This window comes from Paenibacillus sp. FSL H8-0079 (genome assembly GCF_037991315.1).
In the GTDB taxonomy this organism is placed as follows: Bacteria; Bacillota; Bacilli; order Paenibacillales; family Paenibacillaceae; genus Paenibacillus.
Map to the genome: position 1 here is coordinate 1,038,090 of NZ_CP150300.1, position 57,671 is coordinate 1,095,760.

At 42.5% G+C, this 57,671-nt stretch carries 46 protein-coding genes and 1 pseudogene (2 of these 47 cut by a window edge); 31 read left to right on the forward strand and 16 right to left on the reverse strand.

The window, feature by feature from the left end; translation table 11 throughout:
- The 4 genes from MHI06_RS04575 to MHI06_RS04590 form a co-directional block, all read left to right on the forward strand.
- Positions 1 to 1,536, forward strand: the final stretch of a protein-coding gene (locus tag MHI06_RS04575; RefSeq protein WP_340400612.1) for a DUF4132 domain-containing protein. Its footprint begins 3,435 nt before the window's first position; the window shows 1,536 of its 4,971 coding nt (coding positions 3,436–4,971); its start codon lies off the left edge, out of view; its stop codon occupies positions 1,534 to 1,536.
- Between the two features lie 652 nt (positions 1,537 to 2,188).
- On the forward strand, positions 2,189 to 4,900 hold the full coding sequence (locus tag MHI06_RS04580; protein WP_340400613.1) for a glycoside hydrolase family 3 C-terminal domain-containing protein: 2,712 nt from the start codon (positions 2,189 to 2,191) through the stop codon (positions 4,898 to 4,900).
- A gap of 80 nt (positions 4,901 to 4,980) precedes the next feature.
- Positions 4,981 to 6,546, forward strand: coding sequence for a glycoside hydrolase family 30 beta sandwich domain-containing protein (locus MHI06_RS04585; protein WP_340400614.1), 1,566 nt, complete (start codon positions 4,981 to 4,983; stop codon positions 6,544 to 6,546).
- A gap of 277 nt (positions 6,547 to 6,823) precedes the next feature.
- Complete coding sequence (locus MHI06_RS04590; RefSeq protein WP_340400615.1) at positions 6,824 to 7,810, forward strand: WXG100 family type VII secretion target; 987 nt, start codon at positions 6,824 to 6,826, stop codon at positions 7,808 to 7,810.
- A gap of 268 nt (positions 7,811 to 8,078) precedes the next feature.
- Here the strand turns inward: MHI06_RS04590 and MHI06_RS04595 are convergent, their stop codons facing one another.
- From MHI06_RS04595 to MHI06_RS04605, 3 genes are all read right to left on the reverse strand, one after another.
- Positions 8,079 to 8,867 (reverse strand): formate/nitrite transporter family protein, encoded by a 789-nt coding sequence (locus MHI06_RS04595; protein WP_169482905.1) that lies wholly within the window; start codon positions 8,865 to 8,867, stop codon positions 8,079 to 8,081.
- Positions 8,868 to 9,048: 181 nt separating this feature from the next.
- Entirely contained in the window at positions 9,049 to 9,417 is a 369-nt protein-coding gene (locus MHI06_RS04600) for a MerR family transcriptional regulator (RefSeq protein ID WP_340400616.1), read from the reverse strand.
- A gap of 429 nt (positions 9,418 to 9,846) precedes the next feature.
- The gene (locus MHI06_RS04605) at positions 9,847 to 10,842 is read right to left on the reverse strand and encodes an aldo/keto reductase (RefSeq protein ID WP_340400617.1); all 996 of its coding nucleotides are present in this window, start codon (positions 10,840 to 10,842) and stop codon (positions 9,847 to 9,849) included.
- Positions 10,843 to 11,089: 247 nt separating this feature from the next.
- On the opposite strand from MHI06_RS04605, the gene MHI06_RS04610 reads away from it, so the two are divergent.
- The 5 genes from MHI06_RS04610 (at position 11,090) to MHI06_RS04630 (ending at position 16,884) form a co-directional block, all read left to right on the forward strand.
- Positions 11,090 to 11,749, forward strand: coding sequence for a TetR/AcrR family transcriptional regulator (locus tag MHI06_RS04610; protein ID WP_340400618.1), 660 nt, complete (start codon positions 11,090 to 11,092; stop codon positions 11,747 to 11,749).
- A 772-nt stretch (positions 11,750 to 12,521) separates the two neighbouring features.
- Positions 12,522 to 13,367, forward strand: a complete 846-nt coding sequence (locus MHI06_RS04615) for a hypothetical protein (protein ID WP_340400619.1) — start codon at positions 12,522 to 12,524, stop codon at positions 13,365 to 13,367.
- Positions 13,368 to 13,732: 365 nt separating this feature from the next.
- Positions 13,733 to 14,176, forward strand: a complete 444-nt coding sequence (locus tag MHI06_RS04620) for a MarR family transcriptional regulator (protein ID WP_264926902.1) — start codon at positions 13,733 to 13,735, stop codon at positions 14,174 to 14,176.
- Between the two features lie 355 nt (positions 14,177 to 14,531).
- A complete protein-coding gene (locus tag MHI06_RS04625; RefSeq protein ID WP_340400620.1) occupies positions 14,532 to 15,710 on the forward strand; it encodes an MFS transporter in 1,179 nt (392 codons plus the stop codon).
- 46 nt (positions 15,711 to 15,756) lie between these two features.
- Complete coding sequence (locus MHI06_RS04630) at positions 15,757 to 16,884, forward strand: NtaA/DmoA family FMN-dependent monooxygenase (RefSeq protein ID WP_340400621.1); 1,128 nt, start codon at positions 15,757 to 15,759, stop codon at positions 16,882 to 16,884.
- Between the two features lie 1,288 nt (positions 16,885 to 18,172).
- On the opposite strand, the gene MHI06_RS04635 is transcribed toward MHI06_RS04630, so the two are convergent.
- The gene (locus tag MHI06_RS04635) at positions 18,173 to 19,159 is read right to left on the reverse strand and encodes a zinc-binding dehydrogenase (protein WP_340400622.1); all 987 of its coding nucleotides are present in this window, start codon (positions 19,157 to 19,159) and stop codon (positions 18,173 to 18,175) included.
- 181 nt (positions 19,160 to 19,340) lie between these two features.
- On the opposite strand from MHI06_RS04635, the gene MHI06_RS04640 reads away from it, so the two are divergent.
- From MHI06_RS04640 to MHI06_RS04660, 5 genes are all read left to right on the forward strand, one after another.
- Positions 19,341 to 20,201 (forward strand): LysR family transcriptional regulator, encoded by an 861-nt coding sequence (locus tag MHI06_RS04640; protein WP_340400623.1) that lies wholly within the window; start codon positions 19,341 to 19,343, stop codon positions 20,199 to 20,201.
- 8 nt (positions 20,202 to 20,209) lie between these two features.
- Positions 20,210 to 21,316, forward strand: coding sequence for a beta-eliminating lyase-related protein (locus tag MHI06_RS04645; protein ID WP_340400624.1), 1,107 nt, complete (start codon positions 20,210 to 20,212; stop codon positions 21,314 to 21,316).
- A gap of 319 nt (positions 21,317 to 21,635) precedes the next feature.
- Entirely contained in the window at positions 21,636 to 23,024 is a 1,389-nt protein-coding gene (locus MHI06_RS04650) for a discoidin domain-containing protein (protein WP_340400625.1), read from the forward strand.
- Positions 23,025 to 23,167: 143 nt separating this feature from the next.
- The gene (locus MHI06_RS04655) at positions 23,168 to 23,638 is read left to right on the forward strand and encodes an SMI1/KNR4 family protein (protein WP_340400626.1); all 471 of its coding nucleotides are present in this window, start codon (positions 23,168 to 23,170) and stop codon (positions 23,636 to 23,638) included.
- A 31-nt stretch (positions 23,639 to 23,669) separates the two neighbouring features.
- Positions 23,670 to 24,548 (forward strand): LysR family transcriptional regulator, encoded by an 879-nt coding sequence (locus MHI06_RS04660; RefSeq protein ID WP_340400627.1) that lies wholly within the window; start codon positions 23,670 to 23,672, stop codon positions 24,546 to 24,548.
- Here MHI06_RS04660 and MHI06_RS04665 read toward each other — a convergent pair.
- Both MHI06_RS04665 and MHI06_RS04670 read right to left on the reverse strand, forming a co-directional pair.
- A complete protein-coding gene (locus MHI06_RS04665) occupies positions 24,545 to 25,534 on the reverse strand; it encodes an aldo/keto reductase family protein (RefSeq protein ID WP_340400628.1) in 990 nt (329 codons plus the stop codon). The two genes, MHI06_RS04660 and MHI06_RS04665, sit on opposite strands and share 4 nt — an antisense overlap.
- A gap of 105 nt (positions 25,535 to 25,639) precedes the next feature.
- Positions 25,640 to 26,674 carry a PocR ligand-binding domain-containing protein gene (locus MHI06_RS04670; protein ID WP_340015794.1) on the reverse strand — a complete coding sequence of 345 codons (1,035 nt, stop codon included), beginning with the start codon at positions 26,672 to 26,674 and terminating at the stop codon, positions 25,640 to 25,642.
- A gap of 305 nt (positions 26,675 to 26,979) precedes the next feature.
- Here MHI06_RS04670 and MHI06_RS04675 point away from each other — a divergent pair, with 305 nt between their 5' ends.
- Positions 26,980 to 28,122 carry a glycerol dehydrogenase gene (locus tag MHI06_RS04675; RefSeq protein WP_340400629.1) on the forward strand — a complete coding sequence of 381 codons (1,143 nt, stop codon included), beginning with the start codon at positions 26,980 to 26,982 and terminating at the stop codon, positions 28,120 to 28,122.
- Positions 28,122 to 29,891 carry a dihydroxyacetone kinase subunit DhaK gene (gene dhaK / locus MHI06_RS04680; RefSeq protein ID WP_340400630.1) on the forward strand — a complete coding sequence of 590 codons (1,770 nt, stop codon included), beginning with the start codon at positions 28,122 to 28,124 and terminating at the stop codon, positions 29,889 to 29,891. The genes MHI06_RS04675 and dhaK overlap by 1 nt, the downstream gene beginning before the upstream one ends.
- A gap of 335 nt (positions 29,892 to 30,226) precedes the next feature.
- On the opposite strand, the gene MHI06_RS04685 is transcribed toward dhaK, so the two are convergent.
- The gene (locus MHI06_RS04685; RefSeq protein ID WP_340400631.1) at positions 30,227 to 31,399 is read right to left on the reverse strand and encodes an MFS transporter; all 1,173 of its coding nucleotides are present in this window, start codon (positions 31,397 to 31,399) and stop codon (positions 30,227 to 30,229) included.
- A gap of 1,016 nt (positions 31,400 to 32,415) precedes the next feature.
- Between MHI06_RS04685 and MHI06_RS04690 the strand changes: the two genes are divergently transcribed.
- From MHI06_RS04690 to MHI06_RS04700, 3 genes are all read left to right on the forward strand, one after another.
- Complete coding sequence (locus MHI06_RS04690) at positions 32,416 to 33,255, forward strand: PRD domain-containing protein (protein ID WP_340400632.1); 840 nt, start codon at positions 32,416 to 32,418, stop codon at positions 33,253 to 33,255.
- A gap of 127 nt (positions 33,256 to 33,382) precedes the next feature.
- On the forward strand, positions 33,383 to 35,230 hold the full coding sequence (locus MHI06_RS04695; protein ID WP_340400633.1) for a beta-glucoside-specific PTS transporter subunit IIABC: 1,848 nt from the start codon (positions 33,383 to 33,385) through the stop codon (positions 35,228 to 35,230).
- Between the two features lie 29 nt (positions 35,231 to 35,259).
- Positions 35,260 to 36,672, forward strand: a complete 1,413-nt coding sequence (locus tag MHI06_RS04700; RefSeq protein WP_340400634.1) for a glycoside hydrolase family 1 protein — start codon at positions 35,260 to 35,262, stop codon at positions 36,670 to 36,672.
- 190 nt (positions 36,673 to 36,862) lie between these two features.
- Here MHI06_RS04700 and MHI06_RS04705 read toward each other — a convergent pair whose 3' ends face one another.
- The 5 genes from MHI06_RS04705 to MHI06_RS04725 form a co-directional block, all read right to left on the reverse strand.
- A complete protein-coding gene (locus MHI06_RS04705) occupies positions 36,863 to 37,591 on the reverse strand; it encodes a RibD family protein (RefSeq protein ID WP_340400635.1) in 729 nt (242 codons plus the stop codon).
- Between the two features lie 85 nt (positions 37,592 to 37,676).
- Complete coding sequence (locus MHI06_RS04710) at positions 37,677 to 38,861, reverse strand: MFS transporter (RefSeq protein ID WP_340400636.1); 1,185 nt, start codon at positions 38,859 to 38,861, stop codon at positions 37,677 to 37,679.
- Positions 38,862 to 39,098: 237 nt separating this feature from the next.
- Positions 39,099 to 39,758 (reverse strand): SDR family oxidoreductase, encoded by a 660-nt coding sequence (locus MHI06_RS04715; protein WP_340400637.1) that lies wholly within the window; start codon positions 39,756 to 39,758, stop codon positions 39,099 to 39,101.
- 200 nt (positions 39,759 to 39,958) lie between these two features.
- Positions 39,959 to 40,702: an SDR family oxidoreductase gene (locus MHI06_RS04720; RefSeq protein ID WP_340400638.1), complete on the reverse strand. Its 744-nt coding sequence runs from the start codon at positions 40,700 to 40,702 to the stop codon at positions 39,959 to 39,961.
- A 156-nt stretch (positions 40,703 to 40,858) separates the two neighbouring features.
- Complete coding sequence (locus MHI06_RS04725) at positions 40,859 to 41,803, reverse strand: alpha/beta hydrolase (protein WP_340400639.1); 945 nt, start codon at positions 41,801 to 41,803, stop codon at positions 40,859 to 40,861.
- 183 nt (positions 41,804 to 41,986) lie between these two features.
- Here MHI06_RS04725 and MHI06_RS04730 point away from each other — a divergent pair, with 183 nt between their 5' ends.
- Positions 41,987 to 42,532, forward strand: a complete 546-nt coding sequence (locus MHI06_RS04730; RefSeq protein WP_340400640.1) for a TetR/AcrR family transcriptional regulator — start codon at positions 41,987 to 41,989, stop codon at positions 42,530 to 42,532.
- An 823-nt stretch (positions 42,533 to 43,355) separates the two neighbouring features.
- On the opposite strand, the gene MHI06_RS04735 is transcribed toward MHI06_RS04730, so the two are convergent.
- Both MHI06_RS04735 and MHI06_RS04740 read right to left on the reverse strand, forming a co-directional pair.
- On the reverse strand, positions 43,356 to 44,021 hold the full coding sequence (locus MHI06_RS04735; protein WP_340400641.1) for a nitroreductase: 666 nt from the start codon (positions 44,019 to 44,021) through the stop codon (positions 43,356 to 43,358).
- 543 nt (positions 44,022 to 44,564) lie between these two features.
- Positions 44,565 to 44,680: pseudogene (locus MHI06_RS04740) on the reverse strand (winged helix-turn-helix transcriptional regulator); the annotation flags it as partial.
- A gap of 605 nt (positions 44,681 to 45,285) precedes the next feature.
- On the opposite strand from MHI06_RS04740, the gene MHI06_RS04745 reads away from it, so the two are divergent.
- The 7 genes from MHI06_RS04745 to MHI06_RS04775 all read left to right on the forward strand — a co-directional run bounded on the left by MHI06_RS04745 (position 45,286) and on the right by MHI06_RS04775 (position 53,493).
- Positions 45,286 to 45,678 (forward strand): hypothetical protein, encoded by a 393-nt coding sequence (locus MHI06_RS04745; RefSeq protein ID WP_340400642.1) that lies wholly within the window; start codon positions 45,286 to 45,288, stop codon positions 45,676 to 45,678.
- Positions 45,679 to 46,681: 1,003 nt separating this feature from the next.
- Positions 46,682 to 47,719 (forward strand): siderophore ABC transporter substrate-binding protein, encoded by a 1,038-nt coding sequence (locus tag MHI06_RS04750; protein WP_340400643.1) that lies wholly within the window; start codon positions 46,682 to 46,684, stop codon positions 47,717 to 47,719.
- A gap of 16 nt (positions 47,720 to 47,735) precedes the next feature.
- Positions 47,736 to 48,761 carry an iron chelate uptake ABC transporter family permease subunit gene (locus tag MHI06_RS04755; RefSeq protein WP_076213211.1) on the forward strand — a complete coding sequence of 342 codons (1,026 nt, stop codon included), beginning with the start codon at positions 47,736 to 47,738 and terminating at the stop codon, positions 48,759 to 48,761.
- Complete coding sequence (locus MHI06_RS04760) at positions 48,758 to 49,822, forward strand: iron chelate uptake ABC transporter family permease subunit (protein ID WP_340400644.1); 1,065 nt, start codon at positions 48,758 to 48,760, stop codon at positions 49,820 to 49,822. Before MHI06_RS04755 ends, MHI06_RS04760 begins: the two co-directional genes overlap by 4 nt.
- Positions 49,819 to 50,571 (forward strand): ATP-binding cassette domain-containing protein, encoded by a 753-nt coding sequence (locus MHI06_RS04765; protein ID WP_339182181.1) that lies wholly within the window; start codon positions 49,819 to 49,821, stop codon positions 50,569 to 50,571. Before MHI06_RS04760 ends, MHI06_RS04765 begins: the two co-directional genes overlap by 4 nt.
- Before the next feature lie 318 nt (positions 50,572 to 50,889).
- Positions 50,890 to 52,068, forward strand: coding sequence for an alanyl-tRNA editing protein (locus tag MHI06_RS04770; protein WP_340400645.1), 1,179 nt, complete (start codon positions 50,890 to 50,892; stop codon positions 52,066 to 52,068).
- 204 nt (positions 52,069 to 52,272) lie between these two features.
- Positions 52,273 to 53,493 (forward strand): DUF1963 domain-containing protein, encoded by a 1,221-nt coding sequence (locus tag MHI06_RS04775; RefSeq protein WP_340400646.1) that lies wholly within the window; start codon positions 52,273 to 52,275, stop codon positions 53,491 to 53,493.
- An 82-nt stretch (positions 53,494 to 53,575) separates the two neighbouring features.
- On the opposite strand, the gene MHI06_RS04780 is transcribed toward MHI06_RS04775, so the two are convergent.
- On the reverse strand, positions 53,576 to 53,923 hold the full coding sequence (locus MHI06_RS04780) for a DUF1801 domain-containing protein (RefSeq protein ID WP_340015803.1): 348 nt from the start codon (positions 53,921 to 53,923) through the stop codon (positions 53,576 to 53,578).
- The gene (locus tag MHI06_RS04785) at positions 53,920 to 54,495 is read right to left on the reverse strand and encodes a GNAT family protein (RefSeq protein WP_211175795.1); all 576 of its coding nucleotides are present in this window, start codon (positions 54,493 to 54,495) and stop codon (positions 53,920 to 53,922) included. The genes MHI06_RS04780 and MHI06_RS04785 overlap by 4 nt, the downstream gene beginning before the upstream one ends.
- 255 nt (positions 54,496 to 54,750) lie before the next feature.
- On the opposite strand from MHI06_RS04785, the gene MHI06_RS04790 reads away from it, so the two are divergent.
- The 4 genes from MHI06_RS04790 to MHI06_RS04805 form a co-directional block, all read left to right on the forward strand.
- The gene (locus tag MHI06_RS04790; protein ID WP_340400647.1) at positions 54,751 to 55,206 is read left to right on the forward strand and encodes a GNAT family N-acetyltransferase; all 456 of its coding nucleotides are present in this window, start codon (positions 54,751 to 54,753) and stop codon (positions 55,204 to 55,206) included.
- Between the two features lie 154 nt (positions 55,207 to 55,360).
- Complete coding sequence (locus MHI06_RS04795) at positions 55,361 to 55,642, forward strand: hypothetical protein (RefSeq protein WP_340400648.1); 282 nt, start codon at positions 55,361 to 55,363, stop codon at positions 55,640 to 55,642.
- 152 nt (positions 55,643 to 55,794) lie between these two features.
- On the forward strand, positions 55,795 to 57,147 hold the full coding sequence (locus tag MHI06_RS04800) for an amino acid permease (protein ID WP_036672627.1): 1,353 nt from the start codon (positions 55,795 to 55,797) through the stop codon (positions 57,145 to 57,147).
- Positions 57,148 to 57,444: 297 nt separating this feature from the next.
- Positions 57,445 to 57,671, forward strand: partial view of a HAMP domain-containing methyl-accepting chemotaxis protein gene (locus tag MHI06_RS04805; protein ID WP_340400649.1) — the beginning only. It continues 1,528 nt past the right edge of the window; only the first 227 of its 1,755 coding nucleotides appear in the window; its start codon is at positions 57,445 to 57,447; its stop codon lies off the right edge, out of view.

The window sequence follows — 57,671 nt, forward strand, 5'->3', positions numbered from 1 at the left end:
CGCAGATCTCAATTGTTCGCGGATGCTGCACTTGGCAAGCTTCGTCTGGACGACATGCGTGAGTCTGTGTCAGACAAGCGAAACAAAGATCATTTGTTAACCTACAGTTTGATTCCATTCGCCGTAAATCGGGAACAGGATCTGCGTGAGCGATACGACTTCATTCAGAAGTTCCTGATGCAGAGCAAGCAATTCGGTGCACAGCGCCGTGCCAGTGAAGGTGTGGTATCGCAGATTGCACTGGGCAACCTTGCCCGTAATGCAGGCTATGCCGATGTTACGCGGCTGATGTGGGACATGGAAGCACGTAAGCTGGATGAGATGAAATCCTTCTTTGAACCTCATGCATTGGATGCGGACACTACAGCGCAATTGGTCATTGATGAGGAAGGCCAACCCGAGATGGTTATCGTCAGCAAAGGGAAGACACTCAAATCTGTACCTGCCCGGTTCAAAAAAGACGGATATATCGCTGAACTGAAAGAGCTGAAATCGGATCTGGTGGATCAGTATCGCCGGGCACGACAGGAACTGGAACGTTCGATGACTGCCGGAACATCCTTTACACATCAGGAAATTGCCAGTCTAATGCAAAATCCGGTTATCCATCCGCTGGTAAGAACACTTGTATTCCAGTCAGGTGACAAGACGGGAAGATTCGATGTATCGTCTAGCGGTTTGCTTGCTCCAGGACCAGAGGGCACGATCCAGGCATTAACAGAGCAGGATCAACTGCTGATTGCTCATCCGCTTCATCTGTATCAGAGCGGAAGCTGGAGTGAATTCCAGCGAGATCTGTTCACCCGTCAGGAGCGTCAGCCATTCAAGCAGGTATTCCGTGAGCTGTATCTTCCTAACGAGGACGAATTGGCTAATGGTACGGTGTCCCGCCGATATGCAGGGTACCAGATTCAACCGAAAAAAGCAGTAGCTCTGCTTAAAGGACGCCAATGGACTGTCAGTTATGAAGAAGGTCTGCAGAAGGTAAGCTACGAGCACAATCTGATCGCGAATCTCTATGCGATGGCGGATTGGTTCTCACCGGCAGATACCGAGGCACCAACACTGGAGACGGTGCAATTCTACGATCGCAAGACCTACAAGCCTGTAGCGCTGCAAGATGTGCCGCTGACGTTCTTCTCGGAAGTCATGCGTGATATCGATCTGGTGGTCAGCGTTGCACATGTGGGAGGCGTAGATCCGGAAGCCAGCCTGACAACAATCGAGATGCGCCACGTCATTGTGAACGAGTCGTTGCGTCTGCTGAAGATCGACAATGTACGTCTGGACGGGAACTACGCACGGATTGATGGTGAATTAGGTGAGTATGCTGTTCATCTGGGCAGTGGTAATGTGTTCAAACAGGCCACAGGTGCACTTCATATCATACCGGTACACAGTCAGCATCGGGGCCGAATCTTCCTGCCATTCCTCGATGAAGATCCGAGAACAGCTGAGATTCTGTCCAAGGTGATGTTGCTCGCCGAAGATAAGAAGATTAAGGACCCGCAGATTCTTGCACAATTACAGAACTAGAACTGATTGAACCGTCTCTCGTGGGGCGGTTTTTTATTTGTTACTCTGATTATTAATGTACTCCGAATCTCAATATAACGAGTGTAGAACAAGGATCATGGGTGGAAAGTGAACAATATGGAGAAATTCCAACATAAAGGCAGCTGAAGAACGTGTTAAAGGGGACTTCAGTTGCTTTTATATTTTCGGATATTTCAATGGGCCGGATTGGTTCCGGTTTCAAATAGACTTAGGACCCAGAGCATGTCGGTATATTCCTTAATCTGATAATTAATTGCATTAATTGGTTGAATGGGAGTGGGTCGAACCGACTGTTTTTAAAAGTGAATAATTTGTTCGAAAGTAGTTACATAAATGTAAATAATTCGTTTTCTTGTTTTGTTATCTGCATTATTAATGTGGTGATTCCAAAGAACTAGGCTCCTTCTAATCGGTCATTTACCAAATTTAAGGGGATGTAATTCGGTATCATGTCGGCTATCGTTAGGAAGCGAAATCTGCTGACTGGCTTGCAGGCTGCAGTTTCAGAAGCCATGTGCAGGACGACCTGAATGCTTGAAAGACTGGGATCAAGCCAGTTTGCATTCCCTTGTATACATGTATTCAAGATGTGCACAAGAAAAATGATCAAGAGAGAAGGAGAACTTACAACATGAACAGAAGACTCAATCTGATTTTCCTCAAACGATGGTTTATGTTATTAATCATCGTGGCGGTTGCGGCTATGCCGCTACACGCCTTCGCCGCGGAGGCGGAATCCGGGGCTGATCGGCCTTGGATGAACAAATCCTTGTCTGCGGAGGAACGCACCGAGCTGCTGCTCAAGGAGATGACGCTGGAGGAGAAAGTTGGATTCGTAACCGGTAAAGTAAATAACTATTATGGTTTCTATAATGATGGATTGGAGCGCCTCGGCATTCCGGCATTACAGATGGCAGACGGACCTGCAGGGGTACGTGTGGCTAACCCGGATGTGCAGGACAAAAAGTCCACGGCATTGCCTGCGCCCATCGCGCTTGCCGCTTCCTGGGATACCAATCTGGCCAAGAAATATGGTGATCTGATCGGTCAGGAAGCACATGATACAACACATAATGTAGTGCTCGGCCCTGGGCTGGATATTGCACGTACACCATGGGGTTCCCGGAACTTCGAATCGCTGGGGGAAGATCCGCTACTGGCTTCCGGCATGGGTGCAGCGTATGTGAACGGGATTCAAAGTAATCCGGTAATCGCTACGGCGAAGCACTATATCCTGAACAACCAGGAGACGGAACGTTTCACGACCAATGCAACAGCCAGCGAACGTGCCATTCAGGAAGTCTATGCACGTCCGTTCCAGGCGATGGTCGAAAAAGCGGATCTCGGTTCGGCAATGTGTTCATTTAACCAGGTGAACGGTACATATGCTTGTGAGAACAAGGAGATGCTGACGGATGTCCTTAGGGATCAGTTTGGCTTCGAAGGGTTCGTCATGAGTGACTACGGTGCAAACTTCAGCACAGCCAAATCCGCCAATGCGGGTCTGGATCTGGAGACACCTGGAGAGCCTTACGGTAAATGGGGAGACAAGTTGCTGGAAGCCGTGAACAATGGCGAAGTCAGCGAGCAAACTATTGATGAGAAGGTTAGACGCATTTTGCTTCAAATGTTCGATAAAGGGCTGTTCGATAACCCTGTAACGAATACACAAATCAATGCCAAGAAAGACGGCAAACAGGCACGTGAAATTGCAGAAGAGAGCATGGTTCTTTTGCAAAACAACGATAATACGCTGCCGCTTTCCAAGAAAAATGTGAAATCGATCGCTGTCATCGGACCGGATGCAGATAATGCATCTGCTGCTGGTGGAGGTAGCAGTCTGGTTAATCCGACGTATACCGTAAGTCCACTGCAAGGCATTCGTAACCGTGCCGGTAACGGTGTGGATGTAAAATATGCAGCTGGAACCGATCCAATCTCCGCAGGAGATGCATTTAATGGACCATCCGCCGTACCTTCCACTCTGTTATCGCCAGGGGATGCTCAGGAAAGTGAAAGAGACTATGGTACAGATCGTGCGGAATACGGTCTGCGTGCTGAATACTGGACGAATAAAGATATGGAGGGTAACCCTTCGCTGGTTCGTACAGATAATCAGGTCAACATGAATCTTGGATTCTACAACTATGAAGGTTTTAATGCACAATCTTCCAAGCTTCCGGTGACACCAACGAAGTTCAATGCCAAGATGTCTGCTCGTTGGACAGGGGCAATTACAGCGCCTCAAACGGGTGAATATAAGCTGTCCCTGACCAGTCTCGGTTCTGCGAAACTGTATGTGGATGATGAGTTACTCGTAGACAATCAAGGTGAAACATTGAGTACAACGAAGAAAGAAATCACGTTCAAAGAAGGCGAGTCCCACAATATTCGGATTGAGTATCGTACGGATTTCCCGGTACAGTCCAATCATGATATGGGCGCACAGGTTCGTTTTGGCTGGGAAGCTCCAGAAGACGCTGTTGATATCAAAATGCAAAAAGCAGTCGATCTGGCGAAAAAATCCGATGTTGCCGTTGTGGTAACACGTACGTATGACAGTGAAGGTTATGTAGACCGTTCCGATCTGGAACTGCCGAATAACCAGGAACAGCTGATCCGCAAAGTAGCGGCAGCCAATCCGAAAACGATCGTAGTGCAAATGAGTGGTCGTGCTGTCGAGATGGACTCCTGGCAAAAAGAAGTGCCATCCATCGTTCAAGCTTGGTACGCAGGTCAGGAACAAGGTAATGCAGTGGCACGTGTGCTGTTTGGTGATGTGAATCCATCTGGTAAGTTGCCGGTGACGTTCCCATCAGATGATTCCCAGACCCCGGTATCCACTGCGGAACAATTCCCAGGTGTGAATGGGGTGGGTAACTACTCCGAGGGTATCTTTGTAGGGTACAAAGGATATGACAAAGAAGGCATGACACCGGCGTTCGCCTTTGGACACGGACTGTCGTATACCGATTTTAATTATCGTAATCTGCATGTGAAAAACACAGGTAAAGGCGATAAGGAAACTGTAGAAGTATCCCTGAACCTGCGCAATACCGGTAAGGTTGCCGGTGCAGAAGTCGTACAGGTCTATGTAGGCAATCTGCCAACCAAAGTGGAGACACCAGAGAAACAACTTGCTGGCTGGGCGAAGGTCGATCTGAAAGCAGGCAAGCAACAACGGGTTAACATTCAACTGGATCGCAGCGCATTGTCCTATTGGGATGAAGCATCCCATGAATGGGTAATGCCGAAGGGTAAAGTTCAAGTGTATGTTGGCAGTGCATCGGATGATATCCGTCTGACAGGCAGTGTGAATTTCGGAAGTAAGTCCGGTAAATAAAAGTGCAATAAGGGAGATTGAAAATGAGTCGTGGCCGAATGGCCACGGCTTTTTCCACAATGGAAGGAGAGTGAAGCGTGATGAGCATAGGCTGGCGAGAGCATCCCAAACGATGGATCATCCTGTTAATCGCTGTTTGTTGTGTCGGTGCAGGAATTTGGCTTATCCTCAACCGAAATGAACAATCCATTCCTCCACCGATTGCGGACAAGCAGACAGCGGCCGAAGTCTGGTTAACGACGGGAGATCAGCAAAATCTGCTTACACCACAGAAGTCTATTCCAATTACAGACCACCATAATGTAGAAACAAGTTCTTCAGATTCTGCAATGCAGGAGTCAGACACGTCTTCGTCCGAGTTTACCATACAGATTGACCCGGACAAGACATATCAGACCATGGATGGTTTTGGCGCAGCGATGACGGGTTCGTCGGCACATCTGATTAATCAGCTTCCGGAGGAGCAGCAAGAACAACTACTCAAGGAGATGTTCTCGACGGAAGGCTTGAACATGGATATGGTGCGTCATACGATTGGTGCCTCCGATTATTCGGTAGATGAATCAGGTGTGGCTTCAAGTTATACCTATGATGATATCGAGTCCGGCACGGATTATGAGATGGAACAATTTTCGATCGAGAAGGATCAGGAAGTCGTGAATATGCTGGAGCGTGTAGCTGGTTTGAAACCGGATCTTAAAGTGCTGGGCACACCGTGGACGGCCCCGGCCTGGATGAAATATGGGGAGAAGACCACTAACGGCTGGTATCTGGATTATAACGATCCCCAGGTGTATGAAGCGTACGCGAGATATTTTGTAAAATATATTGAAGCTTATCAGGCAAAGGGCATTCCCATCTACGGGATTACGTTGCAAAATGAACCGGAGTTCACCTCGGATAAATATCCGAGTATGAGTATGGGCGCCGAAGAACAAGCCAGGTTCATTCGGGATTACCTCGGCCCGGCGCTACAAGATGCGGGACTTGATACGCGAATCATCGCTTATGATCATAACTGGGATCAGGCGGTCGAATATACCAGCGAGGTGCTTGGTGATGAGCAGGCTGCTGATTATATCGATGGATCTGCTTTCCACTGTTATGCAGGTGATCCATCTGCCATGTCGGAAGTGCATGATCGCTTCCCGGACAAACATATTTATTTTACCGAATGTAGTGGTGGGGAGTGGAGTCCTGATTTTGGCGAGAATCTGAGTTGGCAGATGTCCAATCTCATCATTGGTGCGCCGCGCAACTGGGCGAAGAATGTGCTGCTCTGGAACATTGCACTCAATCCGCAAGGTGGTCCCACGAACGGTGGCTGTGAGAACTGCCGTGGGGTTGTGACGATTGACCCGGAGCGTGATGAAATCACTAGAAATGTCGAGTATTATGCACTGGGCCACATCAGTCGTTATGTACGTCCGGGAGCCGTAAGGATCGAGTCCTCACAGGAGCATGGCCAGATCGAGAATGTAGCTTTCCACAATCCGGATGGAACGATCGTGCTGGTTGCAGCTAACACGGGTGAGGTAGAAGTTTCCTTTGATGTAGTTATGGACAGAGATTCGTTTCAATATGTACTGCCTTCCAAATCGGCAGCAACCTTCCGTTGGAACTCAAAAACGGGAGTAGAACGTTGACTCAAGCTTGGAAATTATGGGTACAGATTGAATGATGGACATGGTAAAATACACGTAGAGTTATTTCAAATTTGATGTATTAAATAAGTCCGATCTCAGGATCGGGCTTTTACATAACCTTTTACTTGTAGTAGAAAAGGAGAATACGTTGGACATGTTAGTCGTTGTATATCGGGAACAGGATCATGACAAATTGGTCGAGATCTGGGAGAGTGCTGTTCGGGTAATACATCGGTTAACCATGGGATATAAATGACCACGAAGAGGAGTGTGCAGCATGACACAGATCAAGGTGACACCGGAACAACTGGAGACGGTCAGTGGGCAGTTTGCTCAGGCGCATCAGCAATTATCGGGCTTCATGTCCGCGCTGGATAGCAAGATGAGTGTCATGCGCAGCAACTGGGATGGCATGGAGCGGGAGCGTTTTTATAACGATTATTCAACAGCTCAAGGCACGATGAAATCTGTTCTGGAACTGGTTCTGTCCATTCAATCGGAGCTTAAGAAAATTGCCGAGCGTTTCCGTACAACGGATGAAGATGCGGTGAACAAGGCGCTTATGGCGGCTTTGACCGCAGCACAGACGCTTACAACCATGGGTAAACAAAAAGGCGATGGTATAGGCAAAACGTCAGGCCCACCAAAGAACATGGATGAATGGGATGAGAAGGATGCCGAGAAGTACCAAAACTATGAGGAAATGCTGAAGAAAGCCGAAGAGGTGGGTGATGAAGAACTGGCGCAGCAGATTCAGGCCAGCATGAACATCATTCGGCTTCAGTATGAAGATGTAATCTATCAGACTGACCCCAATACGGGCAAGACGGTGAAAATTACCGAGGATTCCATCGTGGGTACGTATCAGGTGAAAAGCGACAAGGGTGAAACGACCACCATCAGTCTGGATAAACAGGGCAATGTGGTGGACTATAGCAAGGATACGGAAAAGTATAAGTATTCGGAGCAAACGCACACGACCAGTCAAGGAGAGCATCTCTTTGGCAAAGTGGCACAAACGGCTACAGGCTACGGCATTGGTCTGCTGCTCACAAGCAAGACGGGCTCTGCCTTTACAGAACATGCCACTGGACTTGGTTCTTCCTTCGTTGCGGACAAGTTCCTGTTCTCTGTGCCGGAAGAAGGTGAGACACGTACGATGATCTACCGGACCAATAAGGATACGGGCAAAATGGAGAATATGATTGTGGTCACGCGCGGCGACAACGATATTGAATATACTCCGTGGCGTGATTACTATTAAGCCACGGATGGGTCGACAAGCAAGCGGCAACGCAGGGGGAGACCTGATTGCTGCCTGCTTGTCGACCCACAGCATGGAACCATGTGGTTGGATGACATATGGCTAAAAGTGTGAAGGGCAGGCGGCTTAACGTTGAGCCTGCCCATAGAGAAACACCCCGGCAACCTTCTCCCTGAGATGGGAAGGTTGCCGGGGTGTTTTGGGTTAATCTTACCGATTAGCCACGGTCAACAGACCGGGCTGAAAGGAAGTCTTTTTTTGCCAAAGCTTAATGCGTCTCTTCATCCAGAAACGGTTTGTTCACCGCATAATACATAAAGCCCATCAGCAGCACACCGCCCACCAGATTGCCCAACGTCACGGGAACCAGGTTGTGAATCACACCTTCAAATGAGATTGTCCCCGGATGGTTCAGCACGAGTGCAATCGCGAACGTACACATATTGGCAATGCTGTGCTCATATCCCGAGATGAAGAAGCAGAACACAAAGAGCATCATGGCGAACATTTTGGCTCCATTCTCCTTCATGAACATCGGGACAAAGAACGCCATACATACGAGCCAGTTACACAGGATTCCCCGGAAAAAGAGCTGCATGGTCGGAACTTCCATCTTGTGCTCCACCACGCTTAACAGAAACCCATTCACCTGAGATGAGTCGAATAATCCCGTCAGGTAAATTAACAGGGCAAACACGGCTGCACCCATCAGGTTACCGCTATAACTCGCAATCCACAGCTTGATGACTTCAAACCAACGCAGCTTCTTGCGCAGCGCCGCATACGTGTAATAGAAGGTATTTCCTGTGAACAGATCACCGCCACCATAGGCGATCAGGATGATAGCCGCACCAAACGTAATTGCTGCCATCGGATAGGTGAACGGGGACTGTTCCATATAAAAGAAGTTACCTGTCTTAAACGCCACGATGACGCCGAATCCGATAAACATACTGGCCAGCATGGAGCGTGCAAGGTATCTGATTAAGCTTTGTTTGTAAATCTTGTGTTTCTTCAAAGCTAGTTGTTCCACATTGCGTAGAGCTTCCGTTTCCATAATTCTCCTCCAGTAGCATGATGTCTTGCTTACCATTATAACGAAATTATGGAAATTAGGGAGGGGGTAGCTTGGAATGCTGATTATTTAACCGGATATGGATACATACAGGATCTGAGAATCTCGATCTTTTGATCTTCTGTTCGTTCAAAATGATGCAGCTATTTTTTTGTGCGTGTCTTCAATTGGTGAGAGCATTTTCTATCCGTTTAATTTCGTGAATCTCTTCGGTTCCAGCTTCCAAAGCAGTTTCGTAGTATGAACATTTGTGCTCAAAGACTTCCATGGTTCTTTGTAGTTCCTCCATTTTTCCTTCCACAATAGCTTTTCGCTCCGTAAACATAACGAAATTCTTAATGTCTTTAATAGTCATCCCAGTGAGTTTCAGACATTGAATGATCTTCAGAAAGTCAATGTTGGAGTCTTTGAACAAGCGTGTTCCGCTCGTGGTACGTTCTACAAAAGGCATGAGTCCTTCCTTGTCGTAGTAACGCAATGTATATACCGTGAGGTCTAATTTTTTAGCAACTTCACTGATTGAATATGTCATGTACAATGAATTCCTTTCTACTAGGAGTATACTTGACCTGGAGTTAACTTGAGGGTTTCGGTTGAATTATCCATTCGTTCCTGGACACGAGATTGCCGGGATTGTAACGGATGTATGAACCCTTCTGGGGTGGAAGATGATAACTGGTTAATAAAAAACGAAGAAGCCCATAAAACGAATGATTGCAGATGCATTCAAGGGTATTCCCGCAAAGAAACTTTTTGTCATTTCGACGTGATTTTAGCAGCAGTACTTTTCCACGCAAATTACTGAAAAGCATCGAAGACATACACTAGAAATTATAGGATTATTCAACAGAGCGATATAGAATTTTAAGTGGTCAATTAAAAAAGCAGTTGACTATGAATAAATTCTAGTCAACTGCTTTTTTAATTTATATTTAAATTTAGTATTCTATAAACAAAATTATCAATCGCTTGTGAAGATCTCCATCATTGAGGCAGGATACCGACTACCTGCTGATCCGTGTGGGAGGATTTCTTTGATACGCTGAAGATCAGCTTCTGTAAGATTGACGTTAGCAGCAGCAACGTTTTGCTCAACCCGCTTAGCACTTCGCGTACCCGGAATCGGGACAATATCTTCTCCCTGGGCGAGAAGCCAAGCTAGTGCCAATTCGGCTACAGAAATACCCTTGTTAGAGGCCAGTTCATTAAGTTGTTCCGTTGCTCGTAGATTATAGATATAGTTTTCACCTTGCCAACGCTCGTCATGACGACGCATATCGTCTTCGGCGTACTCTTGAGCCGGTTTAACAGCACCTGTTAGGAACCCTCTGCCTAAAGGAGAGTAAGGCACTAAACCTATACCCAGTTCATTCAAAGTCGTGCGTATATCGTTTTCCTCAATCTCACGCTCGAATATGGAGTATTCAGTCTGAAGCATAGAAACTGGGGTAACCGCATGAGCTTTACGAATCGTTTTTGAACCCGTGTTACTCAAACCGAAATATTTAACTTTACCTTCTTGAATAAGCTCTCCAACGACTCCAGCTACTTCCTCGATAGGAACATCGGGATCTGGGATATGCTGATAGAAAACATCAATGTAATCCGTTTGCAGATAGCGAAGGCTGTTTTCTGCTACTTTACGAATATTTTCTGGACGGCTATTAAAACGTGCTCCGAGTGGTTCGGCTGTCATGTCAAATCCAAATTTGGTAGCTAGTACTACCTTGTCACGAAAATCCTTTACAGCTTTACCCAGCAACTGTTCATTGTGACCAGTTCCATATCCGTATAATTCTGCTGTATCAAAGAAATTAACTCCAAGCTCATAAGCTCGACGAATAGTTGCTATTGCTTCATCTTCATTGGAAGGACCGTATGCCATTGACATCCCCATAGTACCCAAACCAATAGAAGAGACTTTTAAACCTTGTTGACCAAGACTTCGAGTTTGCATTTTTGTTCCTCCTTAAATAGTGAAAATTAAAATGTTATCACCTAAGTGTTTAAAGGCTAATTAAAAAAGGTATCCAATCTTAGTTCGTTCAATATGAATTTTCATCTCTGTTATTCATAGGAACAAAAACATAATATCATGAGAAGGTGAATAAAGTAAACAAAAAGAATATAAAGTGTCTATTTAGTATAATTTGTTTAAAATGATGATTATGAGATATAATATAAGGTAATTAGGGGGCGCTTAGATGGAACGGCAGAATGAAAAACAACATAATATGAGGATAACTCTTACTAGCAGATTGTTAACGTACGTTAAAAAAAATGGATTTCAAAGTCTAAAGATGGATGAAATCGCAAAAATCATGGATATAAGTAGGGCCACTTTATATAAATATTTCTCTACCAAAGAAGATATCATAACGTTTATTGTGAGTATTTGTGTAGAATATATCTACGAAATTATTGAAGATTCGGACTCTGACCAAGTAATTGTTCAGCGATTTCAGCAAACATTTGAACAAACAATCTTATTAAAAGAGTTCTTCACAGATATTTTCCTAAGGGATCTTGAAAGTAGTTATCCTGAGAATTATGAGCGACTAGAAGTAGCTATGAAGCAACGAGAAGATCAGGAATTGGCTTTTTATGATGAAGGAATAAAAGAGGGTTATTTCAATAAGATTGATGGTAGGCTTATCGTTATGCAAGATGAGATTCTAAGTAATGTTTTAGATGTAAAGTACTTGATGGAGAACCATTTGACCGTGTATCAAGTGCTATTTGACTATTACAATCTAAAGAAATTCCAGTTGTTTAAACCTGATAAAATTATAATGATAGATGATAACTTGATGATTCCTAGAATTGAGTATATGGCACAAAAAATCTCAAAAAACTTATATTAAACTTAGCAATTTAGAATAATTTGAGCATCATATGACGGATTTTCCATGATACATTATAAGCATAGAAAATGGCGCGAATGAAACGCACGGCGGCACACGACCAAGGGCGTTCCTATTCTCGCCTTTTCTTCTATTACATGAATAAGTTGATTAGATCAATAATCAGTTTCATTTCTTTTAAATAAAGTGCGTTTAAGACTAGAACGTAAAACAGACGAATACGAGGGAATCTCATTACAGGAGATCACTCGTATTCGTCTGTTTTAGCGAGCATACTTATTTATTATCATATGTGCAGCCTCGTCCGCTATTTGAAAAGCCTGCTCTCGGGAGATACTGAAATCAAGCAGCAACATTTTGGGCCATAGCACCTGCCCGGCAATTACACTCATAAATTCGTTAGCCGTTTTTGCCGCATCCGGCAGGTTTATATTACCCAATTGAACTTCATCACATAAATATTGCGTCAATTTCTGCTGAACAGCACCTTCACTCAATTCAATAATGAAAAAGACTGAGCTCGGGGAACTGCTTGGCCTCTGCAATGACGACCCGAAACAAAGGAGCCATTCCATCACGAGTCAGCACGCATGCGTAATCTCGTCCGATTTTAATAATCCTTGCAAGGGAGACCTGGAGCCAGAAAACAAGACAGCCACTTTGACTACCTAATATCTATAATATAGAATGAAATAATACGGAAGCTACCGGTAAATGCCCTACTATTTGGTAGGGTATTTTAAATTAAGTTCTCTGAAAAGGAGTGAATTTATTGAGTGAACTGACCAATAAAATTATTCAAGATATAAAAAAAACGGGATTTCCATTTGAATTAAAAGCAGCAGAAATCATTAAGAAATGTGATTGGACGTTGTCTTATAACAATTTTTACATTGATAAAGATGAGAACAAAGGTAGGGAAATTGACTTAATAGCGGAATGTACTGTTGCGACTGAGGATTTTAATTCAACGCATTTCGTAGAAACTAGTATGATTTTTCCTATAGAGCTGAAACAAGCTAATCAGCACCCATGGATCTTTTTCACAACAGAACAAAATGTATATGAAAAATTTCATGATTTTTATTCAATTATTAAACATGAATCTGGATTTAATAGTTCGCATGGTAATCGTATTAGATTTATCCAGGAAATAACTAATTATCAAGGACGTTTGGCGAGATCTTTCTACGAGGCATTTACTAGAAATGCTGGGAGGGATGACATATTCAAAGCTCTGACGGGGGTGGTGAAAGCACTCGAACATCTTTATGAAAGTAGTTATTTAAGACCTAGAGAAGGTTCGGGAGATATTAATGATATTGAAGATGATGATCCATTTTATTCTCATTTTTTACAATTATACGAGCCAGTAATTATTTTTAGAGGTGAATTATTTGAGGCACGGGTAGATGAGGAGGATGTCATAGTTAAAGATACAGATTATGTACTTGTGTCGTTTAACTACATATCACCCTATTACAATAGAGAGTCTAGTTACTTAGTTCATATTGTAAAAGAAGAGTATGTAGAAGAATTTTTCAGAGAGAAGAAAAATGGGTTACATAAGTTGCATGCAATGTTAACAGATTCAGAATATGAAGTGGTAAGTTTATGATCTCTATACGTAAGGATCGATGTGCGATTCACGACTTTATTGTAGAAACAGAAGTGGTTTGGGATTAACCAAGAATTGTCGAGGGACAAGAACATAATCCCATTAAAGTCGCTATTTTAGTGGCTTTTTTATTTTATCAGTACAAGTTCGTGTCCAGAGACAAGGACACGAACTTGTACTGATTGCCGAAATTACGTAAGAGGATTTATTCATTAAATGACACTCCTATGGCAAAGTTAAATTGAATGTGAACTTGGTGCTTACGGAACATATGCACGTCGACATAACTGATTTTCTCATGTTTTAATCAAGGTTGACATTCAGTCAACAAATGTTACAAAATAAAGTTTAGGGAGGTTAAATAAATGGATGATAAAATGAATGATCAAGGTGGTACCTTTTTTTCGATTAAACGGATTTCTCGTGACTTAACACACCTCACCAACCAAATATGCGCTAAATTAGAAGACGGACTCTCTTCTGCCCAGATAGATGTATTACGCTGTTTATGGAAAACAGGAGATGGACTTACTCAAAAAGAGATATTGGAGAAGTTAAATATCCGTCCTGCATCGTTATCAAATCTTATTGACTGCTTGGTTGCAGGGGGTTGGGTGATCCGGAAGGTTGATTCAAAAGATGCACGTGTGAAAAGAATATTTCTTACAGAGACAGGTAAAGCGCAAGAAGAAAAGAATTTGCATACAATTGATGTTATTGAACAGAAAATGCAAGAAGGATTTACGAATGAAGAAATATCCTTAATGCGAGTCTGGCTACAACGCATGGAAAAAAATATTAAAAGATAATTTCTTGACAGAACTCTTTAACACGTCTTATTATTTAGTTTACCTAAATAAATATTATTGTAGGATGAATTGAGGTGAATATGTTAATTATATTGAAAATAATGAGAAGACACTCTGTTTATATATTTAGTAATACTAAATATTAGTTTAAGCTGTAGCATTGGATAGCTAAGCAGTTACGAGTATCACTGGAGTAACAAAGCGCCCAATCATCTTGAAAGAAGCATACTACCCTTTTCACTAGAGTATTTAAAGTGTGTTTAATTTTTTGGAATGAGATGAAGATTCAAGTAATCATATTTCAGCTCAATATTTTCAGAATTACAAATTATCGATTACAAGGTGGATTAATAAAATGAGTAAAACTTGGAAACTACAGATATACTTGCTGACCCTAATCAGCCTTTTAGTCGGCACTTCGCAAAATGTCTTTGTGGGCATTTTGGACAAAGTTGCTGATTATGCTGGTGTAACCGTCTCTGCTGCTGGTCAGCTTGTTACCCTATTTGCATTAGCCAATGCAATAGGCACGCCTATCATTATTTTAGCAACAGCGAAGTTAGATCAGCGTAAACAGTTGATATTGGCTCTCTCTTTAACTGTTCTAGGAAGTGCTATGACGGTCATTTTTTCTGGTTTCGGATTTTTGATGCTGTCACGCATTGTACTCGGAGTTGGAATGGGAGTCTTTATTGTCACTGCCTTCTCCCTCGCAGCAAAATTATCACCACGAGGTCATCAGGCGAGTGCCCTGGCTACTGTGACAATGGGATTTAGTGCTTCTCTTGTCATTGGAGTCCCCATAGGCCGTTTCATTGCTGCATCATTCGATTGGAAGGTAATTTATTGGGGCATCGGTCTCTTATGTCTCCTAGCAATTTTTGCTGTCGCTAGAATGATTCCTGCAACAAAAAACGAAGCGCCAGTTCCTCTTAGCAAACAACTCGCACTTTTGAAGAATTCAAAGATTACTTTCTCTCTCTGCGTGACATTCTTTTTATTTATTGGTTACGCGGTATTTTATACGTATATTACACCTTTCCTGAATACCGTCTCACCGATGAGCGAACGAGCATTAAGCCTTACTCTACTTGTTCTCGGGATTGCAACATTAATTGGTTCCAAGCTCGGTGGATTTATGACGGACCGTTTAGGCTTCGCCCGTACACTATTTTTCGGTATGTCTGTTAATGCTCTTGCTCTTATAATGCTCTCTACCATAGCAGGGTCGTATATTGTCACTTTTGTTTTGCTTATGGTTTGGGCGATTGCTGCTTGGACATCAGGGCCAACCCTGCAGTACAACCTCGTCTCCATCGCTCCAGAGGCGTCCGGAATTATTCTTAGTTTAAACAGCTCCGTCTTGCAACTTGGGATGGCTACGGGTGCGGCTTTCGGAGGGCTGGTCACTGCCGGATTATCCATTCAATCAGTCAGTTTGGTAGCCGCTGCTTCAGTTGTCGTTGCAATTAGTATTTTTGCAATTTCATTCGCTTTGTTCCGTTCCAATGTCAAGACCAGATTAAACGGATAATACGCATGTTTCAACAAACAAGTTAAAATGAAAGGGGAAGATATACATGAAAGAGAAAAGACAACTTAAAATTGGTGGTACCATAGATGGAGTTGGGTGGAATTATATGGGTTGGCGTCACCCAGATATGCCAGCTAATGCTAGTGAGAGCATAGAGTACTATGTACAAAAAGCTAAAAGATTAGAAGAAGGAAAGTTTGACACTATCTTTTTAACTGACGTCAGCCATATAGGACCGAATATGATCCCACATTATCTGAGCATGTTCGAAGGTGTAACTATTCTCTCTGCCTTAAGCATGGTGACTCATTCAATCGGGCTAACTGCAACCATTGCTACTTCCTATGCAGATCCATTCACCGTTGCCCGACAGATGGCTTCTTTAGATAAAATTAGTAATGGACGTGCAGGCTGGAATGCCATAACTTCAAATCCGGGAGGATTAGCAAATTATAGCCGCAACCATCTTTCAAAAGCAGATCTGTATCCTATGAAAAAAGAGTTTTTAGAGATAGTTGAAGGCCTATGGGACTCCTATGAGGATGACGCTTTTATACGGGATAAGCAAAGCGGTATATTCTTTAATCCGAAAAAAATGCACGCTCTAAACTTTAAAGGGGAGTATTTTTCAGTGGATGGCCCGTTAAATATTAGCCGTTCGAGACAAGGAAGACCCGTGATTTTCCAAGCGGGCTCCTCTTCGGATTTCATGAATATTGCCGCAAAGCATGCTGACGGAGTATTCCTCCCTTCTGATGACTTAGAGGATGCTAAAGCATTCAGTCATGAGGTGAAGAGAAGGGTCGCATTAGAAGGCCGTTCGCCTGATGATTTCATAATTACACTCTCGCATAATCCGATTGTAGGACGTACAGATAGAGAAGCTGAAGAAAAATTTCAAGAATTAGAAAGCTTAATGCCTGGGTACAGAATACTCAAACCTAAATTTTTTGGTTCTGCAGAAAAAGTAGCAGATCAAATTGAACAATGGTATGAGGCGGGTGCGATGGACCTATTAAAGATCAGACAGGAGCATCCGTCAGGATTCGATGACTTCATCAATTTAGTTATTCCTATTTTGCAAGAAAAAGGAATCTTCCGTACGGAATACGAATCACATACTTTATGTGGTAATTTAGGTTTGCCCTATCCAGAAAATAGATATTCAATGTGAAAAAAATTAGCCACAGCTGTTGTGAACTCTTTTATATCTTGAATAACATTTAAATAAATCGTGGATAAGTTAAGAGAATTATACTTGTTACAGTGATAGGTTCTTACTAAGCTTAATCAGTTGAGGTGTTTATTATAAAACCCGTTAATCTATGAAGTGATGATTAACGGGTTTTTGTTGCAGAAAATGCTGGAGAGTACATTACATCCATCACTCACCATAAAATCATGTTAGCATTAATAGGAATAGTGAATGCTAACATGATGGGAAAGGATCAGCTGCAGCAGCAAGTGAAAAAGCAACGATGGAAGTTTTTATTGAATACGAAAGACGAAACTCCCGGATGCAAAGCCGTTCCAGGATGGTCAAGGTAGCAAGATTGGTCGCTGGGTTTGGATCGGAAACAAAGAATTCCGGAGCAGATGTTAAGGAGTTTAAGTCCTCAGGTGTGTACTATATCGTAGGAATAAAACCGTAAAAATCTTCCGAATGTTCAGGAAATTGTTTTATGGGTTAATAGAGTAGAGTTATGGTAATATCGAAGCAAATAAGAGTATTTAAGAAATAAATGAATTTACAAAAATCACGATATTATAGACAGGGACCCATTAGAAAGGAAAAAGCAGAACAACAAACAAAGGAGGCTACACAATATTTATGTACACTCATAGATATCAAAGTGTTACTTATGTACAGTACTATAATTATGTACAGTTAACACAATGACATTTTTTTAGACGGACAAGGCTTTCGGATTAAAATAAGATTTATGTACATATGATTTTATGTAGATACTTTTAGTTGGGTTCCTTCGGCGTCCATCAGTTTGCGTACCAATTCTACCAAATGAAATCGATTATCCATATCGATACCTCCTGAATGATTAATAGAATGAACAAACTATTGCAAGCGCTGACGAATCTGAGACTTCTTATTCAAGGATTTGAAGCGCCCGCGGAAATCTAAGGAACATGAGACACGCTGTATCCGAAAAAACAACCGTTTGCAGCGGTTTTGCCAGTGAATTTTGGAAAATAATGTGTCTGATATTCCTTACAATTTAGAAAGAGTACCTGGAGGCCGAATAAGACGTCCTGAGTTCCTTAGAAAATCGTCGAGCCTTCGCCAGGATCAATCGGCTTGAACTTCAAGACTTTTTTAGATGGTGAGATCCATCATCGTATAGCTTGCCTGAGTTTGAAGACTCACCCTAGTCTTGAATTTGCTCGATCCAATTCAATTTGATTCCATTCAATTCCTTCTATATATAGTGGACTACAATCTAGCATCAATCAATTCGTATAGCCAGATTGCCAAACTGCTCGCCTTTTTCCATACGCTCAAATGCTTTCGCTGCGTCTTGCAACGGATATACGCCATCGATTACAGGATGTATGTCATGTTGCTCCACCCATTGCAGCATCTGGACAAACTCCTCACGGCTGCCCATAGAGGTGCCGATCAGACTGACCTGTGGGAAGAAGATAGAGCGAATGGGAACGGTCAGATCATCCCCCGAGCTGGCACCATACATCACGATACGTGCACCTGGTCTGATTATATCAAAATATTTGGGGAACATGGCTTGTCCGATGCTATCCAAGATGATGTCCACAGGTTCCAGATCGTGCGTACTCCAATCGGCATGACTATCCAATGCATGGGTAGCACCCAAGCGAAGTGCCTCATTTCTTTTGGCTTCACTTCTGGAGGTGACGGTCACCGTGGCACCAGCGGCTACCGCCATGAGAAGGGCATAGGTCGCTACACCACCGCCAATGCCGGGAATGAGGAGATGTTCACCTTGCTTCAATACGCCGCGAGTGAATAAAGCACGATAGGCTGTCAGCGCGGAAAGGGACAGCACGCCTGCTTCTTCCCAGGATAGGTGGGCTGGCTTAGGCAGGGCATTTTCAGCAGGCAAGGTTATATATTGCGCGAGCGTTCCATCCGTAGGGCCACCAACAATATCGGGTACGGTGGGGACTTCAGATGCGTGTTCCCAACCAAGCGTAGGGTGGATAATAACTTCATCACCTATTGAGAATCCTCGTACACCTTCGCCGATCTCAACGATGATACCTGCCCCATCGGAACCGGGAATGAGCGGGGTATTCTGGGTTCCGCGTTCTGCCATGATGAATAGATCCCGATGGTTGATACCAGCGGATTTTAATTGAATCTGCACTTCCCCGGCTTCTGGTGCCCGAGACATTGACTCTGTATATTGAAGACCTGTAAGGCCGCTCTGGCCTGAATGAACGATAGCTTTCATATTCAATATTCCTCCTGTCTATGTAGCTAGACTTCACTACTGAGCCTCATTGTACAGATGGGGTAGATTCACGTAAAATGAACAAAAATGATTGTCAGTATCATTGAAAATAATAGATAAGCATTTTGCATGAATCGCATGATGCAGAATGCCGATATAACGACGAGCAGGTGATCAGGATATGGATGCAGGTGATTTGAAAATATTTCAGGCGGTTGCCCGCGAAGGTAGTATCAGTAAAGCTGCGCTCGCACTCAATTATGTGCAATCCAATGTGACCACACGGATCAAACAGTTGGAGACTCAGTTACAAGTACCGCTGTTTCATCGTTCCAATCGAGGGATGTCGCTCACACCGGCGGGCGAGAACCTGCTTGTGTATGCGGATCGAATTTTGCAATTACTGTATGAAGCAGAGCAGGCCACGCAAGTGGGGAACCCACCAGCAGGCTTACTTCGTTTGGGTGCCATTGAGACAGCAGCTTCCACTTTTCTGACGCCACTCTTGGCTGAATATACTTCATGCTACCCGGAGGTACAGCATTCGCTTGTCACGGGTGGGACGCATGAACTGAACCAGAAGGTGATTCAACATGAATTGCATGGCGCTTTAATCTATGGTCCAATCGATCATCCTGAACTTAACTATATGAAGATGTATGACGAGGAATTGGTGTTGGTCGCCGAACCTGGGGTGCATGAGATGCACGCGCTGCTGTCCAGGCCGATGTTGTTTTTTGAGATCGGATGCACACATCGGGCTCAGGCGGAATCCTTTCTGAAAGATCAGGGTATCCACACGCTTAATGTCATGGAATATGGAACACTGGATACGATTTTGAATGGTGTATCTGCCGGGCTCGGCGTATCATTGCTGCCCCGGTCTTCGGTTACCAAGGCAGAATTAAGAGGCGAGATTGCAGTGATGTCTTTGCCTGAGCCTTATTGCCGGTTGGAAGTAGGATTTGTGTATTCCCGTGGTGAACATATATCTAATGCGCTGAGCGCTTTGGTACAGATCATTACAGAACCAGAACTATAAAGGAGTGAATGATCTTGGAGGATACTACGTTAACGCTCGCGGAAGCATTTAGTCAGGCAGACTTTATTATTGGCGGTCATGGCATTCGCAAAGTGAAGGTACTTCAGGACGTACTGGAGCAGATCGATGGGGAGCTGTTCAGTGACCACTATGGCAACGGCCCCGTCATTGAAGAATTTCAGCAACAGATGGCTGACGTTCTAGGCAAGGAATCGGCGGTGTTTTTCCCAAGCGGAACGATGGCGCAGCAGATTGCATTACGGATCTGGTGTGACCGCAAAGGTGTAAAACGAGTCGCTTATCACCCTCTATGTCATCTGGAAATCCATGAGGAAGACGGACTAAAAGAGTTGCACCAGATTGAATCGATTTTGCTGGCGGACAAGGACCGATTGATTCGTTTGCAAGATGTACAAGCGCTCGATCAGGATATTGCCTGCCTGCTGTTGGAACTGCCGCAACGCGAGATTGGCGGCCAATTGCCAGCGTATGAAGAACTGGAAGCGATCTCGGCCTATTGCCGTGAACGCGGGATTAAGCTGCATCTGGACGGGGCGCGTCTGTTCGAGATTACTCCCTATTATCAGAAGACACCTGCGGAGATTTGCAGTCTGTTTGATACGGTGTATGTGTCCTTTTACAAAGGAATCGGAGGCATTGCGGGTGCTATATTGGCGGGTGATCCGGATGTGATGCAAGAGTCAAAAGTATGGAAACGGCGGCATGGCGGTGATCTGATCGGCCTCTATCCGTATATTCTGAGTTCCCAGTATTATTTCAATGAACGGATTGGCAAAATGGAGCTTTATTATGAGCAGGCTCAAGAGCTCGCCTCCCTACTGAATGCGTGTCACGGGATACATACATTGCCCGAGGTGCCGGTATCGAATATGTTCCATGTTCATTTTGCGCTTGCTGCTGCCGAAGTTGAACCGATTCTTGTGCAAATGGCTCAACAGCATGGCATAGCAATAACTTCGTATTTGAACAAGACGAGTGGGAATAGCTGTGCTTTTGAATTTTCTGGTGGAGATCGTTATGGGCAAGTTCCTCAGGACAAGCTGCGTGCAGCACTGGAATGGCTGGACCAAGAGTTGCGCAAACAGGTGAGATAAGAAGTCTGAGAGAAATTTGTGTGCTAAATTAATTAAATGTTGTTAACCTGCCTTGTCCACATGCTGGACAGGGTATTTTTGTGCACTTTTATACAACTTCCTATGAAAACTACTTTCATGAACGAGCATATGTCATTAGTCCAAAGTTCGACTTTTATTACAGGATTAACTTGATCGAATGCATGAACCTGAAGCAAAAACAGGTATACCGATGTATTCCAACATTTTCTTAATCATGTAAAATATTAAAGGTAATATATTCCAAACAAGGAATGGGGAGCGAAGCAAGAACGGTTCATGAAATTAAGGGGGAGAAAGGATGAAGATCATGTTTTCACGTCAAAAATGTACGCTAGCTGTAATGTCACTCGCGTTATCTGCAACACTGCTGGGGGGAAGTACCGCATGGTCTGGAGAGGCGTACGCCGCCGAAGCCGCCGATTCTGGCGTATCGATCACTGCTGTATTATCCGATATGCCTTCGGAATTGAGATCATCCATTGAGTGGGTGTATACGAATCGTATGATCAAGGAAGGATCGGTCAATCGGAAGAACCTGATCTACGATCAGATTTTTGCAGGTCAAGGAACCATTAACTATGTTGTGCGCTGGCAATCGACCAAGAATGTGACCTTGCAACAACGTAGGGATATCGAGAAGATGTTGGGACGGCAAATGAATAACTGGACGAAACATTTGAAGGGTTATGACGGTTGGCCTTATGGGGATATTGCCGTTAAAGTGGTCGGTTGGGCAGTAGCGAATCCGGCACAGATTCTGGACAAGCAATCGAATGAAATCATATATACCACCACATCTGTGGATGAACTGAGCAAGTCTGATCCGAAGATCCCGGCAGCCTTGCCCTATGCTCCTAATGCGTTGTCGCGATTTGAGCATTTTACGAATCCGAACTATGCCTACCCTGGCGGTTTGGACAAGCGGTTTGACATGTACCTGTGGGGAACGTCCAACTTCGGCGGCGGTGCTGGCGGAGATTGGGGACAGCGGGTTTCCGATGATTACATTCTGAGAACCGTAAACAACACGGAAATTGAAATTACTGAACATGAGATTGGACATGGCTTCGGCATGCCAGATTTCTATGAAGTACCGGATCGTCCGCCGGGTGGCTTCCCCATGCCAACGATTATGTGGGCAGGCAATTCGTCTACCATTACAAATTGGGATGCCTGGTTGCTGCGCTATACATGGAGTCAGTTGAAGAAGGATACCGCACGTTTCCCGCTTGCACCATCCACCAATCAACCGGTTAATGTAGCTGCGAATGCGAAAGTGACGACATCGTATGTTTCTCCATGGGAAACGATTGCTGCGCTGAATGATGGACAGGACCCTGCACATTCCAACGATCGCACACAGGCGGTGTATGGGAACTGGCCAGAGATCGGTACACATTGGGTGCAATATGATCTGGATCGTACCTATACGGTATCGCAAACGGATGTGTACTGGTTCAAGGACAACGGCGGTATTGACGTACCTCGCTCGTACAAAATTCAATACTGGGACGGAAAAACATGGCGTGATGTGAAGAACGCCAAAGGCCGTGGAACTCGTGCAGATACGTACAATACCACGACTTTTGATCCGGTGAGCACCACGAAAATGCGTCTTCAGATGGTATCTAGTGGTGCTGCTTCCACGGGCATTCTGGAATGGAAGGTAACGGGTATTGCGTTGTAAGTTGTAGTTTGTTTAGATCTGAATACACAGCGGCTGATCAGTGGCGAAAGTCCTGATTCAGCCGTTTTTTGCAGGAATAGATAGATAAGTGACGAAAGCTACATTTAAGAGGTTGTTGAACACGTATTGAAGGGGGAGTTCAAGTGGCGTCAATAGAATTGCAACCGATTCGTGATCTTTTGGTGAAAGCTTATGATACAACAATGGGAGAAGGGTGTACTCCTGAGACTCAACAGAGCATTGAGGATTTTGAGCAAAAGCATAACGTGAATCTGCCCGCAGCGTATCGCGCACTTTTGCTTGAATTCGGTGCATGTAACTTCGGCGATCCTGCTTTATTTTCCGTTAAAGAACTGGGTTGGGCGTATCCCGATTTTCTGGAAGTGTATCGTGAATATGAGAAAGAATATGAGCTGCCAGCTGACCTCCAGCCTTTTCCGATTGGTGGATTTGGTGAAGGAAGTATGGCTATACTGGATCAAATCTCCGGCAAGGTTTTGATGTTGATCCACGATGCAGGAGAACTGCCTCTTCGGGAGATTGCTGTGGACTTTAATGAATTAATGACAATGCTGGCTGAGTCGGCGATCTGGGTTCAGGAACAGATGAATTAACAGGGTAGACGGAAGGAAGCGCAACAGACGTATGGATATTCGAAAGTTAAGATACTTTATTACCGTGGCGGAGGAGCTTCATTTCCACCGTGCAGCGGAAAAATTAAATATGACGCAACCACCGCTGAGCCAGCAGATTCAGAATTTAGAGGAAGAGCTTGGCGTGAAGTTGTTGGAGCGCACCAGAAAAATGGTTCGTCTCACCCCGGCAGGTGCGGTATTTCTGGAACAGGCTAGACTGATCATGGCCCAGCTTGAACGATCTATTCAGCTTACACAAAAGGCAGATCAGGGTATCATCGGGCATATAACCGTGGCCTTTGTGGATTCGGCTTCGGGGAGCATCATGGTGGATGTACTCAGGAAATTTCGCGCTGCGTACCCGCAGATTGAATTGACATTACGTGAGATGACTTCGTCCCAACAATTACAGGCGCTGGAAGACGGACAGATCCATATTGGATTTCTACGGTATCAGGAAGATACCCGCCATGTTTCGTTCCGTCCCTGTCAGATGGAAACGTTGATTGCTGTGTTGCCAGATCATCACCCGATGGCATCTCAGACTCAAGTTTCAATTCGAGAACTGGCGGATGAAGATTTTATTTTATTCCCACGGCATCTGGGTTCTCCATTTCATCGACTGGTTCTGGATTATTGCAGATCACATGGCGTAGACCCTCGAATTACGCAGGAAGCGATCCAGATGTATACGATTGTGAATCTCGTTGCAGCGGGCATGGGGATTTCCATTGTTCCGTCATCGGTGGATGTGTTCCAACGTAAGGGGGTGGTGTTCCTTCCATTACAAGAAAATCCGCCCTCCGTACCGTTGTACACGGCATGGCGGACGGATATGAATCAGGAAGTGGTATCCCGTTTTATGAACTTCGTTGATGAATGTGTTTAACCCGTCTTGGCTGGATCACGTTCAATCCACGGATTCAGTATTTCATCAATTCGAGACATGATCTCAGGGTCCAATTTCACACCAGAAGCTTTTACATTTTCCAATACCTGCTCCGGCCGGGATGCACCGATAATGACGGAACTGACATACGAATGCTGAAGCACCCATGCCACAGCGAGTTGGGGGAGCGTAAGACCAATCTCTTTAGCGAGCGGAACAAGCTCTTGCACAGCGGTAAGAACATCTTCGCGTAACCACTGACCAGCCAATTTGTTGAAAAAGGGTGCTCCTGCCTCTCCGGCTGCACGTGATCCGGTGGGTAATGCTTCGTTAGGCACATATTTGCCTGATAGTATACCCTGAGCCAGAGGAGACCATGTAATCTGTCCAAGTCCTGCTTGATCGCTTGCGGGTACGACTTCTTGCTCAATCACACGCCATAACATGGAATATTGGGGTTGACTTGCAATGAGGGGTACATGAAGTTCCCGCGCCAAAGCGGCTCCTCTTGCAATCTGATCCGCGTTCCATTCGCTTACGCCAATGTAGTGAACTTTGCCCTGACGCACCAGATCGGCAAACGCAAGAAACGTCTCTTCCAGCGGAGTATTGTAATCATAACGGTGAGCGTAATAGACATCGATATAATCAGTCTGTAACCGCCGCAATGAACCATTGCAGGCTTCCATGATGTGTTTCCGGGAAAGTCCGCGGTCATTATGACCAGAGCCGGTGGGGTGACAGACTTTGGTGCACAGTTCAATACTTTCTCTTCGTACATCCTTAAGAGCCTGTCCTAACACGGATTCTGCCTTGGTATTGGAGTAAACGTCTGCGGTATCGAATGTGGTAATACCTGCATCGAATGCGGCTCGCACACAAGCTTCTGCTATTCCATCCTCGATTTGCGCTCCATGCGTAATCCAGTTGCCGAGTGAAATCTCACTGACGGTTAATCCACTGTTTCCTAATTTGCGATATTCCATTCTTGCCGCCTCCCTAAGTCATCTGGACTCCATTGTAGCAATGGCAGATTAATAGGTGAAATATCTTTTAACCCCATCTTTGATACGAAAAAGATATCAGTGAATTTACATTTTCTCTTGAATGTATTTGCGATAGAGAGCGGGCGTAATCTCCTCGAACTTTTTGAATATTTTGATAAAATATCCCGATTCATTGAATCCCAGCTCATCACTGATCTGTGAGACAGGCATGTCGGTGACCTCCAGTAATTGCTTGGCCCACTTGATTTTGAGTCGTGCCAGGTAGGTTGTGAAGTTCTCACCGGTTTCCTTGGCAAACAGCCTGCTGAAATAACTCGGACTCAGGTGGCATAGATCGGCCATTTGTTTGAGTGAAACCTGCTCACTCTTGTGACTGTGAATGTATTCAAAAGCAGGTTGGAGCACCGGGCTGGAGCTTTCCGTATCACTTGGGCTGTTTTTGAGATAGGCATCCGCAATCGCATTGGTCATTTCTTTTTTGATCGACTCGATATTACGAATGGAGTAACCCGGCAGAATAGTGGAGAGGTTCAGTGACTCCTGATTGCCTGACGCTTTCTCGAACATTTCGACTAACAGATTTTTGTTGAGCGCTTCTTCTACAATATAGTTGCAGAGCAGGGATAACATGTTGGAGATTTTCACAATCTCTTCATAGGTCATCACAGGTAGCTGGGCGTAATCGTCCTTCAATTCCTCCAGCTTGGCTGCATGCATGGGCACGTTCTTGGATGTAACAATCTGCTCCAGATCACTACCCTTTTCCGGGTCGGCGAGTTTCACTTGTCCTGCCATGACGGCGCCGATATATTTGCCATCAATCGTGATCGGAATCGCGATATCAATAATATTGAAATGGCATAAATACACATAAGGCTCATTTAATCGAACCGCTTCCAGACCACCGCGCGAATCACATTTTTGGCAGTAGGGGAGAAGTTCGGGGTCTTTGCGTACATTCTGGCAGAAGGCCTGACAGCTGCTGTGACTGGTTATGGGAATGCCTTTATAATCAACAGTGAGGATCGCAAGTTTGGTAACTGTGGCGAGAGAATCTTGTAGACGCTTCCATTTATTAAGGTCGAGAATTTTATTGATATGCAGATATTCTTTAATCATTGGATGAAACCTCCATAGCTAACCTGATTCATGATGTAGGCCGTTAAAAGTTAGCAAGTTGTACATATTAAGATGTAATGATGACGGGTAATGTATAATGGGAGGTCAAAATTCAACCATCTCATGACAATAACATACCATGATTGTGCTAAAAAGCAAAAATTTACGATTGTAAATTATAATAATTTGTTATCAAAGTCCACTGTAAACCTGCTGCTCATGCGTTATATTAAGGTCAATTGTAAGAAATTAAAATTTGATCTAATCACTACAATATTTCATATCCTTAGGAGGCATATATTAATATGAGAAAAGCATTTATCAGCCCAACCAAATATGTACAAGGCGAAGACGAGTTGTTGAACCTGGGGTACTTTGTTAAATCCTTCGGAGAATCTGCTTTGTTAATCGCACATCCGGATGATGTACAGCGTGTAAAGGCAAAGCTGGATGCAACAGCTGAGAAATTCAATATTACGTTTGTTGAAAGCGGTTTTAAAGGGGAATGTTCCCGTGAGGAAGTTGTTCGTCTGCAAGCGATCGCGAAGGAAAAAGGATGTGACTCTACCATCGGTCTTGGTGGCGGTAAAGCCATCGATGCTGCCAAATGTGTAGCTGAAGGCGAAGCACTGATCATCTGTCCAACGATTGCGGCAACAGACGCACCGACAAGTCACTCCGCTGTATTGTACACACCGGATGGTTCTTTCGATGACTATGCTTACTTCAAACAAAGCCCAAGTGTGGTTCTCGTGGATACAACAGTAATCGCCAATGCACCAACACGTTTCCTCGTATCCGGTATGGGAGATGCGCTCTCTACATACTTCGAAGCAAGAGCAACAGCGAAATCGTATTCCCGTGTAAACGCAAGTCTTCCAATGGGTTCCCGCGAAGGATATACACCATCTGCAGTAGGTACGAATGCGGCACTTGCACTGGCTAAACTGTGTTATGAAATGCTGCTGACTGACGGAGCAAAAGCGAAAGTAGCCAGTGACAGCAACGTCGTGACTCAAGCACTGGAAAACATTGTTGAGACCAACATTCTGTTGTCAGGTCTTGGATTCGAAAGTGGCGGTCTGGCCGCAGCACATGCAATCCACAATGGTTTGACTGTACTCGAGGGAACACATCACTTCTTCCACGGTGAAAAGGTATCCTTCGGCACAATTGCACAACTCGTGCTCGAAAATGCACCAACCGAAGAGCTGCATGAAGTCATGGATTTCTGTCTAGCAGTAGGACTGCCTATCAGCTTGGCGGATATCGGTGTAGATATCATTAGTCAGGAAGAGCTGTTAAAAGTGGCAGAGATCGCTTGTATTCCGGAAGAATCCATTCACGCGATGCCGTTCCCGATCACCGTTCCTGAAGTGGCCGCTGCCATTGCAGCCGCTGACCGCATGGGTCGTGAGTACAAAGCAGCTCGCCGGGAGGCAAAATAATGAAGAAAATTATTAACCAAGCAGAAAATGTTGTTATGGAAATGTGTAACGGAATTGCGCTTGCGCACCCGGAGCTTGAATTTCTGAAAAAATATAAAGTCATTAAACGCAGAGAGATTCAGGCCGATAAAGTCAGCCTGATCAGTGGCGGTGGTAGTGGACATGAACCGGCTCACGCAGGTTATGTGGGTAAAGGGATGCTGGATGCAGCGGTGTGTGGAGATGTGTTCGCATCTCCTTCCCAAATCCAGGTGTACCAAGCGATCAAGGCAACAGCCAGCAACAAGGGAACACTTTTGATAATCAAGAACTACAGCGGTGACATGATGAACTTCAAAAATGCAGCACATCTGGCAGAAGAGGATGGCATCGACGTACAATATGTACGCGTTGAGGATGACATCGCTGTGCAAGACAGCTTGTATACGGTAGGACGTCGCGGCGTTGCCGGCACTGTACTGGTTCACAAGATTGCCGGAGCAGCAGCCGAAGAAGGTCGCAGTCTGGCAGATGTGAAATCCGTTGCTGAGAAAGCAGCTCAGAACGTACGCAGTATTGGATTTGGATTCACATCCTGTACCGTACCTGCCAAAGGCACGCCTACATTCGAAATTGCTGAAGATGAGATGGAATTCGGCGTAGGGATTCATGGTGAGCCAGGTATCCGCCGTGAGAAATTGGTATCAGCGGATGAATTGGCAGGCCGCATGGTCGAAGCGTTGCTCGCAGACATGAAGCTGGACAATGATGCTTCTGCTGAGATCGCAGTGCTTGTAAATGGTTTTGGCGCAACACCTTTGCAAGAGCTGTACCTGCTCAACAACTCGGTTCAGCGTGAGCTGTCACAGCGTTCAGGCCTCAATGTAGCTACTACATTTGTAGGCAACTACATGACAAGTATTGATATGGCGGGTGCATCGGTTACGATCCTGAAACTGGATGATGAACTGAAGTCATTGTTATTTAAGGAAAGTGATACTCCTGCATTTAAAGTATCCGGTCCTTCTGTAGCACAAGTGGCGTATTCCGAAGCGCTGGAAGCTGTCGTGGGTGAAGATGCTCCGGTATCTTATGAAGTGGAGACGCCTGCAACATCTGCGGTGATCAGCAACAATCAATTCTCCCTGGACAATGTCGTCTACCTGATCGATAAAATGGGTGAGATCATCATCAAGAATGAAGTACCATTCTGTGAACTGGATTCCCATGCTGGTGATGGCGATTTCGGTATGAGTGTGGCAAAAGGCTTCCGCCAGTTGAAACGCGAATGGAATCACATCATTAACGAAGATAAAAAAGATATCGGTTCATTCCTCGATGCATGTTCCTTGGTTATCATGGAATATTGTGGCGGCGCATCCGGCCCGATCTGGGGTTCAGCATTCCGTGCGGCTGGCAAAGCAGTAGGGGGTAAACAGCAGCTGAACGTTGCTGAATTTGCTGAGATGATTCATGCAGCTGTGCAAGGAATTCAGTCTACAGGAGAACGCTCCTTCGGACGTGGTGCTGTTGTAGGCGACAAGACCTTGATCGATGCACTCGTTCCGTGTGCTGATTCCTGGACACAAAGTGCGGAGTCTGGAGATGACTTCAAAACCGCATTTGCCAAAGGTGCAGCAGCTGCCGTTGAAGGTGCGAAGAAAACCGAAGACATCGTTGCACGTATGGGCCGAGCAGGTACTGTCGGCGATCGCAGTCTGGGCTACCCTGATGCTGGCGCATACGCATTGGGTGTTATTTTCACAGAGTTGTCCGAGGCGATGAAATAAGAATGTCGGTAAAAAATTAGATTATTTTGTTAATTTTATATTATAATGTCGATAGTTTTAGTTAATGTTGTCGGTAAATACGAAAAAACTCGAATTATTCAGTGAAGAATATAGGATTATGAATTATATTCTCCACAAAAGGGCTGTCCCTTAAATCATCCAAATTGAAAAACAAAAAGAAACCGTTCCTTGGTAAAATGGAAGTGCGACCCACCATTTGAAAGGACGGTTTCTTTGTAAATTCAATATACTATGGAAGGGAAATAACAGCTTCTTGAATGCTTTCTTGATTGTCTACATCTATAGCACAATAGAAACGTTCAGATCGGACTCCTTTAAAAATTAGGCTTTTGAGAATGGTTAATCATGTACTTTCTAAGTAAAATAGTTACTAGACTTAGTATTATAGATAAGATTCCTACAAATACAACGTATTGAACGCCCATTCCTGATATTAATAACCCTCCGGCAGCTGCACCGATGGTAGTTCCTAAGTTACATGCTGATATAAATAAGCCATTTGCGAAATCAGGCGCTTCGGGAGCTGTAGTTGTAATTAAATATTGATTGATATTGGCCATAACTCCTCCAGCTAATATCCCCCAAATAAATGTTGTGATTACCATTGATGAGGTGAATTGTCCTGTGAAAAGCATCGTGATGTATACAACACCTAACAACAATGGGAACAAGAATACTGTCTTACCCGCACGATGTGTAAGTAGCCTTCCTGCTACTATATTTCCAATAATATTTGCTCCTCCGAAGATGAATAATGTAGAACTCACGGTATTCGGAGACATCTTCGTTACTGTTATTAGATATTCAGCAAAATAACTATAAACCCCAAATACAGCTGAATTTAACAAAATGACAGCCATGATGGAAACCCATATCACTGGTTTTTTTAATACAGAGAGTTGTGCACTGTAAGAAAGTCTTTCTTTTACAGGCATAGATGGTACAAAAATGAATGTAGCAATGAATATGACCACATTAACGATAATAAAGAATGCCATCGCCATTTCAAACGAAACGGTATTATTAATAAAACTAACGATAGGAACGCCAGCTACCATGCCAGCAGATACTCCAATAAAAACTCTAGAAATGGCTTTTGGGGCTTCATTCTTACTTACTGAAGATGCAGCTACCGTAAATGCTAAAGAACAATAAATGGGATGAAAGAGGGCTGGAATGATACGTGCAATTAACAAAACAGTAAAATTTGATGTAAGTAGGGATACAGTATTTCCTACTACGAAAACTCCCAATACAAGTAACATCACCGTCTTACGATTAATACCTGAAAAGAACAATGGCATCGTTGGTCCAGATACAGCGATCGTGAGAGCAAAAAGACTCACTAGCAATCCTGCTTTTGTTATAGTGACATTAAAGTGATCAGCAATTGAAGGTAATATTCCAATAACACCCATTTCGGTGTTTATGATGCCAAAAACACCTATAGTCAAAATGAGAATCAACAAACGGTTTCCTTTAGTCACAAAAATACTCCTCTCTTTGTTCAAGCTCTCCCGAAAAGCAGTGGAACAGATACTAAATTTCTTTCTAAAAGTCCTGATGATATCTTGCTCAATGTACTTCAACAATAGTGAAGTATGTCCAGAGGACATTACTAAAAATACGATTCTCTAGAGGCCCTCTTTTGGGGCTTAAATAGTATCAGAAACAGTATTTCTATACTCTAGTACAACTTGAAAATATATTTGACATCCGTTCGTGTATATAAAATACAGTTATAATAATAGATTGGAGTATATAATTTATTATTAAAGAATCAACATTACAAGACATTAAAATCGTTAATTTCATACAATTTGATGTTTAAACAATAAATCAATATAAATTGTCGATAATTGCAAGGGATGTGCAGTTGTATGCTAAGTGGAGAAAGTGGTTTTAAAAATTAATGAAAAGTAATTCTATCAGCAGGCAGTTTCCAATCTATATCAATTGTCCGCTTATAATCTTTAAGTCAACGGACCTCTAATTTAATTAACAACAAGAAAAGCAGCCGATCGATGTGATCCGCTGCTTTTCTTCAAGTAGTGTAGTTGCTTAAATGGATGATAGTCAGAAGATACCGTGAATAGACATATCAATGTAACTAGGATACTTTGGTCACATTTAGTAATAAGAGAACTCTTTAATTCAGGGAGATACTGAGAATAAGTTTGTGGGGGACTCCTAACAAATCTGAGAAATCATTATCACCCTCTTCATGTTTGATGATAATAAGTCTTCAAATTCTTGAAGATAGTTAACAATATTAACTGATTTGTTGTATATACAATGAAATCAAATATATTGTCGATTGTAAGCAACTTGTTTTTGCCTATAATAATAAACAGATGTTGATCGAACAGCATTTTTGAAAGTAAGCGTATACAGGGCGGGTTGTTACTGTTAAATCAGGCAAGACCGATAATCTCTAAAATAATAAGATTTCACCTTATTTATTGCTGGAGGGGATACGGTATAGTAGTTCTGGAGGTATAGTGTGAAAATTGAAAGAGTACTAAACAATAACGCAGTTATTTCAACAAGAGAAGAACAAGAAGTTATTGTGATTGGGCGTGGTATTGCTTTTAATAAACGTGTTGAAGATGATATTAATGAAAAAGAAATAGAAAAAATTTTCATTCTAGAAAATGAAGGCACATCTAAAAAATTGAAGATCTTATTTGGAGATATGCCAATCGAGTATATGGATATTTCCGAAAAAATCATTAAGTACGCAGAAAAAAAATTAGATAAAAAGCTAAATGATAGCATTTATATTCATTTAACAGATCATATTCAATTTGCAATTGAGCGTTATAAAAAAAATATGCACATTAAAAATGGTTTGTTATTAGAAACAAAGCATTTATATAAAGAAGAATATGACATTGGATTAGAAGCTTTAAATATGATATGTGAGCATTTTGGCATCATTCTACCAGAAGATGAAGCAGGATTCATAGCTCTTCATATTGTTAATGCTGAATTGAATGAAGAGATGCCCGTCTTGAAGAATATAACTAAGGTTATGCAAGAAATTTTAACCATAGTGAAATATCATTTTAAGCTAGAGATCAATGAGAATTCTTTAATCTTTTATCGGTTTCTAACCCATCTGAAATTTTTTGCTCAGCGTCTGGTCAAAGGGAATCATTACAACAGCTCAACAGGCGATGACTTATATGATGTAATTAGAATGAAATATCCAGATGCGTACGAATGTACAAAAAAAATAAAGAAGTTTATAGATGCTTCATACACCTATGAATTGACACAAGAAGAAATGATCTTTTTAACCATTCATATTGAAAGAGTGATTAAAAATAATAACCGATAATCTTTTAGGGTTGTAACCTCAGGGGCAAAACCTAGATCAAACATTTTTATAATGTTGATTTAGGTTTTTTTTGATTATATTTTTGCATCTAATACCTATACGGAGTCTTGAAGAGGAGTGGGGAAAGTTGAGTCACCAAACTTTAGCAAAAGAAATTGTTCAATTAATTGGCGGAGCACAGAATGTAAGCAGTGTTGTTCATTGTGCTACACGTTTACGTTTTACTCTGAAAGATAGAGAACAAGCAAACAAGCAATCTATTCAAGATTTGGATGGAGTGCTAAGCGTTGTGGAGAGTGGAGGACAGTTTCAAGTTGTTATTGGAGCTCATGTAGCAGATGTGTATAAAGAAGTTACCAAAGTGAGTACAGGATCTTCGTCCCCTGATGAGCTTCAGAAAGAGAGAAAATCAAAAGGGACGTTAACGAGCCAGATTTTTGATGTGATTTCACGTAGCTTTTCACCTCTATTAGGTGCACTCGCTGGTGCGGGAATGATTAAAGCCTTACTAACAGTGATAACAATGATGGGATTGTTATCTACAGAGAGTGGGGCATATTTTATACTTTCTGCAGCAGGAAATGCTGTCTTTTACTTTCTTCCTATTTTCCTAGGGATAACACTATCCATTAGACTTGGAGCAAATCCTTATGTTGGTGGAGCTATAGGTGCATCATTGTTAGAACCTAATTTCACTGGGTTAATGACACAAGCTGGAGATGTCTCTGACTTCTTTGGAATACCAGTTGTACTGATGAGTTATTCATCTACTGTATTCCCAGTATTTATCGCGGTATGTATATATGCAGTTTTAGAAACGCAATTGAAAAAGATCATTCATAAAGATCTACAAATGTTTTTTGTTCCAATGCTTTCGCTTGCAATTATTGTACCTCTTACTGTTTTGGTATTCGGACCGTTTGGAGTATATGTGGGAGATGGTATTGGAGCAGCAATTGGGTTTTTAAGTGAGAAAAGCGGTTTGTTGACGGGTCTTGTCATGGGCGGTACATGGACATTCTTAGTTATTTTTGGTCTACATTGGGGAATTGTTCCGATTATTTTAGCAAACCTTGCATCGGGTGGAGATCCGTTTGCAGCAATGACTGCAGGTGCAACCTTTGCTCAAATGGGGGTTGCATTGGGGATTTTCCTGAAAGCAAGAGATAAAAAAGTTAAAACACTTGCTGGATCTACAATATTACCAGGGCTACTAGCTGGCATAACTGAGCCATTTGTTTATGGCGTAATGCTACGTTTTAGACGTACAATTCTTTATATTGTAGCTGCAGGAGCAGTCGGTGGAGCTATAAATGGCTATTTAGGAGTTCAAATGCAGGTGTTCGCTTTCCACACTTTATTCGCGATTCCTGCGTTTTCACCAATGGTACTTTATATATTCGGTATTTCCATTTCTTTCTTTGGGGCTGCAATTATAACATACTTGTTTGGCTTTGAAGAAAAGAAGACAAAAGTGGACATAGAGAACAGCATTGTAGAAGTAGTACAACCTCTTGTGAAAACTCAAAAGGTCGTTAGCCCGTTAACAGGGATAGTCAAGTCATTGGCTGATGTAGAAGATGAGGCGTTTGCAACTGAGGCAATGGGGAAGGGAATTGCAATTGAGCCAACTGTTGGTCAAGCCGTTTCACCCGTAACTGGAGTTGTAACCACCGTTTTCCCTACAGGTCATGCAATTGGAATTACTTCGGATGAAGGAGCGGAAATCCTAATCCACATTGGAACAAATACGGTGAAATTAAAGGGGAAATATTTCACACAGATTGCTAAAGAGGGCGATCGGGTAAGCGAGGGTGACCTATTAGTTGAATTTGATATTGAGAAAATAAAAGAAGCCGGGTACCCAGTGACTACTCCGGTTATCATTACAAATACAGATCGTTACATTGAAGTTATCGGTACAGATAAAGAGGTTATTCAAGCAAAAGAATCATTGTTGACATTGATTGTTTAATAAGTCATATAATTTTGGAGGTTTTAGATATGAAACATAATCAACTCAAACCGTTCCCAGCAGACTTTCTCTGGGGGGGCTCAACATCTGCTTATCAAATCGAAGGAGCATGGAATGAGGATGGAAAAGGTCCGTCAGTTATTGATATGGCTAAAGGTCCCGAAGGGACAACTGATTTTAAGGTAGCCAGCGATCACTATCATCACTACAAAGAAGATATTGCATTACTAGCGGAGATGGGATTTAAGGCCTATCGCTTCTCCATTGCTTGGACTCGAATCTACCCGAATGGCGCGGGAGAACTAAACCAAAAGGGAATCGAATTTTACGATAATCTAATTAATGAAATCGAATCTCAGGGAATTGAACCGATTGTAACAATGTATCACTTTGATCTACCATATGCTTTGGAACAAAAGGGTGGTTGGTCAAATCGGGAAACCATCGATGCGTTTGAAGTCTATGCTAAAACTTTGTTTGAAAACTTCGGTGACCGAGTTAAGTATTGGTTGACAATTAATGAACAGAATATGATGATTCTTCATGGTGATGCGATTGGAACCGTGAATCCAAATCTCGAAAACCCTAAGAAAGACTTATATCAACAAAATCATCATATGCTTCTAGCTCAGGCAAAGGCCATGAGTTTATGCCATCAAATGTTGCCAAGCGCGAAAATTGGACCAGCGCCGAACATTGTGTCTATCTATCCGGATAGTTCCAATCCTGAAGATATTATGGCTGCTCAAAGTTATATGGCTATCCGTAATTGGTTGTATTTAGACATTGCTGTTTTTGGGCGCTACAATACTACTGCATGGAATTTCCTGGAAGAAAAAGGCTATACCCCTACAATTCTTGATGGAGATATGGAGGTTTTACAGAGTGGGAAGCCTGACTTTATCGCTTTCAACTATTATACTTCTCAAACTGTAGGAGCAAGCAAAGAGGATGGTACTGATGTAAATCACACCGGAGATCAACATATTACAATTGGTGAGCCAGGGATTTATAAAGGGGTAACTAATGCAAACTTGGAGAAGAATGAATTTGGCTGGGAAATTGACCCAATTGGATTCAGAAATACATTAAGAGAAATATATGACCGTTATAATCTTCCGCTTATTGTAACCGAAAATGGCTTAGGAGCTTTTGATAAGCTAGAGGAGGGGGACGTAGTCAATGATTCTTATCGAATTGAGTTTTTGCGCAAGCATATCGAGCAGATGCAGTTGGCTTTAACTGATGGAGTTGAAGTATTTGGCTTCTGTCCTTGGTCAGCGATTGATTTAATCAGTACACACCAAGGTTGCAGCAAGAGGTATGGTTTTATCTTTGTGAACCGTGGGGAATTTGATTTAAAAGACTTACGTCGTATCCGTAAGAATAGCTTCTACTGGTACAAAGAACTTATTGCTACGGGTGGAAAGAGTCTAAATTAACTGAATTTTAGAAGATATGGGGCATAAGAACGGTATTGTACCGAACTTATGCCTTCTTATTTTGACCCAATGTGCATGTGGAAATGCTTTTAATATAAGAGATACGATTTCTTTTAAGAGGCATACTCTGATGTATTCCTTTTCAAATAAAGGATGCTTACATGCCAGAGGAATGCCAACTTTAATCGTATTACTTATTATTTACTAGATACCTTAACCAAACACTGCCGTCGTTTAAAATTTGAGTTTCTTTAATTGTAAAAGTTACTGGTGCCGGTTGGTTATATATTTCATTAGCATCAAATAATGATTGTGTATCAGTTGAGCCATCAGCAGCCGGTGTCATCACAATACTTATTTCATCAATTAAGCCCTGTTGTAAGAAGGACCAGTTGAGTCCCCCACCACCTCCTAGGATAACTTGATCAACATGGAAATATTTTTGAATTTTTAACATCGCTTCTTCCAAGTCGAGAAAATCTTCACCAGCGATAATGTAAGAAATTTTTTTCCGTCGTAGGAAGTCTTTATATGCGTTATTTACTTTGCCAGTTATAATTTGAACTACATGTGCAGTCGTCTCATAATAAGTAATTTGATTCGTGTTCCATCCTAATTTTCCAGATGGATCAATTGAAAAATAATGCATCTCAGCGTTTTCTACAGCAATATAATCACCTTCGACTATCATTTCTGCATCCAAATTTAATTCGGGTTCTTGATAGTGTGTAAAATTATCTTCAGATGAAATTCGACCAGATAACCATCCTTTATGGCCATTAAAAATACGATTATTACCATAACCCAATTCGTAATAAGTCCTCATAGATGATTGCGCAGCTTCAGTTTCTAGATGAGGACCCACAATTTTACCATCCAATGACATGTGCATGTGACAAATGAGATATGGTCTCTTCATAAAATATCTCTCCATTTCAGATCAATTTAAATTTCAGATCAATTCAAAATCTTAAAGTCAGCCTACATATTAATTTCCGGGATTCTTAGTTCGCTTTATGCGATCGACTTGTGTGAGCTGGTCTCTTCATAAGATAATTTCTTGAAACGAGAAATGGAATAGCTAGTACTATCGAAATAATACCTACTAATAAAATATATTGTGTACCTAAGCCTGAAATAAATAATCCTCCAACAGCAGTACCAATCGTCGTTCCCAAGTTTGCAAATGTCACAAACAGTCCATTCGAAAAATCTGGAGCTTCTGAAGCCGCAGAAGTAATCAAGTACTGATTCATGTTATTTCCTAGTCCAGCTACAATTCCCCAAGCAAATGTAATGACAGCCATCGCGTAGGGAGAGTGTCCCATCAGGAATAATATGATGTATAAGAAACCAAGCACAAAAGGTAGAGAAATAACTGTCTTGGTAGCAGTTGTGGTTAATAACCTTCCTGCAAGATAGGTACCTATTATATTAGCTCCTCCGAATATGAGCAGCATTAAACTAGTTGATTGACCAGAGAGTTTAGTAATATTTTGCAAGTAATCAGTAAAGTAACTATATACTCCAAATATTGCTGAAGCTAATAATAGAGCAGAGGCAATAGACATCCAAACAGCACCTTTTTTCAAAACGCTTACCTGTTGTCCATAAGACATTTTTTTGGAAGCTGGCATTGAAGGGAAAAACACAAACGTTGCAATAAATACTACCGCACTCACAATTACAAAGAATAAAAGTGATGCTTGAAGTGATACTGTACTAGCAAGAAAACTTGCAATGGGCACACCAATTACCATGCCCGCTGAAACACCCATAAAAACTTTTGAAACAGCTCTTGGAGCTTCCTCTTTATTCACTAAACTAGCTGCTGTTGAAAAAGCTACAGCAAAATATACAGGATGAAAAATAGCTGGAATGATACGAGCAAGCATAGCTACCGTATAATTTGTTGTAAAGAGAGTAACTACATTCCCTAAAAGAAAAAGACCTAAGACCAACAACATGATCTTTCTACGATTCACACTTGAAAATAGTAAAGGCATTATTAAACCACATATTGCAATAGTAAGTGCAAATACACTGACAAGTAATCCTGCTTTTGATATACTCACACCAAGATGATCTGCCATATAAGGTAAGATTCCAATAATAGCAAATTCAGTATTCATAATACTGAAAACGCCAATACCCAATATGAGAATCAATAAATTATTTCGCTTGTTCAACAATTCCACTCCTTTATAATTCCTGTGTCAGTCTCAGTGCATACCAACTAACTAGGCTCAAAATAGTAGCCTAGTTAGTTTAGTTGGGGGCACAATAAAAAACACCAACTTAGAACCACAAACATGTATGCAATCAATGCAAACTAATTGCTGAGCTTTTTTGTAATTAAGTCAATTAGATTTACTGTTCAATTAGTATGGCCTACTGCAGTGCTTCTAACTTTATTAATCTGTAATTTATAATGATTCAAGCGCCTTTACGATTAGCGTTTCCCCACTAATCAAATCAAAAGCTTTGCCGATAGTTTGTTGATTTTCAAGTGACGCTATAATTGTTGAAGCAACATCACCACGTGAAATCTGCTTATGCTCAAGATCTTCTCCTGTTTGTATCTTTCCTGTCTCGGCATCATTAGTCAATTTCCCTGGACGGATAATTGTATAATTCATACCGCTTCTCTCTAACCAAATATCCGCGTAATACTTAGCCGCACTATAATGTTGTGAACTATCCATCCACTCCAAATGATTGTCATCATGCCATCTATGAACACCTATCCCACTCACCATGACAAAGCGTTCCACCCCGGCTTGTTGGGCAGCTTTAACTGACTTTATTGCTCCATCTAAATCAATTAACATAGTTTTATCAGCACCTGTGTGCCCGCCTGAACCTGCGGTGAAAACAACTGCGTCTGCTTCTTTCATTGCAATGGCAATGTCATCAATACTTCCTTCCAAATTAACGAGAACAGCTTTAACACCTTGTTTCTCGAAATTCTTCATTTGGTCCTCTTTCCGAACCATGGCAATTGCATCATGATGTGGTGATTCGTGCAGCTTTCTTACAAGATGTTGCCCTATTTGTCCATTTGCTCCTATAACAAGTACGTTCATATACACCCTCCGTTGTTCGTATTTACTTTTAGATCTGAACTGTGAGTCACTGATGACCAAATTCACCAAATCAAGAATCCTAAGCTTGTTTACTCAATAATGAGGGTAAGTGTCGAAAATGCTGATTCCTGTAGACAGAATCAGTATTTTCGACACTTAAATTTAGATATCTAGTGTGTTTACTTATGAATTAGATTTCCTTACCCTTGTTTTGTAGGGTAGATCGTAAATTCACTAACATTAACGTCCTCTGGTTGGTCAATCGCGAAAGCGACAACTCGTGCGATCGAATCTGGCGTAATACCAAACTCATCATACAATGGATTTAAAAACTTCAATGCTTCTTCATTCGTGACGCTACTTAGCAGTTCTGTACTTATGGCTGCTGGATAAAGAGTCGCGGTTCGAATGTTCGTGCCTTCTTGTGCTGACTCCATCCGAATAACTTCCATAAGATTGCGAACAGCAAACTTCGTAGCACCATATATTCCGGCATTAGGATAAGAATTTATTCCCGCAATACTTGATGTTGTAATAATTTGCCCTGAACGCTCTTTCGTGAATTCGGGCATGACTGCGGCTACACCGTACATAACCCCTTTTAAATTAATGTCAATTGTGTTTTCCCAGTCATCAATTGCAAGTGCTGAAACTGGAGAACTTGGCATAATGCCTGCATTTAAGAAAATCACATCAACTTTTCCGAATTCGGATTTTGCTAAATCCACCAAAGCTTGGTTATCCGCAGAAACAGTTACATCAGTGACGCGATATACAGCTTGACCACCATTCGCCTGGATCTCTTGGACCAGACTTCTTAAACGCTCCTCACGTCTTGCTCCAAGTACAACTTTTGCACCTTTTTGAGCTAACAGCTTAGCTGTTGCTTCTCCAATACCTGAACTTGCTCCTGTAATTACGACTACTTTATTTTCAATGGACATTTTTTTCGCATCCCTTCAAAATCAACTTCATAACTTCTTACCATAAATCTAAATATAAATAAGCAATCTAAAGTGGAAACATATTAGTTCAAGGATTAGCAGGAGGATGCTAATTTATACGAAATCCCCCCGCAGTTAAGGCTTAAAGCGATGATCTTATTTCAGATTTTCTGTGAAGAATTCTTCCAATTTAGCAAACGGGATCAAATCTGTTTTGTCGTAAAGATCCACGTGCCCAGCGTTAGGAATAATGTAAAGCTCTTTAGGTTCTGCTGCCAATTCATAAGCATCCTCACTAAACCAACGTGAGTGCGCATTTTCGCCCATAATAAACAGAATTGGTCGCGGTGAGATTGATTTAATGTACGTAAGCAGGGGGAAGTTCATAAATGACATACTGCTTGTTACAGTAAATTGAGTAATGGAATTGTGGTGATAGCCACGCGGCGTAGAATAAAACTCGCCAAACTCGCGACCAACAGGATCTGTATTTTCATCAAAACCAATAGGTGCTCCTCGATCAGTCAATGCTGGAGGGTTACCCTCAAATTCTGCGTAGCGTTGTTCGGCAATGGCATCCAACGTTTTGTTACGATCCTCTTCTGTAAGAGAGTCCATAAAGCCCTTACCTTGTGCACGTGATATATCATACATGCTAACCGTAGCAACAGCCTTAATGCGTCTATCGACTTGAGCTGCACTAATCGCAAAACCACCGCTACCACACATACCGATCACACCAATTTTATTTCTATCTACAAATGGGCGTGTACCCATATAATCAACACCTGCACTAAAGTCTTCTACGAACAAATCAGGAGACGAAAGATGTCTTGGTTCACCACCACTGTATCCGTTGTAGGATGGATCAAATGTAAGAGCGACGAAGCCACGCTCTGCCATGTTCTGAGCGTAGATACCCGAACCTTGCTCCTTAACGCCACCGTAAGGAGCACCAATAATAACCGCTGCATATTTCTTTGTTTCATCAAAATCTTTTGGCGCATACAGATCTGCTGCAATTGTAATACCAAAGCGATTTTGGTATGAAACGGATTTTCTTGTTACTTTATCGCTTAAATTAAAAATATAGTTTGACAAATGAATAACATCCCTTCATGTTTAAGTTAAGATACGTTTGATGTTTTCTCGACATCTGTTAATAATGTATAGTCTGTACACAAACAATTCAAGGTATGCTACTCGTTGATTTAATCAATTTTGATGTTTAAACGACAAATGAAAGTATATTGTCGACTATCTTGAGGAAGGTTTGGTGGTAAAGTGGTAAAAGTGGATCGAAGAATTATGAGAACCCAAGAAGCAATAAAGAAGGCGCTTCTTGAATTAATGTCAGAAAAAAGTTTTGATAGTATGACTATCCAAGATATTGCTGATAGAGCCAACATTAATCGTGCAACGATATATCTTCACTATTTGGATAAGTATGATTTATTGGATAAGATCATAGAAGAGCACGTTACAAATATGGCTAATCTCTGTGAGTTAGAACCGGAGTTGGATTGGATTGAATCGACAGTGCTTTGTATGGAATATCTAGAAAGAAATTATTTATTTTTCTCAACAATGTTGGCGAGCGAAGGAGCTACGTACTTTCGGAACCGATTTGTTCAGCACAATGTAGAAGAATTCAAAAAAGACGTAGATGTAAAAGTAGGTAAAAATCTTGGACAAAATGAGGATATTATTGCCGAATTTGTTGCAAATGCATACGTTGGTATTGTGGAATGGTGGATAAGAAACGAGATGCCTTACCCACCAAAGGAAATGGCTGAAAAAGTGGGAGATTTATTAGAAAGAATAATTTAGATAATTGATTAGAATAGAAGAAAAAGCCATGTAATCGATATGAAATGGAGAATAGAACTGCAATGAATTATCTATAGTTGACCCGTCCTTTTTATTTCTTCGGACGACCCAAACTGCGAGGCTTCATTGCTTGTTATTGTATTTGCGCTTGGAGTCAGAGAACCATTGGATTCGGAATTTGAACTCAATGAAGTAGACGTGCAGTCTGAAGCAATATCGGCTCTTGGCACATCCAGATGGCACACATTAACCGAAGGTTGAAAAATTATATGGAAAATGCCTCGCCTGAGGGTGCTTTATGTTTATGGACATCTTGATATGCTCGGTGCTTCAGTTGGGTAGGTGCATTTACGCTTGCTTTCGTTCAAGTTGCGCTCTGACAAGGCGAAGAGTGGTGGGGCTTTATTAATGTCACTTATTTTGCAAGAAAATATGTGCAAGATTCGACGCATAGCACGAGGCAGCAAGTTTTAAAATTGCTAAAAGGAAAAGGGCCATCCCAAGAGGCCATTACTTGACTTCTGGGACGACCCCTTTGAATTGCATGCTTATATCTTCAAAGTTAAAAAATTCAATAGTGATCGAAAGCTTAAGTGAAACAAATTATTCAATGGGAAAGAAGTCATAAGCTGCGTCGTTTGAAATCAAATTGAATTGTACCTCTGCATGAAGTAGCCATCAATTTTCTCCTCATACTCATCAGATTTTTTTGCGCTCTCGAGCGCTTCTTCACTCTGGACATTCAACTTAAACAATACAATTTGTGCGAACATTGTGTATCTCTTCTTTGTTATATTGAAAATGGAAAGGACGAAGTATCCAATTACATGCCTTTGAAATGAATGACTTCCTCAAGTGGTACTCTTGGCATGACTACTTGAGAATCCTTGTCTTCGAGTACTGGATATCCAAAGATAATACCAGCCACAATTTTTTTGTCATCGGGTATACCTAGGATCTCACGCTGGAACTTAGGATAAGAGATAGAAGTATATGCTGGAAGACTGCCGAGACCATGGGCTTCAATGGATAGCATCAGGAACCCGGAGAATATGCCAAGGTCATGCATGGACCATTCCGTTAAGGATGCATCTATAGTAAGAAAAGCAACGACTGGTGCGTCGAAAAATTGGAAATTGGCTTTCATTCTCTCTGCTTTGGCTTCATGATCCCCACGAGCAATTCCGAGTTGGCTGAAACGAGCTTCACCAGCTTGATTCATACGCTGTTGAAAGAGCTCCGGCCATTCCGTCGGCATAGGGATATCAGATTGGAAGGGTTTTCCGTCCTCGAAGGCCTTTAAATACTCACTCCGCAGTTCTTCAAGTCTCTCCCCAGTAGCGACATAGACTTCCCAAGGTTGGGTATTGCCCCAGGACGGCGCGTTAATCGCATCCTTAAAAATAGATTCCAGTGTTTCTCTATTGACCGGTTTATCTGCATGAAATTTACGTTTGGAATGACGGTTTTGAAAAATGGATTGTGACATTTATATTCCCCCATATGGTTATTTAAATGATTATTCGGGAAGAAGTGTTAGGCGCCTTAACATCTGCTTTACCTCTGTTCAAATCCAAGATTATATTATAGTATGATTCATTACAAGTACGCACAAGTTTGTGCTATAGGTACAAAAAGTATACTTTATCGAAGTGAAGGATTTGCTAAAATGAGTGAGGAACTGGATCATGTTTGTCAGCCATCATATGAATGTAAGATTCTAGTCACCCTTGAGGTCATCGGGGGAAAAGAACTAAAAAGACGAATTCCGGCTGTTACACAACATATGTTGACTATGCATTTTCCAGAATTAGAGAATGATGGAATTGTAATCTGCCATATATACCGTCAAATCCCACCCAAGGGAGACTATATCCTTACTTCATTCGGAGAATCGCTGAAGTCACTTGTTACTGAAATAACAATTCGGGATCGGAGTCAGCAGTAACTATTTTTATTTAGAGCTCTTTATTTATTTGGCCAGAGTATCTTAACCGTTGTGATATCATCAGCTATTTTGGTACCCAACTGATAATCCTCGCAACTGCATAGTCAACATACGTTGTTTAATAGACGGATTTTTCCTTTTTAGTTTATTGAAACGAAGGGTTCATTCATTAACTGGAACAGGATGCTTCCTTTCCACTTCCTCCACGGATGGTATCATATGTAGGGCATTTTTCTTTTAATTTTCGCAACTACTTTACTTTGTTAAAGTATACTTTTTGTACCTATAGCACAAACTTGTGCGTACTTGTAACAAATTACACTTTATTATACTCTTGGACTATAACCACCCGCTTCATGTCGGGGTTGCCGAACAATTAGACTCGTGGGCTGAAATGGTAATCACGCATTAACTAGTAGGTTTGAATTTCTTAACTTTGAATAGATTAGGAATCCATTCTTCAAAAGTCATTTAATGGCTGTTTGGGATGTTTGCCTACGATTAGGAAATAGTTAGTCTGGAGTCGGATTAGCGAAAGTCGAAGAGGGGCACCACAGTAGTATTAGTATCTAGTCAAAAAGAGAACATTTACGATACCATCCGATCCCATACGATCCCTCCAATTTTCGGAAGGATACGTCGTGGATCTACAGATAGAGGGGTCAATTCTCTTTTTTTCAACGACATTGGTAAATTTGATCATTTGGTCATTACAACTAATGAATCGTTATTTCATAACGACCGATTCGACCATTTATCATAATTTGTAATTCGTTTTACTACAACTTATAGGAGTGTTGGAACTATGGTTTATTTTGAATCCCCACAGGCAAAGGTAACATTGAACGAAGAAATTAAAGCTGTTGTTATGGAATTGAAGGGGTTCGTTCAGGGTGAACAGTACCGGACTCCCTTAGAAAAAGTGCTGGAACTATTGGAACAGAAGAAATATAATAAGATACTATTCGACAACATTAATAGTTCTGCAATTCCACCTGTCGACCAGAATTGGGTCAGTCAAGATTGGTTTCCGCGCGCTATTCAAAATGGTCTCAAATATAGTGCTTCAGTTACACCGGAAAAACCGGTCGCGAAGTCGAACATGAACCGAATACTATCGAATATGGATATACACCCTACTATTAAGCAGTTTAACAGCTTTGAAGAAGCGATGGAATGGCTGTCCGAAGTCAAATAATGTAACATTTTTTTACATTGATTCAATAATGAGTTTTCTGAAACGTCTTAGTTTATCCATAATGATTTTGCAATACTTGTGACTCTATCAGCATCATTCTGCAGATTAAAGAACTCTGGTCTAATTAGAACGATGAAATAGAAAAATTCGCTATTATCCCCTTTAAGACTATTTAGAGGGGATTTTTAGTGAGTGAAATACAAAAACAATTTTCCAGAAAATAAATGGTTGTCATTGAACCGAATTTCAAGGACGCTCCTTTGACCAACTGCTTAGCCACACGACGATTGTATTCAGCTGTTATTTGGTGGGGATATGAACGACGCGAAACCAGTGATGACCGGACACTTGGAGGACTCCATTTTCTCTTTGCCGATGAGGTTCGCGATCTGGACTTCCAAACGGCGCTTCAGCAACGAATGAGTTTATTTCTAGATATGACTCTAGCAAAACATAAGAAGAGCAAAACGTTTATTTTTTGTCAACTACTAGAATAGATATCTGGCTTATCCACTTATATCAAGGGTTGGTTTGAATATATGAGCTGCGAAAGTTAGTTAAAAATTTACCGACCAAAAGACTATAAAATATTCATTATATTAATGATTTTTACCGACAAAATAAAATAAAATTAACATCGATGAGAAATATAAGTGTATAAAGTGTTCTTACCGCAAAAGAAGTATCACACAGTGATGCTTTTTTTTGTATTGAAATGTCGATTTTTATGCATATAAATACATATAATCGAATATTTGGTTCATAATTTCGCCATGAATTAAAACAATTAGGTTGTTGAAAATGCCTTCTAACTTGTTATAATATAACCTAATGATATTGATAATCACTATCATTTGTTGTTTTGTTACTCAGCACTACAGTGAAAAGGGGTTAAGTTTATTCTCTAAATTTACGTCTGAGGAGGTATATAATTCTGAGTTTATCCAACACAGTACGCTGCGTGGGAATCCAAATTTTCTAAATCTAGGGGGATATAAATTAAATGAGAAAGTCTATTTCTTCAAAATTAATGTTTATCATGGTTGCAGCTTTAACTTTGGTGTTGGCAGCTTGTTCAAGTAATGAACCTGCTACGACGGATACTGCGAATACAGAGGCTACAACTTCCGATGCTGCTACTACAGCTACACCCACAACTGTTGAAATTACGGATGCTCATGGAACGGTAACTGTGCCTGTAAATCCAACGAAGGTCGTTGCGCTGGATAACAGAACATTTGAGACTCTGTCCACTTGGGGCGTCAAATTAGCAGCAGCGCCGAAGGATGTAATGCCTGCGGATTCACCATATGTGGCGGATGAATCGGTACAAAATATTGGAAATCATCGTGAACCAAACCTTGAACTATTGGCATCAATACAGCCTGACCTTGTCATTGTTGGTCAACGATTTGCTGGCTACTATGAAGACATCAAAAAATTAGTGCCTAATGCAGCAGTGATCGACCTTAATATTGAGCTTGAAGAAACAGCATCGCCTGGAGAAAACTTTGTTAATGGCCTTAAAGATGCAACAACTAATTTGGGAAAAGTTTTCGAGAAGCAAGAAGAAGCTGCCCAACTGATTGCTGATTTTGATAAAGCTATTGAAGAAGCTAAGGCTGCTTATAATGGTGAAGATAAAATTATGAGTGTTGTCGTTTCTGGTGGAAACATTGGTTTCTCGGCTCCTCTTACTGGACGTGTGTGGGGACCATTGTATGACATTTTCGGCTGGGTTCCGGCCCTAGAAGTGGACAAATCTTCTTCTGATCATCAAGGTGATGATATTTCTGTTGAAGCGATCGCCCAAAGCAATCCGGATTGGATTTACGTACTGGATCGGGATGCAGCTGTATCTGCTGAAGAAGGTGCCGTTCCGGCTCAGGACGTTATTGATAACTCACCTGCTCTGAAAAACACCACTGCTATTACTCAAAAACAAATCGTTTATGCTCCAAACGACACGTACACCAATGAATCCATCGAAACGTTCTTGGAGTTGATTAACAACCTTACGAAAGCTTTAGCTAAACAGTAAAAAGGAGTATGCTGCAGTGCAGAAAAATTTAATACCAAAATTAGCTGGGGTTGAGAATTCTCAACCCCAGCGTCATAATCCCAAAAAGCTATGGACTATACCTTTTATCATTGCGATTATAGCCACTATTATTTTAGGCATTACATCACTGCTTATTGGAGTCTATGACATACGAGGACAAGCGGATGGAATGGAGATGTTCTTCATTACTCGTGTCCCACGAACTGTTGCATTAATGCTTACCGGTGCCGCCATGGCAATGGCAGGACTGGTCATGCAGCTTATTACACAGAATCGCTTGGTGGAACCTACGACAACTGGAACAATGGAATGGTCAGGACTGGGGATCATGTTTATTTATCTGGTCTTTCCTGCTCCGAGCTTAACGCTAAGAATGACGGGTGCAATCATTTTTTCTTTTATAGGAACGATGATTTTTTTTATGTTTCTAAAGAAAGTTAAACTTCGTTCGTCTTTGGTTGTCCCCATTATTGGGATGATGCTTGGAGCAGTCATTTCTGCATTTTCAACTTTCGTGGGGCTTGTGTTCCAAATGACTCAAAATATCGAAAGCTGGTTTGCAGGCTCCTTCTCATCTGTGCAAATTGGCAGGTATGAATATTTATGGCTCATCGTATTGGTGACTATTCTTATATTTGTTTTTGCTGATCGGCTGACATTAGCCGGACTAGGGGAAGATGTCGCTACCAGTCTTGGCGTAAATTATGACAGGATCATTCTTTTGGGTACTGCGCTTATTTCACTAGCCGTTGGAATCGTTGCAGCGGTCATTGGGAACTTGCCTTTTCTAGGGTTAATTGTCCCCAATATTGTTTCCATGTTTAGGGGTGACGATCTCAGGAGCAATTTACCATGGGTGTGCTTATTAGGGATGGGCAGTATCATTGTGTGTGATATCCTGTCTCGTGTCATTATTATGCCTTTTGAAATACCTGTCTCGATGATCCTTGGAACAGTGGGAGCCGTCGTATTCATTGTCATTTTGTTAAGACAAAGGCGGTCAACAAGGAGGGTAAGATGAGCGACTTAGCAAGTAGAAATCCACTGAATATCGAAATCGATTCTAGCCGTCGTCTTAAAAAAAGATCAGCTAGAGCCTTCCGTACCAAGAAAGAAGAAAAGCGCTATTGGATTTTGCTGATAACATTGATTGTTCTGGGCGTTTTTGCATCAGTTGGACTACTGGTTTATAACAATCCGGTCCCGGTATCGTCTCCTTCATTTATACCTGTTGTTACAAGAAGGGTAGTCGCTCTGGTTTCAATGCTGATCGCTGCAATCTGCCAAAGTTTATCCACGGTTGCTTTTCAATCGATTACGAATAACAGAATTATAACTCCGTCTCTTTTAGGTTTTGATGCTATTTATTCAACCATTCATACGAGTACTATATTTTTCCTTGGTGCTACGGTATTTGTGAATTTTAGCGGTGTCGATTCCTTCTTATATCAAGTTGCCGCAATGGTCATCATGTGTTTGATTCTTTATGGATGGCTGCTTTCCGGAAAATACGGCAATTTACAACTTCTGCTTCTGGTCGGCATTATCATTGGGACCGGGCTGAGATCCGTATCTTCATTTATGAGAAGACTTCTTGCACCGTCCGAGTTTGATATTTTACAGGCAAGAATGTTTGCTTCCGTGAATAATGCGGATTCTGCCTATTTCCCGATTGCGATTCCTATCGTCATCATTGCAGCAATTCTGCTGCTTGCTAATGCCAAGAGGTTAAATGTATTGTCGCTGGGTAAGGATGTCTCGACTTCCTTGGGAACTAAACATCAAAGTAGTGTGATTTATACGCTGGTCCTGGTTTCCATTTTGATGGCCATTTCGACGGCTTTGGTTGGGCCACTTACATTCTATGGATTTTTAGTTGCGATTTTGAGTTATCAGGCCGCGCAAACCTATGATCACAGATATGTTTTCCCAATGGCTCTTGCGATAGGGTTTGTGATCTTAACCGGTGCATACTTTATAATGAATCATGTTTTCAATGCCCAAGGTGTTGTTTCCATTATTATAGAATTGGTTGGCGGACTAACATTTTTAATTGTGATTTTAAGGAAGGGTTCTTTATGATACAGATCAATAATGTCAAAAAAACCTATGCAGCCGAGGTAGAGATAGGCCCTTTGAATATTCATATACCCAAAGCCGGTCTTACTTCATTGATTGGACCCAACGGTGCGGGGAAGTCGACGACACTTCTGATGATCGGAAGACTTTTGGATTTGGACGAAGGTCAGATCAAGGTTGCCAATATGGATGTTTCCACATCCAAATCAAGGGATCTGGCCAAGATTATAACGGTTTTACGACAAGAAAATCATTTTGTCACAAGGCTTACCGTTAGACAACTGGCTGGATTCGGACGGTTTCCTTATTCTAAGGGAAGATTAACGGATGAGGATGAAGCTATTATTTCTAAATATATTGATTTTCTAGACTTAACTGCTCTTGAAAATAGATATCTAGATGAGCTTTCTGGTGGTCAGAGGCAAAGAGCTTATGTCGCCATGGTTTTGTGTCAGGAGACGGAATATGTACTTTTGGACGAGCCTCTGAACAATCTGGATGTTGCTCGTTCTGTTCGGATGATGGAGCATTTGAGATATGCCGCTAATGAATTCGGTAGAACCATTCTGACGGTTATGCATGATATCAATTTTGCTGCCAAATATTCGGATCGAATATGTGCTATGAAAGATGGTCAAATCGCCGCTTTTGGAACCGTAGAAGAAGTGATGGACCCCGAAATTTTAACAGATATTTTTGAAACGAAAATTGAAATTATCGATGGTCCATATGGACCGATAGCGATCTATTAGCTACAAGGTTTAATGAAAAGTTGTTTGTTAAAATGGTTTTCAGAAAGCAGAGTGATTAATCACTCTGCTTTTTTTTATTAAAGTCGAACAAGACAGTTTGAAAGTTTATCTTAAAAACATCATAGAACGATAAGCCTTTACCAGAAGCATCTTCCTGCATACGTTCCTTTCTCGATTAATAGCTATTTTCGCTCACAGAGTAGTCTTTTGGATATGAAAAAGGGATACTCTATACCATAAATTGGCTTGAAGGTTCCAGATAGTGTAATCTGGAGATTATGAAAACCCATTTGAACGAGAAGGGATCGGGATGATTCAATGACGCAAAAAATCTATTATGACTCTGCTTATACAAGAGAGTGGCATACAACGATTACAGGCAGAGTGGACAAGGAAGATGGCGTATATGTCACGCTGGCGGAGACTGCTTTTTACCCGCATGGGGGCGGACAGCCTTGTGATCTGGGACAAATTGGCGGCTTTGCTGTTCTAGATGTGAACATCGAAGATGGTGAAGTATGGCATAAGCTGGAACGCGCCCCTGAACAGACTGAGGTACATTGTGAGATTGACTGGGAACGCAGATTCGATCATATGCAGCAGCATACGGGCCAGCATTTGTTATCGGCAATCACACTGAAGCTGACTGAAGCGATGACGCTCAGTTTCCATCTTGGAACGGAGTATGACACGATTGATGTGGCTGCGGCTGAACTGGGAGCGGATCAATTGACTGCTATTGAACAAGAAGTGAATCGCCAGATCTATCGTAACGCTCGTATCAACACTTCATGGGTTACAGCAGAAGAGGCGGCACAATTACCACTGGTAAAGCAGCCTACGGTAACGGAAGACATTCGCATCGTCGAGATCGAGGGTGTGGAGTATAACGCCTGCGGCGGAACGCATGTGTCGGCAACAGGTGAGATCGGCATCATCAAACTGTTGAAAACCGAAAAAGTGAAGGGCGGCACCCGCATTTATTTCAAATGTGGAACAAGAGCCCTGAATGAATTCACATCCACACAAAACGTACTCAATAGCATCATGGTTAAATTAAAGACCAGTAAGGACGAGTTACTGGAGCGCATTGAGAAAATGGAGCTGGAGCAAAAACAGCTGCAAACCGAGCTGAATGCAGTGAAAACAACCAATGATGCCTATTATGCGGAGGAACTTCTGGCTGCTCGGCAAGGGCTGGTGATTGCTCAGGTCTTTGAAGACAAATCGCTCAAGGATATGCAGAGCCTGGCAACTAAGCTGACGGCAGACCATGAGGGGCTTGTACTGTTCGTCAGCATCTCGGAGGCCAAAGTCGTTCTAGCACAGAACGGACAGCCGTCCGAATGGGCTTGTGGACCGTTCTTCAAAGGCAATCTTGGAGCATACCAAGGCAAAGGTGGAGGTAGTGAAAAGATGGCTCAGGCAGGCTTTGCCAGCAGTGAAGATGCGCTCGCCTTTTATGAATTCACCAAGGACCAATTGGGACATCACTGATGTATGTTTTCCAATATAGGATCGGCAGCATTTAAATATGGAGTAAGGGACAAGCACGTCACGTTGTGGCGTGTTTTTCATGGCATGATGAAGCGAGCAGATAGCAGAGAGGGTGGAGGGATGACAGAACGAATTCCGTGTATACGGGAAGGGTGTGCAAATACCATTTTACCAGCAACAGCGTTGAAAACGGGTGGTTATTGCATGCCTTGCAAACAGGAGATGGAGCGTGAGGAGCGCCAGAGATACATTGAAACACATCGGCGTGATGTGAACTTGTATGCGGGTATCACAGACCCGGTCGAAATTTTGAAAATCATGCACGAACCTCAGGTTCGCGATCCACTAATTCGTTATGTGCCATATGAACAATCCAAGGAACAGGTATATCTGTCGTTGGCTGCGGAGCAGCAGGATGTGATGAAGGACTATGCGATGCAACGGATTCGTACAGGCGATGAGGATGCCGGCAAAGACATCCTGTTATACCTCGTCTGCTACCATGATACATCATTGACCGCCGAAATCCCGGAGCTGCTGGAACAGGAGATCTATTATCCTGTCATTTTGTATAAAAGTGCCTCCGCGGCAGTGCGAGATCATCTCTTGCAGCAGGTGAACACCGATGATGAGAATCGTAACCATATTTTGCTCATGCTGGCCTATATCGGGGATGATGTTGTTGTGCAGCAGTTCCAGCAGTGGAGACAGTCTCCGCCATCATGGACGAGTGAGTTGTACGTGGCACCAGAGCATTACACGACTGAAGCTGGTTGGGAGCTCACGAAAGACGGACAGCGCAGGGAATTATTCATCACCCCAAGTTATTCACTCTATAAAGTAAAAGAGAATGAAGGAACTAGCGTGGAAGTATCCAGAGATTCATTCTCGTTGCTGACTCCGAGCGCCAATTGCTGTCCATGGTGTGGTAGTGAGTTTACCACCTTAATTAGTCTTGATGTGAAGCATCCAGCTCTGCAGGACGTTTCTTGGCATGCCCAGCAACTTCACATTCAGACATGCGTAATATGCAGCAGTTACGGTGTAGTTTACATGGAGGTGGACGCAGTAGGGGAACCGTTATGGAGTTCACATAATGTCATGCCTTTGGGAGCGGATGAGATTGATCCGGACGACTATGTAAAACTTGCACAGGATGTTGGCCGGCAGTTTCGCATTGCGACTGTATCACGTCGTGCATTCCATGCCAGTGAGTGGGCGATGGAGCCATCGTTATCTCAGATCGGGGGCCATCCGGGATGGGTTCAGGATGCCGATTATCCAACATGTCCACGCTGTTCCACGAGAATGAAGGCTGTCGCACAACTGGATTGGGGCGAGGTTGAGGAGCATGGTGAGGGCATGTATTATATGTTCATATGTGAACCGTGCCAGATGACAGCTGTAACCTATCAGCAATCTTGATAGCAGACTGCAACAACAAAAAGGGGCATCCCGTAAGTTCTGAACTTAATGGGGGGCCCCTTTGATGTACCGCCAGATCTTCCTACAAGTCCGCAGATGCCTGCTTTAACAAACCAGCCAACCATTCATAATCCGGGGTATCTTTTTCCTTGAGCTTGATCGTTTTACGCTCTTCCGGGCCTTCGAATATTCCATCGGGTAGATCAAGTCCGGTTGCATGGAAAATGGTGAAAGACACGGCCTGTTTGGATGGAGAGATGACTGCAGCGTACTTTCCGTTTTTCAAAAAATGAGGTTTCTTGTATTGTACGCGTTCCTGCACGTCAGGGATGGTATCATGCACCAACTGACGCAGTTGTCCAGCGACTTCTACTTGCCAGGGGATCTGAATTTGTTCAATAAACGCAGTGACTTCTGCATTCTTGGTCATGCTTGTTCACCCTCCGTATGGATCTGATTGTGTGTTTCCCATTCTGGTCTTAGGATTCCCATCATTAAGCGGTCGTAACGCTTACCATCACGATATACAGCTGAGCGTGCCCGACCTTCCAACTGAAAACCAGCCTTCTCATAGGAACGGATTGCTTTGGCATTGTAGGCGATGACATCGAGGCCAACCCGGTCCAGATTCATTTCATGGAACGCATATCGTAAAATAAGTTTCAACGCTTCCGTGCCATATCCCTTGTTGCGATGTTCAGCAAGTCCGATGCCAATGGCAAGCTGACCGCAGCGGTTATTCCATTCAATGCTGTGGATAACGACAAAACCGATCAGCGTATCCTCTTCATGCGTGCGCAGTCTGAAGTACACTTCCTTGTTCTTTGTTTCTCCCTCATCCTCCAACTGTTTCTCCGAATAGGGAATGGCAATATCGGTATCTACATTCCGAAGGTACTCCGGGTCTTCGTTCCATTGCAGCATCGTCTGCACGTCTTCAGGACGTGGTGGCGTCATCTTTAATCGTTTGCTATAAAACAGGTTGTCCGTTGTTAGTGTCATAGGGGTCTCCTTTAAAATAGGTTAAGCTTGCTTCACCTTGGTTTCACATTTAACTCTATGTATATTACGCAATAGACCTCGCTCCTTTGGTACCTGATAGCCTCATCATACTGGAAATTACAGGTGAATCACAATAGCGTATTTCAGTGGATATAAGTAGCCTCTTGTCACGAAACCTGACACGGTAGTAAGATGAAATGATTGATATACATTCAGTGATAAAACCAATAAAAATGTCGGCAGGAGTGGTACGTTATGGAGATCAAAGTGGATGATTTGAGTGGAGTCCAAGTTAAGGCTTTAATTGCGGAGCACTTGCAAGGGATGGCGGTAGATTCGCCTCCAGAGAGTATACATGCGTTGAATCTGGATGGACTCAAGAAGCCTGAAATTACATTCTGGTGTGCATGGGAAGGGGACGACTTGCTCGGTTGCGGGGCTATCAAAGAACTTAATTCGGAACATGCAGAATTGAAGTCGATGCGTACCGCTTCGGCTCATCTGAGAAAAGGCGTAGCGAGAAAAATTTTGGCCCATATTATGGACGTTGCAGTAGAACGTGGTTATAAGCGAATTAGTCTGGAGACGGGTTCAATGGATTCGTTTATCCCGGCACGGAAGTTGTATGAAGATTTCGGATTCGAATACTGCGAACCCTTCGCGGATTATATATTGGACCCGAACAGCACGTTTATGACGAAAATAATCTAAATGGATTCTCATGAGAAACCAGTATTCTGTTTTTTACAGGATGCTGTTTTTTTAATTTTGCAACATATCGTACATATCGAAAAGTGGAAAAAGAGTAGAATAAACTCAATCATGGAACGTGGACCTTTGTTACGAAGAGGGTGGAGGGAGTCGCATGATATATTGGTGGTTCGATCATATGAATCCGCTGTTTGCTGTCTTGGTGTTATGTCCCATCATTGCTGTGGTGCTTGGAGTAAGCAGTTATTTTGCTAAATGGTTTAGACTCTGGGTAGCGCTGATTATTTCTTTTATGCTGCCTTTGTTGTATATCGCGAGTGATCTTTCAACATTGGGTAGTAACATAGGCGCTTGGTTCATTTATGGGGCAGGCTACAGTGTGCTAACCTGGACTGTGCACAGATTGCTTCGTGCCATTGTGGGGTATAAAACATAGGTTATGTCCATATATGTATGGGATGAATTGGCCATAAGGAACTTCTGGGCTGATTGATGGACAATAGGGTATACTGGACATTATGTTTATGAGGTTGTTCAAAATTATGAAACAAGACATTACAGACGTTTTTTACATCAGGAGGACTTGAATTGGCTCAGACAGAAGGAACACTACAGAAGAAGCTTAAACCAAGACACATCAGTTTTATGGCTATGGGTGGTGTCATTGGAACAGGAATTTTCAAAGGCAGTGCAGAGACGATTGGACTCGCGGGTCCGGGCGTTATTGTCACGTACATTTTTGCTGGATTATTGTTGCTGGTCGTTATGGCCGCGATGGCGGAGATGGCTACGGTGTACAAGAACAAAAATATGAAAGACTTCGTGCAGGAAGCATTCGGTAGCAGAGTATCCTTTGTTATGGGATGGATGTACTGCTTTCTATGGTTATCGGTGTGTGTCATTGAGGTGATTGCCGCCGGGAGCTTTTTGCAGTATTGGTTCAGTGAAGTACCGCTGTGGATGCTGAGTCTGGCTTGTGCGGCGTTCATTATACTGGTTAATCTACTCAGTGTGGGTGTGTTCGGAGAATTTGAGTTTTGGCTAGCCGGGATCAAAATTGCCATGATCATTATTTTTATTTTCCTGGGTGCAGGGTTGATCTTCGGCATTATTCCAAGTGATAACACCCCTTATCTGCAAAATTACACGCAAGCAGGCGGGTTCTTCCCGAACGGATGGTCTTCGATCTTCTCGGCACTGCTTGTGGTCATGTTCTCCTATGGGGGATCGGAGCTGATTGGTCTGACCCTGACCGAGACGGAAAATGCAGAAAAGGTTATGCCCAAAATTGTGGGCAATTTCATGCTCAGAATTATTCTGTTCTTCACCTTGCCGATTCTCATCATCTGTGGTCTCATCCCCTGGAATGAGATCGGGCCGGAGAGCAGTCCGTTTGTACAGGTGCTCGCATCTACAGGACTGCCGGGAGCGGCACACATAATGAACTTTATTTTGGTGACGGCCGTTCTGTCTGCTGCGAATTCAGGGATCTACGGTGCATCCCGGATGATGCACTCCATGGCAGTAGGCGGGGAAGCTCCAAAGGCATTGTCACAGACGAATCGCAACGGTAGCCCAGTTAACACACTTCTGGTGTGCTCGGTCGTCCTGCTTGGAGGTTCTTTGCTTGGCCTGTTCGCGCAGGATCAACTGTTCCGGGTATTGCTTGCAGTTCCGGGATTTGTGGTAATCCTTGTGTGGATATGTATTGCCTCATCGCAGTTGAAACTGCGGAAGAAATATCCGGTTCAACCGACCTTCAAAGTCTGGGGATTCCCCTACATAACCGGAGTCGTTGTACTATGTCTGAGTGTGATTGCGGTGATGTTTGTATTCGATGAAGGTAATCGGTTCAGTATTAGCATCTGTCTTGCCGTGCTGGCGTTGCTCATTATCTGGTCCCTGATTCGATTCAGGAAGACGAATGGACGAACAGTTTAATATTTGTGACATTAACATGTAAAACACCACAACATCTCGGCGCTCGCGTCGGGGTGTTTTTTTTTATCATTTTTTGCTGCAAGGAACGTAAACAAATCCTAAGAAATGAAGCCTAAATCCAGCTCCAATGATCAAAGCTACCACAGCCATGATAGCGTTTTTATGTAAACCCAATATTTTCTTGCCTAAATCGACATATTCGTTTACTATTTTCCCATACTTAGTGCTTCAAGCATGTGTTTTTTGGGTAGCGCCTAGTCAAAAAGGCTTGGGTTCACGGGAGAGGAAGAGGAGCGGATGATCGGTTTTTTTAGAAAACGTTTGGTTGTACGCATTGTTGCAGTAGTTACACTGGTCATTACGATTATCGCCGTTGGAAGCATGCTGTTACAGGTGGCCAATATGAAGCTAGCTGCGCAGGAGGCCATTTCGAGTTACAATATCCAGATTGCTCAGAGTTATGTGAATCAACTGGATACAACATCTTATGCCGAGTTTGCCAAGGACCCCAAGGAGAATGACGA

Coding starts and splice junctions, on each gene's coding strand:
- MHI06_RS04585 (WP_340400614.1), top strand. CDS start 4,981: ATGAGCATAGGCTGGCGAGAGCATCCCAAACGATGGATCATCCTGTTA.
- MHI06_RS04770 (WP_340400645.1), top strand. CDS start 50,890: ATGACGCAAAAAATCTATTATGACTCTGCTTATACAAGAGAGTGGCAT.
- MHI06_RS04795 (WP_340400648.1), top strand. CDS start 55,361: ATGATATATTGGTGGTTCGATCATATGAATCCGCTGTTTGCTGTCTTG.
- MHI06_RS04660 (WP_340400627.1), top strand. CDS start 23,670: ATGGATATTCGAAAGTTAAGATACTTTATTACCGTGGCGGAGGAGCTT.
- MHI06_RS04785 (WP_211175795.1), bottom strand. CDS start 54,495: ATGACACTAACAACGGACAACCTGTTTTATAGCAAACGATTAAAGATG.
- MHI06_RS04645 (WP_340400624.1), top strand. CDS start 20,210: ATGATCTTGGAGGATACTACGTTAACGCTCGCGGAAGCATTTAGTCAG.
- MHI06_RS04610 (WP_340400618.1), top strand. CDS start 11,090: ATGGAACGGCAGAATGAAAAACAACATAATATGAGGATAACTCTTACT.
- MHI06_RS04625 (WP_340400620.1), top strand. CDS start 14,532: ATGAGTAAAACTTGGAAACTACAGATATACTTGCTGACCCTAATCAGC.
- MHI06_RS04760 (WP_340400644.1), top strand. CDS start 48,758: ATGAGCGACTTAGCAAGTAGAAATCCACTGAATATCGAAATCGATTCT.
- MHI06_RS04600 (WP_340400616.1), bottom strand. CDS start 9,417: ATGACATATTCAATCAGTGAAGTTGCTAAAAAATTAGACCTCACGGTA.
- MHI06_RS04735 (WP_340400641.1), bottom strand. CDS start 44,021: ATGTCACAATCCATTTTTCAAAACCGTCATTCCAAACGTAAATTTCAT.
- MHI06_RS04580 (WP_340400613.1), top strand. CDS start 2,189: ATGAACAGAAGACTCAATCTGATTTTCCTCAAACGATGGTTTATGTTA.
- MHI06_RS04745 (WP_340400642.1), top strand. CDS start 45,286: ATGGTTTATTTTGAATCCCCACAGGCAAAGGTAACATTGAACGAAGAA.
- MHI06_RS04775 (WP_340400646.1), top strand. CDS start 52,273: ATGCCTTGCAAACAGGAGATGGAGCGTGAGGAGCGCCAGAGATACATT.
- MHI06_RS04620 (WP_264926902.1), top strand. CDS start 13,733: ATGGATGATAAAATGAATGATCAAGGTGGTACCTTTTTTTCGATTAAA.
- MHI06_RS04665 (WP_340400628.1), bottom strand. CDS start 25,534: ATGGAATATCGCAAATTAGGAAACAGTGGATTAACCGTCAGTGAGATT.
- MHI06_RS04605 (WP_340400617.1), bottom strand. CDS start 10,842: ATGCAAACTCGAAGTCTTGGTCAACAAGGTTTAAAAGTCTCTTCTATT.
- MHI06_RS04650 (WP_340400625.1), top strand. CDS start 21,636: ATGAAGATCATGTTTTCACGTCAAAAATGTACGCTAGCTGTAATGTCA.
- MHI06_RS04700 (WP_340400634.1), top strand. CDS start 35,260: ATGAAACATAATCAACTCAAACCGTTCCCAGCAGACTTTCTCTGGGGG.
- MHI06_RS04715 (WP_340400637.1), bottom strand. CDS start 39,758: ATGAACGTACTTGTTATAGGAGCAAATGGACAAATAGGGCAACATCTT.
- dhaK (WP_340400630.1), top strand. CDS start 28,122: ATGAAGAAAATTATTAACCAAGCAGAAAATGTTGTTATGGAAATGTGT.
- MHI06_RS04635 (WP_340400622.1), bottom strand. CDS start 19,159: ATGAAAGCTATCGTTCATTCAGGCCAGAGCGGCCTTACAGGTCTTCAA.
- MHI06_RS04590 (WP_340400615.1), top strand. CDS start 6,824: ATGACACAGATCAAGGTGACACCGGAACAACTGGAGACGGTCAGTGGG.
- MHI06_RS04705 (WP_340400635.1), bottom strand. CDS start 37,591: ATGAAGAGACCATATCTCATTTGTCACATGCACATGTCATTGGATGGT.
- MHI06_RS04670 (WP_340015794.1), bottom strand. CDS start 26,674: ATGATTAAAGAATATCTGCATATCAATAAAATTCTCGACCTTAATAAA.
- MHI06_RS04780 (WP_340015803.1), bottom strand. CDS start 53,923: ATGACCAAGAATGCAGAAGTCACTGCGTTTATTGAACAAATTCAGATC.
- MHI06_RS04720 (WP_340400638.1), bottom strand. CDS start 40,702: ATGTCCATTGAAAATAAAGTAGTCGTAATTACAGGAGCAAGTTCAGGT.
- MHI06_RS04640 (WP_340400623.1), top strand. CDS start 19,341: ATGGATGCAGGTGATTTGAAAATATTTCAGGCGGTTGCCCGCGAAGGT.
- MHI06_RS04790 (WP_340400647.1), top strand. CDS start 54,751: ATGGAGATCAAAGTGGATGATTTGAGTGGAGTCCAAGTTAAGGCTTTA.
- MHI06_RS04595 (WP_169482905.1), bottom strand. CDS start 8,867: ATGGAAACGGAAGCTCTACGCAATGTGGAACAACTAGCTTTGAAGAAA.
- MHI06_RS04750 (WP_340400643.1), top strand. CDS start 46,682: ATGAGAAAGTCTATTTCTTCAAAATTAATGTTTATCATGGTTGCAGCT.
- MHI06_RS04765 (WP_339182181.1), top strand. CDS start 49,819: ATGATACAGATCAATAATGTCAAAAAAACCTATGCAGCCGAGGTAGAG.
- MHI06_RS04630 (WP_340400621.1), top strand. CDS start 15,757: ATGAAAGAGAAAAGACAACTTAAAATTGGTGGTACCATAGATGGAGTT.
- MHI06_RS04675 (WP_340400629.1), top strand. CDS start 26,980: ATGAGAAAAGCATTTATCAGCCCAACCAAATATGTACAAGGCGAAGAC.